This is a genomic window from Pseudomonas sp. FFPRI_1 (assembly GCF_055384485.1).
In genome coordinates, this window is record NZ_AP029168.1 from 2,999,057 (window position 1) to 3,055,051 (window position 55,995).

Annotated in this window: 48 protein-coding genes and 1 pseudogene (2 of these 49 only partly in view); 24 read left to right on the top strand and 25 right to left on the bottom strand. The window is 66.3% G+C overall.

All coding sequences use genetic code 11. From position 1 onward, the window contains the following. From ACZ5BO_RS13360 to ACZ5BO_RS13390, 7 genes are all read right to left on the bottom strand, one after another. Window positions 1-442 carry the 5' portion of a MurR/RpiR family transcriptional regulator gene (locus ACZ5BO_RS13360; RefSeq protein WP_025130653.1) on the bottom strand. 413 nt of this gene lie to the left of the window's left edge, so only the first 442 of its 855 coding nucleotides appear in the window; the start codon lies at window positions 440-442; the stop codon falls past the left edge of the window. Between the two features lie 423 nt (window positions 443-865). Further along, complete coding sequence (locus tag ACZ5BO_RS13365) at window positions 866-1,693, bottom strand: ABC transporter substrate-binding protein (RefSeq protein WP_464700318.1); 828 nt, start codon at window positions 1,691-1,693, stop codon at window positions 866-868. Window positions 1,694-1,743: 50 nt separating this feature from the next. Further along, window positions 1,744-2,406: an amino acid ABC transporter permease gene (locus ACZ5BO_RS13370; protein ID WP_025130655.1), complete on the bottom strand. Its 663-nt coding sequence runs from the start codon at window positions 2,404-2,406 to the stop codon at window positions 1,744-1,746. Then, window positions 2,403-3,044 carry an amino acid ABC transporter permease gene (locus tag ACZ5BO_RS13375; RefSeq protein ID WP_025130656.1) on the bottom strand — a complete coding sequence of 214 codons (642 nt, stop codon included), beginning with the start codon at window positions 3,042-3,044 and terminating at the stop codon, window positions 2,403-2,405. The genes ACZ5BO_RS13370 and ACZ5BO_RS13375 overlap by 4 nt, the downstream gene beginning before the upstream one ends. After that, on the bottom strand, window positions 3,044-3,844 hold the full coding sequence (locus ACZ5BO_RS13380; RefSeq protein WP_025130657.1) for an amino acid ABC transporter ATP-binding protein: 801 nt from the start codon (window positions 3,842-3,844) through the stop codon (window positions 3,044-3,046). The genes ACZ5BO_RS13375 and ACZ5BO_RS13380 overlap by 1 nt, the downstream gene beginning before the upstream one ends. A 64-nt stretch (window positions 3,845-3,908) precedes the next feature. After that, entirely contained in the window at window positions 3,909-5,204 is a 1,296-nt protein-coding gene (locus ACZ5BO_RS13385; protein WP_025130658.1) for a M24 family metallopeptidase, read from the bottom strand. Between the two features lie 109 nt (window positions 5,205-5,313). Next, window positions 5,314-7,350 carry an oxidoreductase gene (locus ACZ5BO_RS13390; protein ID WP_464700322.1) on the bottom strand — a complete coding sequence of 679 codons (2,037 nt, stop codon included), beginning with the start codon at window positions 7,348-7,350 and terminating at the stop codon, window positions 5,314-5,316. Window positions 7,351-7,477: 127 nt separating this feature from the next. Between ACZ5BO_RS13390 and ACZ5BO_RS13395 the strand changes: the two genes are divergently transcribed. Beyond that, entirely contained in the window at window positions 7,478-8,140 is a 663-nt protein-coding gene (locus ACZ5BO_RS13395) for a TetR/AcrR family transcriptional regulator (protein ID WP_025130660.1), read from the top strand. Between the two features lie 3 nt (window positions 8,141-8,143). Here the strand turns inward: ACZ5BO_RS13395 and ACZ5BO_RS13400 are convergent, their stop codons facing one another. Next, entirely contained in the window at window positions 8,144-9,010 is an 867-nt protein-coding gene (locus ACZ5BO_RS13400; protein ID WP_464700324.1) for a LysR family transcriptional regulator, read from the bottom strand. A 95-nt stretch (window positions 9,011-9,105) separates the two neighbouring features. Between ACZ5BO_RS13400 and ACZ5BO_RS13405 the strand changes: the two genes are divergently transcribed. Together ACZ5BO_RS13405 and ACZ5BO_RS13410 are read left to right on the top strand one after the other, a co-directional pair. After that, a complete protein-coding gene (locus ACZ5BO_RS13405; protein ID WP_464700326.1) occupies window positions 9,106-9,672 on the top strand; it encodes a DUF4865 family protein in 567 nt (188 codons plus the stop codon). Window positions 9,673-10,093: 421 nt separating this feature from the next. Then, complete coding sequence (locus tag ACZ5BO_RS13410) at window positions 10,094-10,657, top strand: histidine phosphatase family protein (RefSeq protein ID WP_464700328.1); 564 nt, start codon at window positions 10,094-10,096, stop codon at window positions 10,655-10,657. 76 nt (window positions 10,658-10,733) lie between these two features. On the opposite strand, the gene ACZ5BO_RS13415 is transcribed toward ACZ5BO_RS13410, so the two are convergent. Beyond that, entirely contained in the window at window positions 10,734-12,710 is a 1,977-nt protein-coding gene (locus ACZ5BO_RS13415) for an EAL domain-containing protein (RefSeq protein WP_464700330.1), read from the bottom strand. A 367-nt stretch (window positions 12,711-13,077) separates the two neighbouring features. Here ACZ5BO_RS13415 and cobF point away from each other — a divergent pair, with 367 nt between their 5' ends. Continuing rightward, on the top strand, window positions 13,078-13,839 hold the full coding sequence (gene cobF / locus ACZ5BO_RS13420; RefSeq protein WP_464700332.1) for a precorrin-6A synthase (deacetylating): 762 nt from the start codon (window positions 13,078-13,080) through the stop codon (window positions 13,837-13,839). Window positions 13,840-13,878: 39 nt separating this feature from the next. Here cobF and ftrA read toward each other — a convergent pair whose 3' ends face one another. Beyond that, complete coding sequence (gene ftrA, locus ACZ5BO_RS13425) at window positions 13,879-14,862, bottom strand: transcriptional regulator FtrA (protein WP_464700334.1); 984 nt, start codon at window positions 14,860-14,862, stop codon at window positions 13,879-13,881. 102 nt (window positions 14,863-14,964) lie between these two features. On the opposite strand from ftrA, the gene ACZ5BO_RS13430 reads away from it, so the two are divergent. The 4 genes from ACZ5BO_RS13430 to ACZ5BO_RS13445 all read left to right on the top strand — a co-directional run bounded on the left by ACZ5BO_RS13430 (window position 14,965) and on the right by ACZ5BO_RS13445 (window position 18,123). Beyond that, window positions 14,965-15,399, top strand: coding sequence for a rhodanese-like domain-containing protein (locus ACZ5BO_RS13430; RefSeq protein ID WP_025130667.1), 435 nt, complete (start codon window positions 14,965-14,967; stop codon window positions 15,397-15,399). A gap of 274 nt (window positions 15,400-15,673) precedes the next feature. After that, window positions 15,674-16,453: an ABC transporter substrate-binding protein gene (locus ACZ5BO_RS13435; RefSeq protein WP_025130668.1), complete on the top strand. Its 780-nt coding sequence runs from the start codon at window positions 15,674-15,676 to the stop codon at window positions 16,451-16,453. Window positions 16,454-16,555: 102 nt separating this feature from the next. Next, window positions 16,556-17,668 (top strand): M14 family metallopeptidase, encoded by a 1,113-nt coding sequence (locus ACZ5BO_RS13440; RefSeq protein ID WP_025130669.1) that lies wholly within the window; start codon window positions 16,556-16,558, stop codon window positions 17,666-17,668. 74 nt (window positions 17,669-17,742) lie between these two features. Then, entirely contained in the window at window positions 17,743-18,123 is a 381-nt protein-coding gene (locus ACZ5BO_RS13445) for a hypothetical protein (RefSeq protein WP_025130670.1), read from the top strand. A gap of 10 nt (window positions 18,124-18,133) precedes the next feature. On the opposite strand, the gene ACZ5BO_RS13450 is transcribed toward ACZ5BO_RS13445, so the two are convergent. Beyond that, window positions 18,134-18,928, bottom strand: coding sequence for a hypothetical protein (locus ACZ5BO_RS13450; RefSeq protein WP_464700337.1), 795 nt, complete (start codon window positions 18,926-18,928; stop codon window positions 18,134-18,136). 132 nt (window positions 18,929-19,060) lie between these two features. Here ACZ5BO_RS13450 and ACZ5BO_RS13455 point away from each other — a divergent pair, with 132 nt between their 5' ends. Further along, a complete protein-coding gene (locus tag ACZ5BO_RS13455) occupies window positions 19,061-19,777 on the top strand; it encodes an alpha/beta hydrolase (RefSeq protein ID WP_464700339.1) in 717 nt (238 codons plus the stop codon). A 13-nt stretch (window positions 19,778-19,790) separates the two neighbouring features. Here ACZ5BO_RS13455 and ACZ5BO_RS13460 read toward each other — a convergent pair whose 3' ends face one another. Then, on the bottom strand, window positions 19,791-20,369 hold the full coding sequence (locus ACZ5BO_RS13460) for a DcrB/PsbP domain-containing protein (RefSeq protein WP_464700341.1): 579 nt from the start codon (window positions 20,367-20,369) through the stop codon (window positions 19,791-19,793). A gap of 259 nt (window positions 20,370-20,628) precedes the next feature. Beyond that, window positions 20,629-21,402 carry a hypothetical protein gene (locus ACZ5BO_RS13465; protein WP_464700343.1) on the bottom strand — a complete coding sequence of 258 codons (774 nt, stop codon included), beginning with the start codon at window positions 21,400-21,402 and terminating at the stop codon, window positions 20,629-20,631. A 307-nt stretch (window positions 21,403-21,709) separates the two neighbouring features. On the opposite strand from ACZ5BO_RS13465, the gene ACZ5BO_RS13470 reads away from it, so the two are divergent. Beyond that, window positions 21,710-22,237: a chalcone isomerase family protein gene (locus tag ACZ5BO_RS13470; protein WP_464700345.1), complete on the top strand. Its 528-nt coding sequence runs from the start codon at window positions 21,710-21,712 to the stop codon at window positions 22,235-22,237. Window positions 22,238-22,247: 10 nt separating this feature from the next. On the opposite strand, the gene ACZ5BO_RS13475 is transcribed toward ACZ5BO_RS13470, so the two are convergent. Continuing rightward, complete coding sequence (locus ACZ5BO_RS13475; protein WP_464700347.1) at window positions 22,248-22,781, bottom strand: thiol-disulfide oxidoreductase DCC family protein; 534 nt, start codon at window positions 22,779-22,781, stop codon at window positions 22,248-22,250. Window positions 22,782-22,870: 89 nt separating this feature from the next. On the opposite strand from ACZ5BO_RS13475, the gene ACZ5BO_RS13480 reads away from it, so the two are divergent. Continuing rightward, window positions 22,871-24,190, top strand: coding sequence for an Nramp family divalent metal transporter (locus tag ACZ5BO_RS13480; protein ID WP_464700349.1), 1,320 nt, complete (start codon window positions 22,871-22,873; stop codon window positions 24,188-24,190). Between the two features lie 389 nt (window positions 24,191-24,579). Here ACZ5BO_RS13480 and ACZ5BO_RS13485 read toward each other — a convergent pair whose 3' ends face one another. Then, window positions 24,580-25,524 (bottom strand): LysR family transcriptional regulator, encoded by a 945-nt coding sequence (locus tag ACZ5BO_RS13485; RefSeq protein ID WP_464700351.1) that lies wholly within the window; start codon window positions 25,522-25,524, stop codon window positions 24,580-24,582. A 113-nt stretch (window positions 25,525-25,637) separates the two neighbouring features. Between ACZ5BO_RS13485 and ACZ5BO_RS13490 the strand changes: the two genes are divergently transcribed. Continuing rightward, the gene (locus ACZ5BO_RS13490) at window positions 25,638-26,141 is read left to right on the top strand and encodes a DMT family transporter (protein WP_025130683.1); all 504 of its coding nucleotides are present in this window, start codon (window positions 25,638-25,640) and stop codon (window positions 26,139-26,141) included. A gap of 2 nt (window positions 26,142-26,143) precedes the next feature. Next, window positions 26,144-26,596 (top strand): DMT family transporter, encoded by a 453-nt coding sequence (locus ACZ5BO_RS13495; RefSeq protein ID WP_011060563.1) that lies wholly within the window; start codon window positions 26,144-26,146, stop codon window positions 26,594-26,596. 6 nt (window positions 26,597-26,602) lie between these two features. Here the strand turns inward: ACZ5BO_RS13495 and ACZ5BO_RS13500 are convergent, their stop codons facing one another. The 4 genes from ACZ5BO_RS13500 to glcD are packed head-to-tail and all read right to left on the bottom strand — an operon-like array spanning window position 26,603 to window position 30,818. Continuing rightward, complete coding sequence (locus ACZ5BO_RS13500; protein ID WP_232642582.1) at window positions 26,603-27,010, bottom strand: heme-binding protein; 408 nt, start codon at window positions 27,008-27,010, stop codon at window positions 26,603-26,605. A 23-nt stretch (window positions 27,011-27,033) separates the two neighbouring features. Next, window positions 27,034-28,251, bottom strand: coding sequence for a glycolate oxidase subunit GlcF (glcF, locus tag ACZ5BO_RS13505; protein WP_464700354.1), 1,218 nt, complete (start codon window positions 28,249-28,251; stop codon window positions 27,034-27,036). A gap of 3 nt (window positions 28,252-28,254) precedes the next feature. Then, window positions 28,255-29,319: a glycolate oxidase subunit GlcE gene (gene glcE, locus ACZ5BO_RS13510; RefSeq protein ID WP_464700356.1), complete on the bottom strand. Its 1,065-nt coding sequence runs from the start codon at window positions 29,317-29,319 to the stop codon at window positions 28,255-28,257. Next, the gene (glcD, locus tag ACZ5BO_RS13515) at window positions 29,319-30,818 is read right to left on the bottom strand and encodes a glycolate oxidase subunit GlcD (protein WP_464700358.1); all 1,500 of its coding nucleotides are present in this window, start codon (window positions 30,816-30,818) and stop codon (window positions 29,319-29,321) included. Before glcD ends, glcE begins: the two co-directional genes overlap by 1 nt. A 232-nt stretch (window positions 30,819-31,050) precedes the next feature. On the opposite strand from glcD, the gene glcC reads away from it, so the two are divergent. Both glcC and ACZ5BO_RS13525 read left to right on the top strand, forming a co-directional pair. Further along, window positions 31,051-31,818, top strand: coding sequence for a transcriptional regulator GlcC (gene glcC / locus ACZ5BO_RS13520; RefSeq protein ID WP_025130688.1), 768 nt, complete (start codon window positions 31,051-31,053; stop codon window positions 31,816-31,818). Window positions 31,819-31,972: 154 nt separating this feature from the next. Continuing rightward, on the top strand, window positions 31,973-32,143 hold the full coding sequence (locus ACZ5BO_RS13525; RefSeq protein ID WP_025130689.1) for a metallothionein: 171 nt from the start codon (window positions 31,973-31,975) through the stop codon (window positions 32,141-32,143). Between the two features lie 40 nt (window positions 32,144-32,183). Here ACZ5BO_RS13525 and ACZ5BO_RS13530 read toward each other — a convergent pair whose 3' ends face one another. Beyond that, window positions 32,184-32,411 carry a DUF6555 family protein gene (locus ACZ5BO_RS13530; RefSeq protein WP_025130690.1) on the bottom strand — a complete coding sequence of 76 codons (228 nt, stop codon included), beginning with the start codon at window positions 32,409-32,411 and terminating at the stop codon, window positions 32,184-32,186. 232 nt (window positions 32,412-32,643) lie between these two features. On the opposite strand from ACZ5BO_RS13530, the gene ACZ5BO_RS13535 reads away from it, so the two are divergent. The 3 genes from ACZ5BO_RS13535 (at window position 32,644) to ACZ5BO_RS13545 (ending at window position 34,853) form a co-directional block, all read left to right on the top strand. Next, a complete protein-coding gene (locus ACZ5BO_RS13535; RefSeq protein ID WP_464700361.1) occupies window positions 32,644-33,423 on the top strand; it encodes an AraC family transcriptional regulator in 780 nt (259 codons plus the stop codon). Between the two features lie 270 nt (window positions 33,424-33,693). Next, entirely contained in the window at window positions 33,694-33,867 is a 174-nt protein-coding gene (locus ACZ5BO_RS13540; RefSeq protein WP_081818704.1) for a DUF1427 family protein, read from the top strand. Between the two features lie 29 nt (window positions 33,868-33,896). After that, window positions 33,897-34,853, top strand: coding sequence for a quinone oxidoreductase family protein (locus ACZ5BO_RS13545; RefSeq protein ID WP_025130692.1), 957 nt, complete (start codon window positions 33,897-33,899; stop codon window positions 34,851-34,853). A gap of 480 nt (window positions 34,854-35,333) precedes the next feature. Here ACZ5BO_RS13545 and ACZ5BO_RS13550 read toward each other — a convergent pair. Together ACZ5BO_RS13550 and ACZ5BO_RS13555 are read right to left on the bottom strand one after the other, a co-directional pair. Beyond that, a pseudogene (locus tag ACZ5BO_RS13550) lies at window positions 35,334-36,340 on the bottom strand (purine-nucleoside phosphorylase). 110 nt (window positions 36,341-36,450) lie between these two features. After that, window positions 36,451-37,407 (bottom strand): nucleoside-specific channel-forming protein Tsx, encoded by a 957-nt coding sequence (locus tag ACZ5BO_RS13555; RefSeq protein ID WP_464700364.1) that lies wholly within the window; start codon window positions 37,405-37,407, stop codon window positions 36,451-36,453. 582 nt (window positions 37,408-37,989) lie between these two features. On the opposite strand from ACZ5BO_RS13555, the gene ACZ5BO_RS13560 reads away from it, so the two are divergent. Beyond that, window positions 37,990-48,468 carry an autotransporter-associated beta strand repeat-containing protein gene (locus tag ACZ5BO_RS13560; protein ID WP_464701256.1) on the top strand — a complete coding sequence of 3,493 codons (10,479 nt, stop codon included), beginning with the start codon at window positions 37,990-37,992 and terminating at the stop codon, window positions 48,466-48,468. Between the two features lie 216 nt (window positions 48,469-48,684). Here ACZ5BO_RS13560 and ACZ5BO_RS13565 read toward each other — a convergent pair whose 3' ends face one another. Continuing rightward, complete coding sequence (locus tag ACZ5BO_RS13565) at window positions 48,685-49,092, bottom strand: hypothetical protein (protein WP_025130696.1); 408 nt, start codon at window positions 49,090-49,092, stop codon at window positions 48,685-48,687. Window positions 49,093-49,638: 546 nt separating this feature from the next. Here ACZ5BO_RS13565 and ACZ5BO_RS13570 point away from each other — a divergent pair. The 3 genes from ACZ5BO_RS13570 to mnmH are packed head-to-tail and all read left to right on the top strand — an operon-like array spanning window position 49,639 to window position 52,176. Continuing rightward, complete coding sequence (locus tag ACZ5BO_RS13570; RefSeq protein ID WP_464700367.1) at window positions 49,639-50,004, top strand: nuclear transport factor 2 family protein; 366 nt, start codon at window positions 49,639-49,641, stop codon at window positions 50,002-50,004. Between the two features lie 43 nt (window positions 50,005-50,047). Beyond that, on the top strand, window positions 50,048-51,082 hold the full coding sequence (selD, locus tag ACZ5BO_RS13575; RefSeq protein WP_025130698.1) for a selenide, water dikinase SelD: 1,035 nt from the start codon (window positions 50,048-50,050) through the stop codon (window positions 51,080-51,082). Next, on the top strand, window positions 51,082-52,176 hold the full coding sequence (mnmH, locus tag ACZ5BO_RS13580; protein ID WP_025130699.1) for a tRNA 2-selenouridine(34) synthase MnmH: 1,095 nt from the start codon (window positions 51,082-51,084) through the stop codon (window positions 52,174-52,176). The genes selD and mnmH overlap by 1 nt, the downstream gene beginning before the upstream one ends. 517 nt (window positions 52,177-52,693) lie before the next feature. On the opposite strand, the gene ACZ5BO_RS13585 is transcribed toward mnmH, so the two are convergent. Both ACZ5BO_RS13585 and ACZ5BO_RS13590 read right to left on the bottom strand, forming a co-directional pair. Continuing rightward, window positions 52,694-53,749: a permease gene (locus ACZ5BO_RS13585; RefSeq protein ID WP_025130700.1), complete on the bottom strand. Its 1,056-nt coding sequence runs from the start codon at window positions 53,747-53,749 to the stop codon at window positions 52,694-52,696. A 114-nt stretch (window positions 53,750-53,863) separates the two neighbouring features. Further along, window positions 53,864-54,640 carry an IclR family transcriptional regulator gene (locus ACZ5BO_RS13590; RefSeq protein ID WP_464700370.1) on the bottom strand — a complete coding sequence of 259 codons (777 nt, stop codon included), beginning with the start codon at window positions 54,638-54,640 and terminating at the stop codon, window positions 53,864-53,866. A 171-nt stretch (window positions 54,641-54,811) separates the two neighbouring features. On the opposite strand from ACZ5BO_RS13590, the gene ACZ5BO_RS13595 reads away from it, so the two are divergent. Continuing rightward, window positions 54,812-55,582 (top strand): ABC transporter substrate-binding protein, encoded by a 771-nt coding sequence (locus ACZ5BO_RS13595; RefSeq protein ID WP_464700372.1) that lies wholly within the window; start codon window positions 54,812-54,814, stop codon window positions 55,580-55,582. A gap of 90 nt (window positions 55,583-55,672) precedes the next feature. After that, window positions 55,673-55,995, top strand: the 5' portion of a protein-coding gene (locus ACZ5BO_RS13600; protein WP_464700374.1) for an amino acid ABC transporter permease. It continues 334 nt past the right edge of the window; the window shows 323 of its 657 coding nt (coding positions 1-323); its start codon is at window positions 55,673-55,675; its stop codon lies off the right edge, out of view.

Sequence of the window (55,995 nt, forward strand, 5' to 3'; positions counted from 1 at the left end):
GGGCGAGGAAGCTGCTGAAACGTCCGCCGAAGCAGTAGAGCTGATGGCGGCTGTCGAGCAGCCAGTCCATGAGCACGCGGATGTCTTCGGGCTGGGTCAGGGCCTGGGTGTCTTGCAGTGCGCGCTGGCTGTCGGCCAGGTAGCGGCCCCAGGTGTCGCCCTGGGCCACTTGGGCGCGGGGGTGCAACAGGGTGCTGGGGGACCGCAGGCGGTCGTCCATGTCACTGAGCAGGGCTTCCTGGAATTCGCCGTAGCCGCTGAACCCGAGCTTTTTCACCAGGCGGACGATGGTCGGGTCGCTGACCCCGGCGTGTTCTGCCAGGCGTGACATCGGGCCCAGGCCATTGCGTGGGTAATGGTCGAGCAGGGCGCGCACCACCTTGCGCTCGGAGGGCGTGAGCTCGAGGGCGGGGTCGGTGATCAGGTCTCGTAGAGAGGGCATCGGGGCGCCTTGGACACGGGATGTCGTTTTTATTTCATAAAATGTCTAAATGATATTTATGTAATGGATGCTACATGTCTAGTGAATTTTGCATTAGTGGCGAAATGCCTTGAGGTGGGGGCGTTTTTTGGCGGGAAAGGGGGGGGGTAGAAGGTGTAGCGCGGGACTTGTGTTGGCTTGGCCTGCGTTCGGCCTCCTGCCGGGGCAAAGCGTTTTGCCTCGTTTGCGCTGTTCAACAGTAAGCCGCTGTAACAGCGCACCCCAAGTAGCCCTGACCGCAGCACCGGCCAAACCCCAGCCACCAGCCGCGAGATTCAGGTTCTAGCCACCGGTGCCTCGGCCAACCGAGCGGCAGGCAGCAATTTCCCGTGCCCGACCAGCAGGCGCCCGCGCCCCCAGAGCGCCGCCATTTGCCCCCTTGGCTCAAGGCACCAGGCGTGCCTCTCCCACCTGCGCTGCCTCGGCACTCAAGCCGAACTGCTGCAGAATCCGCGCAATGTCCCCCGATGCATGCAGGGCTTGGATATTGGCGCTCAAGGCCTCTCCCAGGGCGCTGTTGCGCTGGCTGTAGGGAAACGCCACCTGCCCCGGTTGCAAGGTCGCCTGGACCCGCGCATCGGCCTCGGCAACTTTCACCACCTGCCCGGGATAGGCACCCTTGCCCTGGGAGGCCATCGCCACGGCGTAGCTGTCGACCGCCGCTTCGAGGCGCCCAGCCATCAGGTCCTGGGCCATGGCCACCGGGTTCGGGTAGAGCACCAACTGGCTGCCCAGGAGTTTCTGCAGGTCGGCCTGCCACAGGTAGCCCTGCACCGTGCCAACACGCTTGCCCTCCAGTTGCGCCGGGGTGCTCAGGCCCTGGGCCGAGATGATGCCCATCATGTCCAGGTACAGCGGCGCCGACAGCCCCAGCACCTTGTTGCGCGCTGCGGTGCGGTACCAGTCGCCGATGGCCACGTCGGCCCGCCGGGCGATCACCGACTGGATCACCGCCGCCGGGTCCACCACCGTGGCCTTGATCTGCAGGCATTCGCGGGCGGCAATCAGCTTGATGATCTCGCCATCGACCCCGCTGAGCTGGTTGTCAGGCCCGGGGATGGAGTAGGGCGGGAACACCCAGGCGGCCACGCTGAGCACGCCGGGGGTCAGGGTCTCGAAGCGGTGGGCGGGTTCGCAGGTGGCCGCTGAGGCGCCGTTGCCGATGAGCAGCAGGACGCAGAGTGCCAAGAACTGTTTGAGCGTGCGGGTCATGGTTTCACCTTGCCTGTCGTGGGTGGGAAAGTGCACGGCCAAAGGCCGCATCAGTGCTGCTGGTGGCGCACCAGCCGGCGCTCCAGGGCCGCCACCAGCAAGGTGGCGGGGGCGCAGACGGCGGCGTACATCAGCCCGGCCAGGGACAGCACCGGCATGTATTCGAAGGTCGTCGACCCTATGGACGAGGCCCGGCTCACCAGCTCCGGCAGGGCGATGGTGAAACACAGGGAGGTGGCCTGGAACATCATGATCGAGAAGCCCAGCAACGACGGCAGGGCGACTTTCAGGGCCTGGGGCAGGATCACGAAACGCAGGCTGTCCAAGGGCGTCAGGCCCATGACCCCGGCGGCTTCCAGTTGCCCCCGGGGCACCGCCTGCAGGCCGGCGCGGATGATCTCGCTGGTGTAGGCGCCGGTGCACCAGGCCAGGGCCAGCACCGCCGCCCAGTAGGAGCTGAGGGTCATTCCGGCCGAGGGCAGGCCGAAGTAGAAGAACTGCAAGAGGATCAGCGCCGGCGCCCCGCGGCCGATCTCCACCACCAGCAGCGCCGGGTAGCGCAGCAGCCGCGAGCGGCTCGAGACGCCGAGGGCCAGCACCAGGCCCAGGGCAATCCCCAGGCTCAGGCACAGGGCGGTGATCTGCAGTGACAGGACAAACCCCGGCCACAGTTCCGGCAGCCATTGCCGCCACATCTCCAGCACGGGATTCATGTCGCGCTCCGTTGCCGCAGGCGGCTATCCAGCCAGCGCGAGAACAGCGCCACCGGCAGGCTCAGGACCAGGTACACCAGGGCCGCAGTGGCGTACACCGCCAGCCCCGAGAAGCTTTTCTGGGACAGTGCGTAGGCCTGGAAGCTGACCTCGGCCACTCCCAGGGTCGAGGCCACGGCGGAGTCCTTGAGCAGGCCGATGGCGTAGGTGGCGGCGCTGGGAAGCGCCACTTTCACCAGTTGCGGCAGGATCACGTCGAAAAAGCGCTGGCGGCGGCTCAGGTTGAGCACCGTGGCCGCTTCGAACTGGCCGCGGGGGATCGCCAGCAGGGCGCCGCGATAGACCTCCGACATCTGCGCCGCGGTGATCAGCCCGAGGCCGAGCACTGCGGCGGCAAAGGGCGAGATCGGCAGCAGTTCGCTGCCCAGGCCGAAGAAGATGAAGAACAGCCAGACAATCGGCGGGATCGAACGCAGGGTGAGGATGATCAGCGCTGCGCACAGACTCACCAGCGGCAGGCGCGAAAGGCGCAGGGCGCACAGGGCGAACCCGAGGATCAGGCCCATGGCGAAGGCCGCGCCGGTCAGCGCCAGGGTCCAGGGCACGCCGCGCAGCATCAGCGACAGGTCGGTGAGCATCAGCGATTCCTCACGGCCTGGAGGAACTTCACCACCCGTTCGTTCTGCGGGTGGCGCATCACCGTCTGGCTGGCGCCCTGTTCGATGATCCGCCCCTCGGCCATTACCAGCACCCGGTCGGACACGGTTTCGGCGAAGTGCATCTCATGGGTCACGACAATCATCGACATACCGTCGCGGGCCAGTTCCTTCATCACCGCCAGCACCTCCAGGCCCAGTTCCGGGTCGAGGGCCGAGGTCGGTTCATCGAACAGCATCAGTTGCGGTTCCAGGGCCAGTGCCCGGGCAATGGCGATGCGCTGTTGCTGGCCACCGGAACAGCGCGCCGGGTAGTGGCCGGCCTTGTCCGCCAGGCCGACTCGCTCCAGCAGTTGCATGGACACCCGATCGGCTTCGGCGGGGCTGCGGCCCAGGGTGCGGACCTGCGCCAGGCTGACGTTACGCAGCACTGTCAGGTGCGGAAACAGATTGAACGACTGGAACACCATGCCGATCCGCCGCCGCAGTTGCACCAGCTCGGCGTGCTTGGGCGGGCGCTGGGCGTCGATCTGCAGGCCGGCCATGCTGATCCGCCCGCTGCTGGGCGGCTCCAGCTGGTTGATGCAGCGCAGCAGGGTGCTCTTGCCCGAGCCGCTGGGGCCGATAATGGCCAGCACCTGGCCTTGTTCCATCTCGAAGCTGACCTCGTGCAGGACCTGGTAGGGGCCGAAGTGCTTGCCGATGGCGTGCAGTTGCAGGAAGGGCGGCGCAGTCGCGGCGGCCACGGAAACAGCGGCGTGGGTCTGCAGGTTCAGGTTCATGGTGTTCTCCCATTTGGACCGGCCGGAACAAGGTCGACGACCGGGAACGGCGGGTGCGCCAGTGCTAGAGATCCAGCAGCGGCGTGCGGGAAAGGATCTCGGGCCCGCGGGCGGTGATCAGCACCTGTTCTTCCAGCTTGACCCCCTGGGCAGCGCCTTGCTCGCCGATGAAACTCTCCACCGAGACCACCATGTTTTCCTCGAAGTGGCCGTCGTAGCCCCACTCGGCGAAGTCCACGGCGTAGGCCACGCTGGGGTATTCGTCGACCAGGCCGACACCGTGCAGCATCATCATGTAGCGGTTGTGGCGGTAGCGTTCCGGCACTGCCCAGCAGTGCTCGGCGAATTCGCGGAACGAGCAGCCGGGGCGTAGCAGTTCGAGGTTGCGGCCGATCTGCTCGGCGGCGGTTTCCAGCAGCCGGCGCTGCTCGGCCGCCACCGCTTTGCCGGGGCAGACGAAGCTGCGGGAGATGTCCGAGAGGTAGCCGCCAGGGCCCACCATGTCGGTGTCGAAGCAGACCATCTCGCCGGCGTCGATGGGCTTGTCCGAGGCGTCCTGGAACCAGGGGTTGGTGCGCTGGCCGGAGTTCAGCAGGCGGCTCTCGGCCCACTCGCCGCCATGGGCCACGTTGGTGCCGTGGAGGATGCTCCACAGCTGGTTCTCAGTGACCCCCGGCACCAGGCTGTGGCGCATGCGCGCGATGGCCAGGTCGCAGACCGCCATGGATACCCGGTGGCTGGCCACTTCCTCGCGGCACTTGAGCCGTCGTGCCTGTTCCATCAGGGGCTGGGCGTCGAACAGCTGCAAGCCGTGACCGATCAGCTTGGCACTGCCCAGGGGGTCGCAGCGGTCCACCGCCAGGCGGCGGTTGTGGCCAGCGTGTTGCTGCATCAGGGCGGCGATTTCGCCGGCCCACTGGCTGGCCTTTTCCTCGACCCTTGGGCCGGCGAGAAAGTACAGCCAGGGAATCGCCGGGCGGATCTGGTCGATGGTCTCCACGGCCTCGCTGTTGTGCCGGCTGCTGCTGAACTCGAACAGCACCAGCGGGCCCTCGGTGGCGATGAACACATAGCGGCTGGGGGAGTGCATGACCCACAGGCCGAGGTTGTTGGTGTCGGTGGCGTAGCGGATGTTGATCGGGTCGGCCAGCAGCACCCCGGCGTAGTCGTGCTCGCGCAGTTGCTGGCGAATGCGCTCCAGGCGGTAGCGACGCAGGGCCACCCGGTCGATGGCGGCGTGGGCCTGGAGCAGGTCCGGGTCCACCGGGGCCAGGCGGTGGTCGGTGACGGCGCGGTCCTGGCGAAAGGCCGGCTGCGGGCGTGGGGGCACAGGCTGATGCAACGGTTGACGACTGTTCATGGCGCAACTCCGCAGGGGCCCGCAGCACCGGAATCCAGAGGTGCGGGTCGACAGTGAGGCAGTGAATCAGGTCATGGCCCGGCGCTCTGGTGGCGCCTGGGCCCCGGGTTCAGAGATCCTTGAGCAGCCGCAGGGCGTCGTAGATCGCTGCGTGGGTATTGCGCGACGACACCGCGTCGCCGATTCGGAACAGCTGGAATTCCCCCTCGGGGTTGTCCGCCACGCTCTGTGGCTGGCCGGCAATCAGTTGCCCGTAGTCCACCGCGCCCTGGTTGCGCGAGCGCGGCAGGAGCTGGAAATACAGCTCGTCCAGGGGCCGGGTGCCGTGGTTGACCACGATCTGGTCGAACTCCCGGTGTTTTTCCAGGGGCCCGTAGTCGCTGCCCAGGTGGGCGATCAGCGTTGTGCCGTGACGCTCCACGCGCTTGAGCCGGTAGGTCACGGTGAAGGTGGTGTCCAGGGTCTGCAGCGAGCGCATGAAGGGCACCAGGTTCATGCCCATCACCTCCGGCGCGAAGGCGCGGTCGGGGGTCATGATCTCGGTGCGGGCACCGCTCAGGGCAATGACTTCCGCAGCCTGCAGGCCGGCGGCGTCGCCGGCGTCGTCATACACCAGCACATTGCGCCCGGGCTTGATGTCGCCGGAAAGAATGTCCCAGCTCGATACCAGCCACTGGTTGCCCGATTCCAGTACTTCGGTGTGGGGCAGGCCGCCGGTGGCGATGATCACCAGGTCGGGGCGGTGGGCCAGCACAGTTTCCGGCTCGGCCCAGGTGTTGAAGTGGAACTGCACGCCCAGGCGTGCGCACTGGGCCATGCGCCAGTCGATGATGCTGAGCATTTCCTTGCGCCGCGGCGAGCGGGCGGTGAGGCGGATCTGCCCGCCGGGCTGGTCGGCGGCTTCCAGCACCGTCACCTGGTGCCCGCGTTCGCCGGCCACCCGCGCCGCTTCCAGGCCTGCCGGGCCGCTGCCGACAATCAGCACCTGGCGCTTGCGGGCGGCCTTGGGAATCTCGTGGGGCATGGTGGTTTCACGGCCGGTGGCGGCGTTGTGGATGCAGTAGGCGGCGCCACCGTGGTAGATGCGGTCCAGGCAATAGTTGGCGCCGACGCAGGGGCGGATGTCGGCCTCGCGGCCCTCGATGATCTTGCGCACCAGGTGCGGGTCGGTCATGTGCGCCCGGGTCATGCCTACCAGATCCACCAGCCCGCTGGCGATGGCATGGCGCGCGGTGGCCACGTCGGGAATCTTTGCCGCGTGCAGGGTCGGCATGCCGGTGTGGGCGCGCACTTCGCCGGCGAAATCCAGGTGCGGGGCGTTGCGCATGCCCTGGATCGGAATCACGTCGGTGAGCCCGGCATCGGTTTCGATGTGGCCGCGGATCACGTTGAGAAAATCCACCATGCCGCACTCGCTGAGCAGCTGCGAGATGCGCAGGCCGTCGGCCTTGTCCAGGCCGCCGCTGATCACCTCGTCGGCGGTGTAGCGCAGGCCGACGATGAAGCGGTTGCCAACCCGCTGGCGGATCGCCTTGAGCACGTCGAAGGTAAAGCGCAGGCGATTGTCCAGGGAGCCGCCGTAGGGGCCGTCGAGGTCGTTGGTCAGGGGCGACCAGAACTGGTCCATCAAGTGGCCGTAGGCTTGCAGTTCGATGCCGTCCAGGCCGGCCGCCTGCATGTGTTCGGCGGCGCTGGCGTAGTCGCTGATGATGCGTTCGATGTCCCAGTGTTCCAGGCGCTTGGGAAAGGCCCGGTGGGCCGGTTCGCGCTGGTGCGAGGGCGACACCACCGGCAGCCAGTCGCCCTTGTCCCAGCGGGTGCGGCGGCCCAGGTGGGTGAGCTGGATCATCACTGCGGCGCCGTGCTCGTGGCACTCGTCGGCCAGGGCCTTCATCCAGGGCACCACTTCTTCCTTGTAGGCCAGGATGTTGTTGAACACCGGCGGGCTGTCCCGGGAAATCGCCGCAGAACCTGCGGTCATGGTCATGGCCACGCCGGCCTTGGCCCGCTCCACGTGATAGGCCCGATACAACGCCTTGGGCATGCCGTCCTCGGGGTAGGCCGGCTCGTGGGAGGTGGTGATGATGCGGTTGCGCAGGGTCAGGTGCTTGAGCTGGAACGGTTGCAGAAGCGGGTCGTGGTTCATCTTCGTCCCTCAGCAGGTGTATCAGGCGAAATCAACATAGAACCCAATGTACACCTGTGTCAATTAAATCGACATGAGTGAACATGGCGCCTTGCGAGGGCCTGGGGGAGGGGCTAGGATGCCCTTCATGAAAAATACGACCTCCAGTTCCAAAAACGACAAAGGCTCGCTGCAGGCCTGGCTCGACGCCGCTTATGAAAGCCTCAAGGAGTCCGGGGTAGACGCGGTGCGGGTGATGCCCCTGGCGAAGAAACTCAACCTTTCGCGCACCAGCTTCTACTGGTATTTCGAGGACCGCGAAGCCTTGCTCGAAGCCCTGATCGGGCTGTGGAAGAGCAAGAACACCGACACCTTGCTGGCCCACTCCGAGGCCTATGCCGAGTCGATCACCGAGGCCATCCTGAATGTCTTCGACTGCTGGCTGAACCCCGCGCTGTTCGACTCGCAGTTCGAGTTCGCCATGCGCAGCTGGGCCCTGCAGTCGGCAGACGTGGCCCTGGAGCTGGAGAAGGCCGACGAGCAGCGGGTGCAGGCCTTCAAGCGCATGTTCCAGCGCTTCGGCATGGGCGAGGATGCGGCCTTTACCCGGGCCCGCTGCATCTACCTGACGCAGATCGGCTACATCAGCCTCAAGACCCAGGAAACCACCCTGCAGCGCATGCGCTACATCCCGGAGTACCTGCGCATCTTCACCGGCGAGGAACCCCAGCAGCGCGAGCTGGAACGGTTTTACCGGCGCAACGGCCTGTGCCTGGAGACCCTGCTGGAGCAGGCCCCGGCGCCGGTTTGAGGTTCAGCGCAGCAGGGCGCCGCGAAAGGCCGCGCTGAGGGCGCGCAAGGTGTCCGCGGAGCGTTCGTCGGTGGCGCGGGCGTGCAGCACCACCTCGCTCACCGGCAGCCGTGGCAGGCCCAGGCGTTCAGTCACGTCCTGGGCGCCTGCCGGGGCCACGCGCGAAGCCAGGGCGGCGACCCCGAGCCCGGCGCTCACCGCGGCCCCCACGGCCATCACCCCGCCACCGATGAACACCTCGACCCAGGGCCAGCCGGCCGCGTCCAGGGCCTGCACCGCCAGTTGGCGCACGCCGCAGGGCGCGGCCAGGGTCGCCAGGCGCAGGGGGCTGCCGTGGGTGTGCTGCCAGGTGGCGGCGGCGAACCAGGCAAAACTTTCCACCACCAGCACTTCGCCATCGTTGCGGGCGCCTTCGTTGCGCACGATCACCGCGTCCAGCTCAGCGCGATCGAAGCGCGCGGTCAGCTCCCGGGAGGAATCGATGTGCACTTCCAGCAGCAGCAGCGGGTCGTAGCTGGCAATGTGTTGGAGTAACTGCGGCAGGTCGGGGCCGGCCACATGGTCGCTGATGCCTACCTGCAAGCGCCGGGGGGCGCTGTTGTGCAATTCCCCCAGGGCCCGCTCGTGAGCCCGCAGCAGTTCCCGCGCGGCCTGGCTGAAACGCGCACCCGCCGGGGTCAGCCGCACATGGCGCGGGGTGCGTTCCAGCAGGCGCTGGCCGAGGCGCTCTTCAAGGCGCTTGAGCTTGAGGCTGATGGCCGCCTGGGAGGTGTTCAGGGCCTGGGCCGCCCGGGTGAAACTGGCGAAATCGGCGATCAGCACAAAGGCCTGCACGGTATCGATGTCCAGTGGCTTGCCCGGCTCTGACATATTCAATCCTTATCACAGATATATTCGACGATATCTTGTTGTAATCATTGGGCCTGCGCAAGCTGGCCACTCCTTAGCCCCCACGGAGTGTCGCCATGTTTGCCAAACAGTATTCCCATCGCTTGCCGGCCGATTACCCGATGCAGCTGATTCGCCAGCGTGCCGCCGAACGCGGGCCGCTGTGGGATCGGGTCGAGGGCCTGGTGTTCAAGGTGTTTGCCGGGCGCGAACGGGGTGTCCACGGGGCCACCGAAAACCTCTATGCCTCGATCTACCTGTGGCAGGACGCGGCCGGCGCCGGGAAGATGCTGATGGGCCCCGGTTTTCAAGGGGTGATCGACTCCTTTGGCCGCCCGCACATCGAATCCTGGCTGCCCCTGGATTGGCGTCGGGGCCCGGCCGGGCAAGCCCGGGCCCTGTACCGCGAGGTCCAGGCCATCGAGCCAGGGGCGCAGCGCGAGCAGTTGCTGGCCAGCGAGGTGCTGGGCAATCAACGACGGGCCCAGGAGCCAGACACCTTCGCCGTGGTCCTGGCCCTGGACCTGCAGGCTTGGCAACTGGTGCGCTTCACGCTTTCGGCGCAGCCACCTCGGCCACGCCCGGGAAGCGAGTGCTATGAGGTGCTGTACCTGGCGAGGCCCGGGGTGCGCGCAGAACACTGAGCTGCGGGGGAGCAAGCCCGCTGAGGCGGGCTTGTCCGTATCAGCCCTTGCAGCGGGCGTCGTGGCTGCTGCGCGGTTGCAGCCGTTTGCTGCGTGGCGAGCCAGGCGAAACCCAGGCCCAGGCTGTAGCTGAACACCAGGGCCAAGAGCCCGCCCAAGGCAGTGCTGGGCAGGGAAAAATCGGCCTGCGTGGTAGCGCTATCAGTGATTGAAACCTCCAGGGCTGACGCGCCGCGGTGCGGGTGACGAGCAGAGAAACGGGGCCTGGCGTACGGCGACAAGGCCGAATACAGTGGCGCGACCACGCCGGGCTGACAGCGGCTTGCCGTTTCGAAATGTCTGCCTGGTACATCTGCAATAAAATGCCATATCCGCCCCGGCAGGCTACGCCTCCCTGCCGATAACGCCAGAGTGATGCACTGTGCAGGCCACCCGTCTGACCCTGATCTGCCACGCCCGTACCGCCGCCCAGAAGCAGGCGTGCTTTCCCTTGGACGAACCCCTGGTGCTGGACTGGCAGGCCCAGGCCCTGAGCCGCACCGCCGAGCTCAGGCGTTCGACGCGGGTGCTCTGCGGCCCGGAACTGCGCAGCCGGCAGACGGCCGGCCTGTTCAGCGCCGAAGCCGAGGTACAGGAGGCCTTGCGCGATTGCGCCTTCGGCACTTGGCAGGGCCTGTCCATCAGTGCGCTGCAACAACAGCAGCCCGAGGCTCTGCAGGCCTGGCTGGAGGACCCGCATCAGGCTCCGCCGGGCGGCGAGTCGGTGGCCGCTCTGTGCCAGCGGGTGGCCCAGTGGCTGGAGCAGATGGCCGAGCGCCCGGGGCACTGGCTGGCGGTGACCCATCCCTTTGTCATCCGCGCGGTGATGCTCCAGGCGCTGCAAGCGCCCTTGGCCAGCTTCAACCTGATCGACATCGAGCCGTTGTCCAGGCTTGACCTGAGTCACGCCGGCCGCTGGCGCCTGCGCCTGCAGGGCCGTGATTGAAACCCGCCACGCCTGGCCCCGGGCCGCGGCTGCTACTTGCCGGGCCTGCCGGCTTCGCGGCAGCAGGCCGCCGGTTTCAGCCTGAACGATCACGGCCGCACTGCTCGGCGGCGAGCCCCAGTTCGATCAGCTCGGCCAGGGGCACCGCCGGGGAGAAGAAGTAGCCCTGGGCGTAGCCGATGCCGATGGATGTGAGGATATCGATCTGTTCCTGGGTCTCGACCCCTTCGGCGGTCAGCGTCGCCTGGTACAGGCGCGCGCTTTCCTGGGCAATGGAGACCGCGGTGCGCATCCGTTCGTAATGCAGCAAGGAAATCATCGAGTGGTCGATCTTCACTTCGCCGAACGGGTACTTGGCCAGGATGCTCAGGGCCGAGTAGCCGGTGCCGAAGTCGTCCAGGGCCAGGGCGACCTTGTGCTCCTTGAGCAAAAGCATGTTGCGCGCCACTTGCCGGGTGTCCAGCAGCAAGGTGTTCTCGGTCAGTTCCAGGGCCAGGCGCTGGCCGGGCAGGCCGGCGCTGGCCAGGCGCTGGATCAGCCGCGTGGCGAAGTTCACGTCGCTCAGGGTGGTGGCCGAGACGTTCACCGCCAGGGGCCCCGGCAGGCCGGCCGCGCTGTAGAGGTGGGCATCGCGGATCACCGCTTCGATGGTTGCCCATTCAAAGGCCTGCAGCAGGTCCTGGTGACGCACCACATCGAGGACCAACAGTGGCGAGATCGCCTGGCCCTGGCTATCCCGGGCTCGCAGCAGGGCCTCGGCACCGACCACGGTGCGCCGCTCCAGGCAGAACTTGGGCTGGTAGTGCAAGGGCGGGTTATCGAGGCGCAGCCACTCCAGCAGTTGCAGGCGGATCTGCTCCTTGCTCTGGGCCCGTTCGATCAGCGACTGGCGCAGGTAGCGCACCGGCTGCCGGGAGTCCTGCAGGGCCAGGCTGATATTGCGCAGGGTGATGTTGGCGCTGGCACCGGCGCAGGCGTCGACCACGCAGAACTGCAGCTTCGGCGACAGGCCGCTGCCGTCCGTGAGAGGGTCCAGCAGGGCCGCCTGCAGGGTGGCGATCAACCGGGATTCCTCAATGAAGTGGATCGAACGGTTGGGCAGGGCCACTACCAGGCTCAGGTCGGAGAACATGAACCGCCTGGGCACCGAGCAGGCGTGCAACACCTGGCCGGCGGCGCCAGTGTCGAGTGCCTCGGCCAGGCTGACCAGCAACTGGTCGGTCCAGTCGTGGCTGTGGATGGCCACCAGGTCCTTGAGATTGATGATCTTGATCACGATCAGGCTGTGGATGCCGGGACGCTGGCCGGTGCGCACCAGCAACTGGTCCAGGTAGCTGCCCAGGGCCCGGCGATTGGGCAGGCGGGTGATCGGGTCGGTCACCGCCAGTTGCAGCAGGCGGCGCTGGGCCTGTTGATAGCGCGCCTCGCGACGCAGCATGGCGAAGATCAGGATGAGCATCGGCAGCGACAGCAGGGTCGTGGCCAGGCGCAGGGACAGCAGTTGCGCGGTGATCACCGAGCTGACGCTGCCCATCCAGTCGATTACCTGCATGGGCGCGATCGCGGCGCCCAGGCGTACCAGTAGCACCAGGGCCATGTCCTTGAAGGTCAGGTCGCCCAGGCGGCGTGATTCGAACCAGCGATGCAGCAGCACGCCTCCCAGGGTCATCAGGCTGAAACTGAACAGTGCCTCTTCGAACTGGCCGACGCCGCCAATGCAGAAACGTGCCAGTGCCACCAGTACCAGGCAGCTGATTCCGCCCCACCAGCCCCCGAGCAAACCGGCGAGAAACAGCATGTCGCTGCTCAGGAAGACCTTCACCGGCGTCTGCATGAACTGTGAGGCCAGGGCGATCAAGGCGGCGTTGCTGACGCCGAGGATCAAGCCCAGGAGTATCTTTTTCGACTGGATCAGGCGCTGGGCATCCTGGCGCAGCATCAGCAGGGTACTGAAGATTCCTACCAGGGCCACGTACTGCAGCAGGACGATGGGCAGGAGGGAGGCATTGATCGCAAGATCGAGAGACAGGAGCTCCCACATTTCGCTGTGCATGATTTGGGCGTCACCTGATTGAGTCGCTGCGTGAGAATGCTGCAGAGAATAAGGATGAGAATTTTTCCGGCCTATAAGGAGATTCTTGTTTTAAGGTCCTTTCGGGCATCCCGGCGGACTCACGCCGCGCTAGCGTCCTTGAGCGCTTCCCCTCGAGGCGGCCAGGAAAACGCCCCGGGGAGGGCCATGGCTGATCGGCATCGCCGCTGACGGGGCGCCGCCCAGCGCTTCGTCAGTAGCGGCGGCCAGGAGCGTTCTCGCCCGGCCAATCGCGAGGGGCTAGAACCCACCGCGGCCACTGCGGCTTTTCTCACCCCGCCAAGGCGGCCCATACTTGTCCGCTGAAACAGCAGCGAGAGCATGGCCCATGAAAAACCTCCTGGTGATCGGCATCGGCGCCGGCAACCCCGACTACATCACGATGCAGGCTGTCAAGGCGTTGAACCGCTGCGATGTGGTGTTCCTCATGGACAAGGGGCCGAGCAAGGACTCGCTGATCGACCTGCGCCGCGAGTTGTGCGAACGCTACATCACCGAGCGTCCCTATCGGTTCGTCGAGGCACAGACCCCGGAACGCCAGCGGGGCGAGGTGGACTACCGGAACAGCGTGCAGGCCCTCAACCAGGACAAGCAGCAGATCTTCGAGCGCCTGATCAACGAGGAGTTGGCCGAGGGCGAAACCGGGGCCTTCCTGGCCTGGGGCGACCCGGCCCTGTACGACAGCACCCTGCGCATCCTGCAGGCGATCCTGGCCAGCGGCGCGGCGCAGTTCGACTATCAGGTGATCCCCGGCATCACCAGCGTCCAGGCCCTGGCGGCGCAGCACAAGGTGCCGTTGAACCGCATCGGTCGTTCCGTGGAAATCACCACCGGGCGGCGCCTGGCGGCAGGCCAGGCGAGTGACGCCGACAGCCTGGTGGTGATGCTCGATGCCGAGGATTCCTACCGCCAGTTGCGTGATCAGGACCTGGAGATCTACTGGGGGGCCTACCTGGGCACCGCGGATGAAATCCTCATCAGTGGCCGCCTCGACGAGGTCGCCGACGAGATCCGCCGCGTGCGCCTGCAAGCGCGCCAGAGCCATGGCTGGATCATGGACACCTACCTGCTGCGCAAGCCTGGGGACTGAGCCGCCCCGCGACAGCCGGCCGGGGTGGTGTGGCCGGTTTCAGCCTGCCGGCCCCTGCAAGGGCGCCCCCCGGCCGAAGCGCTCACGGTACACCGAGGGCGCCAGGCCCACCCGACTGCGAAAGGCCACGCGGAAACTCTCCACCGAGTGATAGCCGCAGCGCAGGGCGATGGTCTCCGTGGTTTCGCTGCCGTTTTCCAGCAACTCCCGGGCCCGGGCCAGGCGCTCATGTTGCAGCCAGGCCTTGGGCGCCGCACCGGTGGCCTCGCTGAAGCGCCGCAGGAAGGTGCGTTCGCTCATCAGCGCCTGGGCTGCCAGTTCGCTGACCGTCAGTGGCTGGTGCAGGCGTTCCCGGGCCCATTGCATGACCCGTGACAGGTCGCTGCGCGGCGTGCGGCTGACCGGGGCCGGAATGAACTGCGCCTGGCCACCGGTGCGCTGCGGCGACATCACCAGGCGCCGGGCCACGCTGTTGGCCACCTGGGTGCCGAAGTCCCGGGCCACCAGGTGCAGGCAGGCGTCGATACCGGCGGCGCTGCCGGCGGAGGTGATCAGTTGCCCGGCGTCGACGTAGAGCACGTCCGGGTCCACCTGGATGTTCGGGAAGCGCTGCGCCAGCTCCGCGGCGTAGCGCCAGTGGGTGGTGGCGCCCAAACCGTCCAGCAGGCCGCTGGCCGCCAGGGCGAACACGCCAGAGCAGATCGACAGCAACCGTGCGCCACGCTCATGGGCCCGGCGCAGGGCTTCCAGCAGCTCCTGCGGTGGCGCTTCGTCGCGGCTGCGCCAGCCGGGCACGATGATGGTTCGTGCCTGGTCCAGCAGCTCCAGGCCGCCGTCGGCCAGGACCTGGATACCGCCCATGGCACGCATCGGCCCCGGGTCCACGGCAACGATGCACTGGGTGTACCAGGGGAAGTCGAACTCCGGCCGGGCCAGGCCGAAGATCTCCACGGCGATGCCGAACTCGAAGGTGCAGAGGCCATCGTAGGCCAGGATGGCCACCAGGCCGGGCTGATTGTTCATTTGGCGGAAAATTACCAGTCGCTGTCCGAGGCGCCACTGTAGCGCCCGGGGCCGGGTGGATACAGTGTTTCCCACCCCACCGTGACTTTTTGGAGCGTCCTCATGACCAGCCTGGTACGCAATACCGCCGCTGCCCCTTCGGCCATCGCCCTGATGCACTTTGCCAATCGCCTGAGCTTTGAAACCGATTGTTCCGACGTCTACGCCAGCCAGCAGGCCGGGGAGGTGGATTTTGTCCTGGTGGATGTGCGCAGCCCCGAGGCCTATGCCCGGGGGCATGTGCCGGGGGCGATCAATCTCCCGGGAAACCGCCTCGATGGGCAAACCCTGGCGGCCTATCCCCGGGACAGCCTGTTCGTGGTGTATTGCGCCGGGCCCCACTGCAACGGCGCGAACAAGGCGGCGCTGAAACTGGCGGCCCTGGAATACCCGGTCAAGGAGATGATCGGAGGCGTCACCGGCTGGCTGGACGAAGGCTTCCAGCTCAGTACCCAGGCGCCGCGGGCCGAGGGCCAGCCAATCGCCTGCGCCTGTTGACCGTGCCTGCCGCCGGCATGCAGTGAGGCGGCTTTAGCAAGGACCGGGAGGACCGGGCGGCGGCACCATTGCAGGGCGTTGCCCGGGGTTTTTCGCGGAGCAGTGCACCACGCCCGAGCGGGGCTGAAAGGCCCCGCCCAGCGCTGTGTTTTTTCTATAAGTATTTGTCGCATAAAAACAATTTGCTTCCCGGACGCCGCTCTAGACTGCTGGCCACTTCGATGTCACACAATCGAATTCTGCCAATAAAAGTCTCCGGCTCTTGGAGTTATAAATGAACAAGTTTGTGCTGTTCGGTGCCCTGGCACTGTCGCTGTTTTCCCTGACTGCTTCGGCCGACGAGGCCAAGCCGATCCGCATCGGTATCGAAGCCGGCTACCCGCCGTTCTCGATGAAGACCCCCGATGGCAAGCTCACCGGTTTCGACGTCGACCTGGGCGATGCCCTGTGCGAGCAGATGAAAGTCAAGTGCACCTGGGTCGAGCAAGAATTCGACGGCCTGATCCCGGCGCTGAAGGTGAAGAAGATCGACGCCATCCTGTCGTCCATGACCATCACCGACGACCGCAAGAAGAACGTCGATTTCACCATCAAGTACTACCACACCCCGGCGCGCTTCGTGATGAAGGCCGGGACCAGCATCAAGGACCCGCTGACCGAGCTCAAGGGCAAGAAGGTCGGTGTGCTGCGCGCCAGTACCCACGACCGCTTCGCCACTGAAGTGCTGGTGCCGGCGGGCATCGACCTGGTGCGCTACGGCTCCCAGCAAGAAGCCAACCTGGACATGGTTTCCGGCCGCGTCGACGCGCTGCTGGCGGACTCGGTCAACCTCAACGATGGCTTCCTCAAGACCGATGCCGGCAAGGGCTTTGCCTTCGTAGGCCCCGAGTACAACGATCCGAAGTACTTCGGCGGCGGTGCCGGCATTGCCGTGCGCAAGGGCGACAAGGCGCTGGCGGAGCAATTCAACACCGCCATCAGCGAGATCCGCGCCAATGGCAAGTACAAGCAGGTGCAGGACAAGTACTTCGACTTCGACGTCTACGGCGAGTAAGCCGCGGCACTGAAAAAAGGTGGCGGGCGTAATGCGCTCGCCACCTTTTTTGTGCGCGGCTGTTTTATCCTGCGCCACGCCTTTTCTGATCCCGGAGCCACCATGCAACGCATCGACCATTCCTTGCCCTGGGGCCACCTGGGCACTTCGCGCCAGCTCAGCGTGTTCCGCTTCGGCAATGGGCCGCGCAAGGTATACATCCAGGCCAGCCTGCACGCCGATGAACTGCCGGGCATGCGCACCGCCTGGGAATTGAAGCAGCGCCTGGCCGAACTGGAGGCCCGGGGCCAGTTGCAGGCTGTGATCGAGCTGGTGCCGGTGGCCAATCCCATCGGCCTGGACCAGCAGGTGCAGGGCAGCCACCTGGGGCGTTTCGAGCTGGGCAGCGGCAAGAACTTCAACCGCGCCTTCGTTGAACTCAGCGTTCCGGTGGGGAACCTGATCGGCGCGCAACTGGGGGAGGATGCCGCGGCCAACATCGCCCTGATCCGCCGCACCATGGTCCAGGTGCTGGAACAGCTGCCGGCGCCAGCCTCCCAGCTGGAAGCCCTGCATCGGCTGTTGCTGCGCCACGCCTGCGATGCCGATGTCACTCTCGATTTGCACTGCGACTTCGAGGCGGCGATCCATCTCTATGCCTTGCCCCAGCACTGGCCCCGCTGGCAATCCCTGGCGGCGCGCCTGAAGGCCGGGGTGGCGCTGCTGTGCGAAGACTCCGGCGGCAGTTCCTTCGACGAGTCCTGCTCGTCGCCCTGGCTGCGCCTGGCCCGGGATTTTCCTCGGGCGGCGATTCCTCCGGCCAACCTGGCCACCACCCTGGAGCTGGGCAGCATGGGCGATACCCGGGTGGAACAGGCCCGGGCCAACTGTGAAGCGATCCTCGGTTTTCTGGCCGAGCAGGGCTTTATCAGCGGCGACTGGCCGGCGGCGCCCGCCGCCTGTTGCGAAGGCATGCCCTTCGAGGGCACCGAATACCTGTTCGCCCCGCACCACGGGGTGGTCAGTTTTCTGCGTGAAGCCGGGGAGTGGGTGGAGCAGGGCGATGCCCTGTTCGAAGTGGTCGATCCCTTGAACGATCGGCTCAGCACCGTGCGGGCCGGCACCTCTGGCGTGCTCTTCGCCCTCGACCGCGGGCGCTACACCCAGCCGGGGATCTGGCTGGCCAAGGTGGCCGGGCGCGCGGCGATACGCGCGGGCAAGCTGATCAACGATTGAAAGCGCACGCCGGCGACCGGGTCTGGCGCGCAGCGCCGGCCTGTGACGAAAGCCCCTGCAATGAATGGACATCCATGGCCCGACCGTCCCTGTGCATCCGCCTGCTGTTCGCCCTGTGCCTGCTGGCGGCCAGCTTCAACCACCTGCACGCGGCCTTCGAGCACGGCCTGCTCTGGGACTATGGCTACGGCGACGATACGCCCCTGGCCAGCCGGGCTTTCTGGGGGGCGCTGACCCTGTTCGACCCCTTGGCCGTGCTGCTGTTGTGGCGGCGCCCGCGTTGGGGCCTGGGGCTGACCCTGGGGATCATCCTGGTGGATGTGCTGCACAACAGTTTCTATGTGGCCGCCCACCGCCAGTGGCTGGAAACCTTCTACCTGTCCCAGGTGGGGTTCCTGCTTGTGGTGCTCTTGCTGCTGCCCCTGGCCTGGCGCGGGCTGCCAGCCAGGGGGTGAGGCAGCGGGTTCAGGGGGCTTTTTTTGCCATGGCCTCGAACATGTTCCCCAGGCTGATGGGGTCGAGGCAGTCTGGAGCCAGGGCCCGGACTTTTTGGAAATAGCCTCGGGTCGCGGGTTTCTCGATATCGTCCTTGAGTGCCAGCAGGTAGTAACCGTCGGCGCGGAACTGCTCCAGGCTCAACTGCACCGGGGTGTAGAGATTTTGCAGCGTGGCCAGCGGCCGCTCCGGCTCGATCTCGGGCATCTTGCTTGGCTTGAAACAGAAGGAGTTGAGGGCCGGCAACGGGTAGTGCTCCCCATAGGGATCGGGTTGTTCCAGGGCCTTGAGCAGCTGTGCCCGCAGGCGCAGCAGTTCGGGGTCATCGAACTTGACGCGCTGGAACGCCGTGTCACAGTCACGCAACAGCAGCACTGCGGCCGCCAGCAGCCCTTGGTCCGCAGCGTTTTGGTACAGCCCGCAGGCCTTGGCGTGTTGCGCGCTGTAGTCCTTGCTGGCGAGGGTCTTGCGGCGTTCTTCGAGGTTCGCCAGCAGGTAGCTGGCGACCCCGTGCCCGCCATCGCTGGCCTGGCGCAACTGGCGCTCGTAGAGCTCAACGTTGTGCGTCACCTGCTGCATGACCTGGACCATTGCCTGGGTGTCCAACTGCTGTTCCTGCTCGATCATCCGCTCCAGCCGTTGCTGGTTGTCCTCGGCTATCTGCATGGCGTTCTGCAAGGCGCGCTCGGCCTCGGCACTGGGCGCAGCCTGCAGGGAAGTGCTCAGGCCAAGGCTGAACAGCAAGGGTAAAAGATGCCGCTTCAATGACGTTTCCTCCTTGAATGGCCGCGCAGGATACGGGGTGCAAAGGCAGGCGGCCAGTACCGCGCTGATGATCCTTCGGGCCGGGCAATGCTAGGCTTTGGCGATTCGGTTTTTCTCTTCAAGGAGCAGTACATGATCCGCTACCTGGCGTTGTTGGCGCTGTTGGCCGCACCTTGGGTCGAGGCCGGCAGCGCGCTGCACGACGACCTGCCCCTGAGCTACATGGAGCAGGCGCCTGCCGAGACCCGCAACCAGCCGCTGGTGATCTTCCTCCACGGCTACGGCAGCAACGAGGCCGATCTGTTCGGCCTGCGCGAGGGGTTGCCGGCGGGCTACACCTACCTCTCGGCCCGGGCGCCGCAGACCCTGGAAGAGGGCAGCTACCAATGGTTCCACCGCAAGGGCCAGGGCGCCTATGACGGGGTGACCGAGGAACTGGCCGACAGTGCCAGCCTGATCGGCCAGTTTGTCCGGGCGGCGGTCGCCAAGTACCACACCCAGCCGGATAAAGTGGTGCTGGTGGGTTTCAGCCAGGGCGCGGTGATGGCCTATGAAGTGGGCCTGCGGTATCCGCAGTCGGTGCGCGGGATTGCCGCCCTGAGCGGGAAGATCCTGCCGGTGCTGGCCGCGCAGGTGAAAAACAACCCGGCCCTGCAGCGCCTGGGGATCTTTATCGGCCACGGCACCGCCGACCAGCGTTTGCCCTACAGCGATGGGATCGAGGCCAATCACCTGCTCCAGGGCCTGTCGCTGAAGCCGCAATTCCATGCCTACCCGGGCATGGGCCACAGCATCAGCGAGGCCGAGATCAACGACCTCAGCCGCTGGTTGCAGGGGCTCTATCCCTGAACCGGCCGGGGCCTCACTGACCGAGGATCTGCTTCATCAAGGCGGCGTGGCCGGCCGGATCGGCGGCCCGGGAAATCACCTGGATCACCGCCATGCGGGTGCCGGACCCGGCGATCAGCGTCGAGTTCAGGGTCTGCCCGCCGCCCTGGGTGGCGGTGCTGTCGATCTGCCGTACACCCAGGCCCTTGAGGGTCATGCTCTTCTCGCTCTGCTTGCTGAAGTCCGGCAGCGCGGCGGCCTGTTGCGAAAGAAAGCCGCTCACCGCCTCATCGAGAAAGGCCGCGTCGTTGTCCTTGACCTGGGCGCCATTGGGAATGGTGTTCTGCGCGGCGATCACCACGCTGCGGGTGGTCGCGTTGGCGTACAGGGTGCCACTGGCGCCCTCGGTGCCATTGGTTTCGCTGCCTTGCGCCAGGGGAGAGGCGCTGAAGCCCTTGGGCAGGGTGAAGGCGAGCTTGCCGCCGAGCAGCGAGATCTTCTCCCCTGAGCCCTGCTTGGTCGTGGGTTGGCTCGCGGCAACGGCGTTCAGCGCCCCCAGGCTTGCCAGGGTGGCGAACACCAGGACCAGGGCTTTTGTTGCGAAGGATGACATGCACAATCTCCGGGCAGAGGATCAAAGGCGCGCATCATCCCACGGCCGTCACAGCCTGCTCCAGAGGGATTTCTTACGCCGGACCAATGGCCCAGGTCCTTACCGGCAAGGGCGGCATGGAGCTGTTCGCCCGGGCTGGCTCCCAGGGCCAACCCCATGGACGCGCGGCGGCTGCTCAGCGGCGCCGGAGCCTATGGCCAGGGAAGGGCTCATCCCCTCAATCGCCGGTGGTCCCGGTCACTTTTCAGGGGCTCCTCGGTCAGCGCCGCTCATCCCCAGCAGCGCTCGGTTGCAAGAGGTGCTTGCTCAAGGCCAGTACCAGCATCGACACCGCCACCCCCAGTACGAACGCTGCCAGTCCCAGCGCGGGCAAGGCCAGGGCCAATACCAGGCAGAAGGCGGCGAAGGAATACAGGCCCGTGCTCAGGGCGCGCAGCAGTAGCGTGGTAAAGGCTGCACCCTGGCTCTGATGGGAGAATACCGCCAGTACACTGCCCAGGACCGGGAACACCGCGAGCATGCCGCTCCAGCGCTCGCCGACGTGGTTGGCCAGCAGGGTCACGGCCAGGGTCAGCAGGGCGCCAGCGAGCATGCGGTAAGCCAGCCGGTCGGAGGTTGCCGCGGGCAGGGCAGGCCCCGAGCTGACCTTGGGGAAGGCGCGGGGCGCCAGCAGCAGGGCGCTGGCGGCGCAGAAGATGGAGAACCCCAGGGAGGCCGGAACCTGGGCGATGGCCGTGGCCAGCAGTGCCCAGACCAGCGTGGCAATCGCCAGGGCACCGGGCCAGGCCAGGGTCTGCGCCGCATGGCTGTAGGCGACGCTGAAGGCAATCATGGCGAACACCGCCGACAGCGCGGCCACCGCGGCATGGGCGGCGAACGCCTGACCCTGCTCCAGGGCCAGGAACAGCAGGATCGGCCCCACCACCACCGGAAAACCGGCCAGCCAGCCGGCGACATTGGGCCCCCAGCGTTTTCCCGCCAGGGAGATCAGCAGCAGGAAGCCCGGAACCGTCAGCAGTTTCAACAGCAGCATGGGTGCACTCGGTGGATGAACGGTGCGACACGCTAGCATCCAAATGCGCCTTTGGCGCGTATCACTGGACAAGGGCGGCACAGGCCGGCCGGCGCAAGGGCCGGTCGGCAGGGTTCAATGGGGCGGCGCGGCACCGCACGCCCGGGGAGCGTCTCACGGGGCTGTGGCCGACCCCGCCGTTGCGGACCTGAGGTCAGGCCCTGATACAGGGCGTGCCAGCTGAGTGATCGGCGGCCTCGGGTCCTTTTCCGTTCTTCGGGCCAGCGCCTGCTGCCGGGCGCTGGCCTACTGCTGGAGGGCAGGGTGAATGAAAGACCGATTGCTGCACTGCATCCGTGGTGGCCTGTGGCTGTTGCTCCTGCTCGGCGCCACGGCCAATGCCGGTTGGCAGGAAGCCTTGCCCGATGCCCGCCTGGTGGGCAGCGGCGAGTTCAGCTGGTTCGGCTTCAAGGTCTACCGGGCGCGGCTCTGGAGCACGCTCACGCCCCTGGCCGCCGACCGCCCCTTTGCCCTGGAATTGACCTACCGGCGCAACCTCAGCCGCGACGACCTGGTGCAGGCCAGCCTCGATGAGATCAAGCGTCTGTCCGGGGCCAGCGTCAGCCCGGGGCAGCTCGAGGCGTGGCAGCGGCAGATGGAGCTGTCCTTTGTCGATGTCACGCCGGGCCGTACCCTCACCGGGGTGCGGCTGCCCGGTCGTGGGGTGCAGTTCTTCGTTGACCAGCGCCTGCAGCACGAGGTGGATGACGAGGCCTTTGCCCAGGCCTTCTTTGCGATCTGGCTCGATCCGCGCACGCGCAATCCGCACCTGCGTGAGCAACTCCTGGGGCCGTAGGCGCAAATGCTCAGGGGGAGGGGGCGTCGTCGAGAAACCGTCCCTGGTGGTCCGGGCTGGGCAACAGGCAGACATCGTAGCGGCCGAACCAGCGGTAGCGGTTGCGGGCAATCCGATCGTAGACCCAGTCCCGCAGTGGCCGGGGCACCCCGCGCAGCAGGCGCAGCCAGCGCCAGGGTGCGGGGAGCTGGGCCATCAGCCGGATAAAGGCCTCGGAGCGCTGGGACAGGCGCGAGCCTTCGATCAGCACCACGCTGTCGAAACACTCGGTGGGCAAGCCGAACCAGGCCAGCAGCGCCTGGCCCTGGGGCGATTGCACCGAGGCCAGCTTGATCCGCCGTTCAGCGTCATGGCCGATGACAAAACGCACCGAGGCATTGCACAGCTTGCACACGCCGTCGAACAGCAGCACCCGGTCGCCGGGTTGCAGAAAGGGCGGCAGGCGCTCGTCTGCTGAAGGTGTTTCGCAGCTGTTCACAGGGCACCCTGGAAATAAAGTCGATACCCGCAGCAGTTTTCTGCGGGGGTGGAAGCTGCGCAGCATACTCCCCTCAAGACAGAAAATTCAGGCTTGGGCGCGCTCGCGCAAACGTCTAAGCTGGGCCCCTGCGCCAATCTGCCGTGGAAGCGTCCGTGAAATTCAGCCTGCCGAAATTAGCCACTGCCCCCTTTTGCCCGCCGGAAGTGGCGGGTTCCGTGTCCGTCGACCCCAGCGCTTCGCTGTGGCGGCGCCTGCTGCGCTTCGCCGGCCCCGGCTTGCTGGTTTCCATCGGCTACATGGACCCCGGCAATTGGGCCACGGCCATCGAGGCCGGCTCGCGCTACGGCTACAGCCTGCTGTTTGTGGTACTGCTGGCGAGCCTGGCCGGGATGGCCGTGCAGTGCCTCTGCTCGCGCCTGGGGATTGCCACCGGCCGCGACCTGGCGCAGCTTTGCCGGGAGCGCTACAGCACCCGTTCGGCGCGCACCCAGTGGCTGCTGGCGGAGGTCTCGATCATCGCCACGGACCTCGCCGAAGTGCTGGGCTGCGCCCTGGCCTTCCACCTGTTGCTGGGGGTGTCCCTGAGCACCGGGATCGTCATTACCGCCTTCGATACCCTGCTGGTGCTGGCCTTGCAGAACCGCGGCTTTCGCCGGCTGGAGGCGATCATGCTGGCGCTGGTGGCGACCATCGGCGTGTGCTTCTTCATCGAGCTGCTGCTGATCAAACCCTACTGGCCGGAGGTGGCCCGGGGCTTCGTGCCGTCGTTGTCAGCCATCAGCGACGCCGCGCCGCTGTACCTGGCGATCGGCATCCTCGGCGCCACGGTGATGCCCCACAACCTCTACCTGCACACCTCCATCGTGCAGACCCGCCAGGTGGGCCAGGACCTGGCCAGCCGCCGGGAGGCGGTCAAGCTGGCGCGGATCGATACCATCGGTTCCCTGGCCCTGGCGCTGCTGGTCAACGCGGCGATCCTGATCCTTGCCGCTGCGGCCTTTCACAACACCGGCCACAGTGACGTGGTGGAGATCCAGGACGCCTACCACCTGCTCGACCCGCTGGTGGGCGGGGCCCTGGCCAGCGTGCTGTTCGGCGTGGCCCTGCTGGCTTCGGGGCAGAGCTCGACCTTCACCGGGACCATTGCCGGCCAGGTGATCATGGAGGGTTACCTCAATCTGCGGATTCCCTGCTGGCAGCGGCGCCTGATCACCCGTGGCCTGGCCCTGATCCCGGCGTTCATCGGCGTCTGGCTGCTGGGCGATGGCGCCGTGGGCCAGTTGCTGGTGCTGAGCCAGGTGGTGCTCAGCCTGCAACTGCCGTTTGCCCTGTACCCGCTGATCCGCATGACCAACGACCGGCGCCTGATGGGCGAGTTCGTCAACCGCTGGCCGACCAAGGCCCTGGCCTGGAGCCTGTTCGCCATCATCAGCGCGGCCAATGCCTGGCTGATCCTGCAAATGGCCCTGTAGGAGCCGGCTTGCCGGCGAAGGGGCCCTTGGATTTTGCACAAGCCTTGCCGACGCCTTCGCTGGCAAGCCAGCTCCTACGGCAGGGTGAATGGCGCGCTCTTGTAGGAGCCGGCTTGCCGGCGAAGGGGCCCTTGGACTCTGCACAAGCCTTGTCGCCGCCTTCGCTGGCAAGCCAGCTCCTACGGGTGGTTGGATGGCGCGCTCTTGTAGGAGCCGGCTTGCCGGCGAAGGGGCCCTTGGACTCTGTCCAAGCCTTGCCAACGCCTTCGTTGGCAAGCCAGCTCCTACGGCTGGGTGAATGGCGCGCTCTTGTAGGAGCCGGCTTGCCGGCGAAGGGGCCCTTGGATTCTGGCCAAGTCTTGCCGCCGCCTTCGCTGGCAAGCCAGCTTCTACGGGGCGGGGCGGCGATCCCAGTAAGGCTCGGGGCCGAATTTCTCGACGAAGAAGTCGATCACCGTGCGCACTTTCACTGACAGCCGTCGGCTGCCGGGCCAGAGGGCGGCGATCTGTTGCGGTTCGAGGCTGGTGGCCACGTCGAAGTCTTCGAACAACGCCACCAGCCGGCCCTGGTGCAGGGCTTCGCCAATCAGCCAGGAAGGGAACATCACCAGCCCCAGGCCCTGTTCGGCGGCCTGGGTCAGGGTGTCGGCGTGGTTGCCGGTCAGCGGGCCCTTGACGCTGTAGGGCGTCCAGTCTGCCCGGCCCTGGCGGAAGAGCCAGCGCTGCTGGCCGGTCTCGCCCTTGTAGGCCAGGCACTGGTGCTGGTGCAGTTGCTCCGGGTGCTGCGGGGTGCCGTGCCGGGCCAGGTAGGCCGGGCTGGCCGCTACCCGGTAGCGCTGCGGGGCCAGCAGGCGCGCCTGCATCGAGGAGTCTTCCAGGGTGCCGATGCGAAACAGCAGGTCAGTGCCGTCCTGCAAGGGGTCGATGTAGCTGTCGGTCTGCTGGATATCCAGTTGCAGCTTCGGGTAGCGCCGGTGCAGTTCACCGAGCCAGGGCGACAGGTGGCGCTGGCCAAAGACCACCGGGGCGTTGATCCGCACCAGCCCGGCCGGTTCGTCCTGCTGTTCCTGCAACGCCTGTTCGGCCTCTTCCCACTGCGCCAGCACTCGCCGCGCATGGTGCCCCAGCAGGCGCCCGGCCTCGGTGGGGCTGACGGCGCGGGTGTGGCGGTAGAGCAACTGCTGGCCCAGGGCCTGTTCCATCAGTTGGATCTGCCGTGAGATGGACGAGGGCGCCAGCCCCTCGCGGCGCGCCACGGCAGAAAAACTGCCCTGGTCGAGCACGGCGATAAACAGGCGCAAGGCCTTGAAACCGAGGTCGTTGAAGCCGTGCATAGGTCGATCCTGCTGTGCGTTTTGCGCAAAGGTGTTGTCGGCATGCTCCCATTTATCGCAAAGCATGCGCAATCGATAATGCCGGCCATTCCTTGATCACGAGCAGGTGTTGCATGTCCTCTGAAACCATAGAAGTACCGCTGCCCAACCCGGTGGCAAGCGCTCCACCCGCTGCCGGTTGGCAGCGCCTGATGCTGTTGCCGCTGGTGATCCTGGCGGGCATGGGCCTGTCGGTGGAGGCTGGCCTGCTGGGCCCGCTGGGGAGCCAGGTGGGCCATCTGTGGGCCACCCTGAGCATCTTCGGCGTGGGCACGGCGCTGCTGTTGCTGCTGCTGTTGTTCAGCGGCCCGCAGCCCGGCCCGGCCTTCAGCCAGTTGCCGCGCTGGCAGTTGCTGGGCGGAGTGCTGGGGCCGATCTACGTGGTGGTGCTGACGTTGGCCACGCCCCATATCGGCATTGCCATGACCATGATCGCGATCCTTTCCGGGCAGGTGGGCAAAAGCGTGCTGATCGACCATTTCGGCTGGTTCGGCAGTGCCCGCAAGCCGGTCAATGCCGAACGCTGGCTGGCCCTGGCGCTGATTGTGCTGGCCCTGATCCTGATTGCCCGAGGTTGAAGATGAATCTGTTTCTATTGCTGGTTGTGGTGGTGGCCGCCGGTGCGGTGCTGAGTGTGCAGGCGGCGATCAATGGCCGCCTGGGGGAAAGCGTCGGTGTGTTGCGCAGCAGCTTGCTGACCTTTGCCGTAGGTGCCCTGATCACCGGGCTGCTGATCGTGTTTTTCCAGCCGCCCCAGGCCATGAGCCTGCTGCAGGCGCCGAAATGGCAACTGACCGGCGCGCTGTTCGGCGTGGTCTACATGCTGGTGATGGTGGGGGCCGTGCCCCGGGTCGGCACCGCGGTGGCCACGGTGGCGGTGATTCTCGGGCAGTTGGGCATGGGCATGCTGATCGACAACTTCGGCTGGTTCGGCAACCCGGCCATCGAACTGTCGCCCAGCCGCCTGCTGGCGATGCTGTGCCTGGCCCTGGCGCTGCTGTTCATGTACCGCAGCAGCGTACGCCGCGCCTGAACCTGTTCAGTCGCCCTCCAGGCAGGCGGCGCCAGCCAGTGCCACCTGGGCGTCTTCACCGGACTTGACCCCGGAAACCCCCACCGCGCCGACCACCTGGCCGCCGACGCGGATCGGCACGCCGCCTTCCAGGGAGGTGAGCAGCGGCGCCGAGAGAAAGGCGCTGCGCCCGCCATTGACCATGTCCTCGTAGGCCTTGGATTCGCGCCGGCCGAGGGCCGCGGTGCGGGCCTTTTCGGTGGCGATGTAGGCACTGATCGGCGCGCAGCCGTCGAGGCGCTCCAGGGCCAGGGGATGGCCGCCGTCGTCGACCACGGCGATGCTCACCGCCCACCGGTGGCGCTGGGCCTCGGTGCGGGCGGCGGCGAGGATGCGGCGGGCTTCGTCTTGACCCAGTACGGCTTTGTGCTGCATGGCGATCTCCAGGGGCGTGAGGTTCAGGGCAGGGCAGCTTCCAGCACTTCGATCCAGTGCCGCACCGGGGTCCGGCCGGCGCCGTCGAGGTGGCTCTGGCAGCCGATATTGGCAGTGGCGATAAGGTCCGGGCGGCCGCTTTCCAGGGCACAGAGTTTGTCGTCGCGCAGTTGCCGGGCCAGGGCCGGCTGGGTCAGTGAGTAGGTGCCTGCCGAACCGCAGCACAGGTGGCTGTCAGGCACCGCGGTGAGGTGGAAGCCCAGGCGTTGCAGCAGGCTTTCCACGGCACCGCCGAGTTGTTGCGCGTGCTGCAGGGTGCAGGGGCAGTGGAAGGCCAGGCGCTGGTCGCTGTGGGCGCCGAGCTGTTCCAGGGGTTCATCCCGCAGCACTTCCACCAGGTCCCGGGCCAGGGCACTGACCCGCTGGGCCTTGCTGCGGTAGGCCGGGTCATGGGCCAGCAGGTGCTGGTAATCCTTGATGAAAGCGCCGCAGCCGCTGGCGGTCTGGACGATGGCTTCGGCCCCCAGTTGCAGGTGCGGCCACCAGGCGTCGATATTGCGTCGGGCGCGCTGCAGGCCGGCTTGCTGGGCATCCAGGTGATAGTCCACCGCGCCGCAGCAGCCGGCCTCGCTGACCGGTTGTACGCTGATGCCCAGGCGATCCAGGACCCGCGCTGCCGCGGCGTTGGTATTGGGTGACAGCCCCGGCTGCACACAACCTTCGAGCAGCAGCACGCGCCGCCCATGGCGCATTCCAGGGCGCGGCTTGGCTGTTGGTACCCGGCGCGGCAGCTTGTCCTGCAAGGCCTGGGGCAATAGCGGGCGCAGGCGGCTGCCGCCCTGGATCAGGGCCTTGAACAATTGCGGGTTGGCGCTCAGCGCCCGCAGGCCGCGGCGCAACCATTGCTGGCCGGCGGGCCGAGGCAGGGCCGCATCCACCGCGGCACGGCCGATGTCCAGCAGGTTGTGGTAGTCGACCCCGGACGGGCAGGTGGTCTCGCAATTGCGGCACGACAGGCAGCGGTCCAGGTGCTGCTGGGTCTCGACCGTTGCCGGTGCGCCTTCGAGCACCTGCTTGATCTGGTAGATGCGTCCGCGCGGGCCGTCCAGCTCATCACCGAGCAGTTGGTAGGTGGGGCAGGTGGCGTTGCAGAAACCGCAATGCACGCAACTGCGCAGGATGCGTTCGGCTTCCTCGGCGCGGGGCAGTTGCCGGGCGCTGGGGCTGAGGGTGGTCTGCATGGTCTAGAGCTCCGCGTAGAGTCGGCCGGGGTTGAAGATCCCTTGCGGGTCCAGTTGCGCCTTGAGGCGCTGGTGGTAGTGCAGCAAGGTCGGCGCCAGGGGCTGGAACGGGCTGTCTTGCAGGCCGTGGCTGTAGCAGCTGGCATGGCCGCCAACGGCGCTGACAACGGTGCGGATCTCGGCCGCGCTGGCGTCGGTCTTCAGCCAGCGCTGGGCGCCACCCCAGTCCAGCAGCTGTTGGCCGGGCAGGGCCAATAGGGGCGTGTTGTGCGGCACCGACAGGCGCCACAGCGGCAGGCCGGGGTTGAAGAAGTCCAGTTGCTGCTCGTTGAGCTGGTTCCAGTAGCCCGGGTCCAGGGGCTCGCCGCCGAGCCGGTCATGGGCCGCCGCCACCGAGCCTTCACCGCCCTCCAGGCGCAGGTGCAGGCGTTCGCCGTCATGGCAGGCGGCGCTGATGGGCAAGGGCTGCTGGCCCCATTCGGCAAGCTGGGCGAGGGCCCGCTGGCGGTCCATTTCCAGGCTCAGGCTCAGGCATTGACGGGGCTTGGGCAGGACCTTCAGCGAGACTTCGGTGATCACGCCCAGGCAGCCGTAGCTGCCGGCCATCAGCCGCGACAGGTCATAGCCGGCGACGTTCTTCATCACCTCGCCGCCAAAGCGCAGGTGCTGGCCGCTGCCGCTGATGATCCGGGTGCCGAGGACGAAATCGCGCACCGCCCCGGCCCAGGGCCGGCGCGGCCCGGACAGGCCGCTGGCAAGCATGCCGCCCAGGGTCGCGCCCGCGCCGAAGGCCGGTGGTTCGCAGGGCAGCATCTGCCCTGCGGCGTCCAGTGTGGCGTGCAGCTCGGCGAGCGGCGTGCCGGCCCGGGCGCTGATCACCAGCTCCGTGGGGTCGTAGCCGACGATGCCGCGGTGGCTGCGGGTATCGAGGATTTCCCCGGCACTCTCGCGGCCAAGAAAGGCCTTGCTGTTGGAACCCTGGATGCGCAGCGGGGTGTTGCTCGCCAAGGCATCGCGCACCTGTTCCAGCAAGGCCTCGGCGGCGTCGAAATCGCTGGCTACGTTCATCAGAATCGCTCCAGTTCGGGGAAGGGCAGTTGCCCGTGGTGGATGTGCATGGCGCCGAACTCGGCGCAGCGGTGCAGGGTCGGGATGTTCTTCCCCGGGTTGAGCAGGCCGCTGGGGTCGAAGGCCGCCTTGACCGCGTGGAACAGGGTCAGTTCGTGGCGGTTGAACTGGGCGCACATCTGGTTGATTTTCTCCCGGCCCACCCCGTGCTCGCCGGTGATGCTGCCGCCCACCGCCACGCACAGTTCGAGGATCTTGCCCCCCAGGGCCTCGGCTCGCTCAAGCTCGCCGGGCTGGTTGGCGTCGAACAGGATCAGCGGGTGCATGTTGCCGTCGCCGGCATGGAACACGTTGGCCACCCGCAACTGGTACTCGGCGGCCAGCCGGGCGATGCCCTGCAGTACGCCTGGCAGCTGGCGGCGGGGGATGGTGCCGTCCATGCAGTAGTAGTCCGGCGACAAGCGCCCCACCGCCGGGAAGGCGTTCTTGCGCCCGGCCCAGAAGCGCACGCGCTCGGCCTCGTCCCGGGCCAGGCGCACCTCGCTGGCGCCGGCCCGTTCCAGCACCTGGCGCACCCGCTCGCAATCGTCATGCACATCGGCTTCCACGCCGTCCAGCTCGCACAGCAGGATGGCCTCGGCGTCCACCGGGTAACCGGCGTGGATAAAGTCCTCGGCGGCGCGGATCGCCAGGTTGTCCATCATCTCCAGGCCGCCGGGGATGATGCCCGCGGCGATGATGTCGGCCACGGCACGGCCGGCGGCGTCCACCGAATCGAAGGCTGCCAGCAGCACCTTGGCCACCTGGGGCTTGGGCAGCAGCTTGACCGTGACCTCGGTGATCACCCCCAGCAGGCCTTCGGAGCCGGTGAACAGCGCCAGCAAGTCGAACCCCGGCGTGTCCAGGGCATCGCTGCCCAGGGTCAGGGCCTCGCCCTGCACGGTGAAGGTCTCGACCTTGAGCAGGTTGTGCACGGTCAGGCCGTACTTCAGGCAATGCACGCCGCCGGCGTTTTCCGCGACATTGCCGCCGATGGAGCAGGCGATCTGCGACGAAGGATCGGGGGCGTAGTACAGGCCCAGAGGCGCTGCGGCCTGGGAAATCGCTAGGTTGCGCACCCCCGGCTGGACCCGGGCGCAGCGCGCGGCGGGGTCGATGTGGAGGATGTCCTTGAAACGCGCCATCACCAGCAGCAGGCCCTTTTCCAGGGGCAGGGCCCCCCCGGACAGGCCCGTGCCGGCGCCCCGGGCCACCACGGGCACCCGCTGTGCGTGGCAGATCTGCAACAGCCGCTGCACCTCGTGCAGATGACGGGGCAGGGCCACCAGCATCGGCGTGGTGCGGTAGGCGCTGAGGCCGTCGCATTCATAGGGCTTGAGTTGTTGCGGCTGGTCCAGCAGCTCCAGCTCCGGCAACTGTTGGCGCAGGGTGCGGATCAGGTGCTCGCGGTCGACGTCGGGCAGGGCGCCATCGACTGTTTCGTCGTAGAGAATCGTCATGGGCGGCTAAGGACCTTGTGTGGTTTTTATCAGGTCGCGACGGCAGAACGGTTGCCTTGCATGATTGGCCTGCCGGGCCTTAGTGTCCATGTGTGCCGGCGGTGGTCGAACCACTTTGTTTTTTATCGACTGCCCAGGCTTTCCGAAAATCAGCTATTTATCAGTGCGTTGCATAGCCTGTTGAATGCCCTGGATTGCAGCAAGATAACTGGTCATACCAGTGGGAGGGATCATGCAGGACCAGCCAGCGCCCCGCCGGCCCCAGGTGGCAGACGTGGTCTGCGCCAGGATCGAGCGGCTGATCGTCGACGGGGTGTTCAAGACCGGTCAGTTGCTGCCCTCGGAGCGGCGCCTGACCGTAAAGCTCGGGGTGTCGCGCACTGCCCTGCGCGAGGGCCTGAAGCTGTTGCGCGCCCGGGGCATCATCGACACCGTGCAGGGCCGCGGGTCCCAGGTGGCGCAACTGACGGCGCCGGCTGCGGGCTCGCCGCTGATGCACCTGTTCCGCTCCCAGCCGCGCACCCTCTACGACCTGCTGGAGGTGCGCAGCCTGCTGGAGGGCGAGTCGGCACGGCTGGCGGCGCTGCGGGGCACCGAGGCGGATTTCGTGCTGATCGGCCGCAGCTACCAGGCGCTGCTCGATGCCCAGGCCCAGGCCCTGGAACCGGCCGCCCTGGCGCGCCTGGACCATGCCTTCCACCTGGCCATCTGCGAGGCCTCGCACAACCCGGTGCTGGTGCAGACCCTGGGCTCGCTGACCGACCTGCTGCTCAATTCGGTGTTGGCCTCGGTCAACAATCTCTACCACCGCCCGGCGCCCAAGCGCCAGATCGACCGCCAGCATGCGCGGCTGTACAACGCGGTCACCGGGCGCCTGCCGGAGCAGGCGCGCAAGGCCGCGGTGGCGCATATCCAGGGCATTGCACAGAACCTCAAGGACATCGAGGACGAGGAGCAGAGGCTGGTCCGGGCGACCTTGCGCCTGCAAGGCTGGGACTGAGAGGGCGCAGCTGCCCGTAGGGCGTTTGCGACCATCAGTCGCCTGCGCCGGGGCTGGAGGAGGGGCTGGCCTAACCTGTGAAGACTCGGGGCGCGTCGTGGTGGGGTCGCTGCCAGGCGCCGACCCTCGAGCCCCCTGGAAAAGGAGCCATGCCATGTCCAATGAAACCTGCGCCTGTCCGGCTTGTACCTGCAAGCTGGGTGCCCATTCCATCGTCCGCCACGGCAAGCACTACTGCTGCCAGGCGTGCGCCGACCATCACGCCCATGGCGAACCTTGCGCCTCCACCGAGGGCTGCAAATGCGCCAAGGGCGCCCACGGCTGAACGGCGAGGGCGGGCGGCTCCGTCCGCCCGCCCGCCTCGGCTAGACCGAAGGCCGCCAGGTGACGTTTTCGATGCCGAATTTCTCCGCCATGGGTTTGCTGGTCTTCTTCACCTGTTCCCGGCCAAAGCGCCCGATGCGCCCGACCCCCGCGTCGCAACTGGCCCAGTGCCAGGCCTCGGCATTGTCCATCTTCTCCTGACGGATGATGAAAGACTTGGGGGCGCCGTGAAGGGTGTATTCGATGACGAAAAGTTTTGCGTTGTTCATAGAACCGTTATTCCTCCCTGTGATCTTTCAATGATTCCCCCGGCGCGGAAAAATTCATTCAAATTGCCGGGCCGTGGCACCGACGGTCATGACGCTGTGAGGGCCCGGGCCGAAGCGCTGCTTCTATTGATGGCCGCCCTGGGCTCGGGTGCTACGCCGCGCCGGGCAGAGGCTGGCGACGGCTGCCGGGCCTGGTTACCATGGGCGCCCGCCGACCCGCCGCGACCTTGCCATGGCCCTAGCCGCACCCCCCGACCTGAGCGACACCGCGATCCCCGTGCAGCCTTTGGCCCGCACCTACCCGCGAGGCCTGTTCATCGAACCCCACGAGCACGCCTGGGGCCAGTTGCTCTATGCCATGAGCGGAGTGATGTGGGTCGAGACGCCCCATGAGGCGCTGGTGGTGCCGCCGCAGCGGGCGGTGTGGCTGCCGCCGGGAGTGAGGCATGGAATTCGTGTGGTCAGCGACCTGCAGATGCGCAATATCTACCTGCGCCCCTCCCTGGCGGCGACCCTGGATTCCAGTGTCCAGGTGCTGCAGGTGGACAGCCTGCTGCGTGAGCTGATCCTGCGCCTGGTGGATGACCCCGAAGCCCGGCAGCCGGACTATTACGAAGCCCTGGTGGGCCTGGCCCTGCTGGAGTTGCGCCGGGCCCGGCGCACGCAGCTGAAGATCGCTTTGCCGGACACCTCCGACCGACGCCTGGTCAACCTGTGCCAGGCGGTGATGGCCGCGCCTTCGGTGGGCATCAGCTTCGAGCAGCATGCCGACGCGGCGGGGGCCAGCGTGCGCACCCTGGCGCGGCTGTTCAAGGAGCGACTGGGCCTGGGTTTCGCCGATTGGCGACGCCAGGTGCAGTTGGCCATGGCCGCGGCCGAGCTGATCCAGGGCGTGCCGGTGAGTCGCATCGCCCGTGAGCTGGGTTATTCCCCCAGCAGTTTCAGTGACATGTTCCGCCGCGAACTGGGGGTGGCACCCTCCCATTACGCCGCCGGCGAACCTCAGGCCTGAGCCTTCTGCGCTGCATTTGGCCGAAATCCCGAAGCACTTGGCCGATGCCGGCGACGCCTGTTGCCTAGACTTTGCTCCAGACACCACGCCACCTCGGGCCAGCTGTCGCCGTTGGCGCAGGCAGCCAGCGCCGCGAAGAGGTGCCCAGGGCCAACCCGGCGGATCACCCGGGCCCCGAATCGCTGGCCACTGTGTGGCTGGGTTCGGCAAGGGCCGGGCCCCGAGGTCGGCGCCCTGGTCGGCATGCCCCCAACGTTTCCGGAGTGCAACATGAACTACCTGATTTCCCTGGCGGTCGGCCTGCTGGTCGGGCTGCTCTACGGCGCCTTGCAGGTGCGCTCGCCGGCGCCACCGGCGATTGCCCTGGTGGGACTTCTGGGCATGCTCGGCGGTGAACAACTGTGGCCCCTGGGGCGGCACCTGCTGGCCCAGTGGTGGTCTTGAACCCTCACTTCTATCCGATGGAACCGATCATGCAAGCACTGCAATTTTCCACCACTGGCGACCTCGCTTCCCTGCAATGGGTGGAGGTGCCGACCCCGGTGCCGGGGGCCGATCAGGTCCTGGTACGGATCAAGGCCGCCGGCCTCAACCCCAGTGATGTGAAGAACGTTCTCGGGCGTTTTCCCTACACCACCGTGCCACGGATTCCCGGACGGGATTTCGCCGGGGTGGTGGAGCAGGGGCCAGCCGAACTGCTGGGCCAGGCAGTCTGGGGCACCGGCAAGGAGCTGGGCTTTTTCGCCGATGGCAGCCACGCCCAGTACGTGGTCCTGGCGGCCAAGGGCGTGGCCCGCAAACCCACGCACCTGAGCTTTGCCCAGGCCGCCAGCCTCGGCGTGCCCTACACCACCGCCTGGGATGCCCTGGAGCGCAGCGGCGTAGCCAGTGGCACCCGCCTGATGGTGATCGGTGGCGGCGCAGTAGCCACGGCGGCCCTGGCCCTGGCCAAGGTGCGTGGGGCCCAGGTACTGGCGGCAGCACGGCGCCCGGAACAAGTGCGGGACCTGCAGTCCCAGGGGTATCACGCACTGTTGCTGGAGCAGCCGGAAACCTTGGCCGAACAGGTCAACCAGGTGTATGCCGGCGGTGCCGAGGTGATCTTCGACACCACCGGGTTCTGGCTGCCCGCCGCGGTGCCGGCCCTGGCCACCTTTGGCCGCATCGCGATCATCGCCGCCCCCCTGGACGGCCATGTGCAACTGCCGGCCCTGGCCCTGTATCGCAAGGGCGGCTCGGTGGTGGGGATCAACTCGCTGCTGTATGGCGTCGAGGCCTGCGCGGCGATGCTGGAGCAGTTCGGCCGCTATTTCGATGAAGGCCTGCTGCCGCTGCCGGAAGGCCTGGTCGAGTCGCCGCTGGAGCGGGGGCTGGAGCGTTATGCCGAAGTGAACCAGGGGCGCGGCGAAAAAATCATCCTCATCCCCTGAACGTAGCGGCCATCCCTGCGCAGGCGCCAGCTTGCCGGCGAAGGAGGCCTTGAGATCGCCTTCGCCGGCAAGCCGGCTCCTACGGGGGAGGCGTGCGCTGTGTGCTTTGTGTAGGAGCCAGCTTGCTGGCGAAGGAGGCCTTGAGATCGTCTTCGCCGGCAAGCCGGCTCCTACGGGGGGAGGCGTGCGCTGTGTGCTTTGTGTAGGAGCCAGCTTGCTGGCGAAGGAGGCCTTGAGATCGCCTTCGCCGGCAAGCCGGCTCCTACGGGGGAGGCGTGTGCTGTGTGCTTTGTGTAGGAGCCAGCTTGCTGGCGAAGGAGGCCTTGAGATCGCTTTCGCCGGCAAGCCGGCTCCTACGGGGGAGGCGTGCGCTGTGTGCTTTGTGTAGGAGCCAGCTTGCTGGCGAAGAGGCCCCTGGGACCTCCATCACCGGCAAGCGGAACGCCGCCCGGCCGCACCTGGCCGCTCCCGGGAGAGCAATCAGCTCTCGGGCACACCTTTTTCCCAGGTCGACCAGTGCTTGAGGATGTCCTGGACCAGCGGATTGCCGGCCCGGTACAGGTTCTCCAGGGCCGGGGCGAAGCCGCCCTGGTCGGCGTATTTCAGCAGGTTGTCGACTTCACTGGCGCCCGGTGCCGGGCGATCGAAGTCCGAGCCGGCGCGCACCACCGCCAGGCGCTGGATATCCACCAGGCCTTCGCGGCTGGCCCGCAGTAGCGCTTCGTAGGTGGAGTTGTCTTCCTGCTGGGTGGTGCAGTACAGGCCCTTGCCATCGGTCAGCAGCCGGGTCCAGACCTCGGCCCGTTCACTCAGGCGGGTGCCGGAGAACCAGGTGTTGCCCGCCAGGGTGTCGCAGCGGGTCACCACCGGTGGCTGGTTGGCCGGCGCATAGGGGTATTTCAAGCGCCAGGCAGCTGACTCCTTGCTCTCGCTCAAGGCCACCTTGTGGCTCAGGGCAAAGGCCTTGGCCTGGAGCTTCGGATTGAGCTCGAAGACCTCGGTCTTGTAGTCCAGGGGCGGTTTCTGGTTCGGCCCCTGGGTGTTGATCCCCAGGTAGCCGGTCGGCCAGTCCTTGGGCGCGTCCCGTGAATCCAGCTCCCACTGAGTGCCGAACTCCACCAGGTAATGGGCCCAGGCGGCGGTGCCGATGGTGCCCTGGTGCGGGCTGATGCCGGCGATCCCGGCGATCAGGAAATAGCTCTGGCGCAAATCGAACTTGGGCGACAGGGCCAGGGCCAGAGTCGACGCCGCGGCATTGGTCTGGCCCATGCCCGTGGTCAACAGGCACACATCCTGGTCATTGCAACGAATGTTCGGGTACTGCGCCGCCAGCCCCGGCACCCTGATCTCGCGCTTCAACTCCAGCCGCTCGATCCAGTGCTGCGCCTCCGGCGCAAACATGCTGATCAGTACCACCTTGGGCTTGATCGGCGCCTCGGCGGCCCCCCCCCGCTGGCCAGCACCCCGCCGAGCCCGAGCCCCACCATCCACGAAATTCCCCGCATAACACCTCCATGACTGCCGTTGTTTGGCGTTTATCCTGCCAGACCCAGATTGCAACTCATCACCGCTTGCCACTTGCAGCTTGCCGCTGCTGTTAAAACTGATACCCAACCCCGGCGTAATAGCCCCAGCCATTGGAGCGTGCGCGGAATTCGCCGTCGCCGAAGTTCAGCACACTGCCGTCCTCCCAATTGCCGCCGTTGTGAAAGTAGCGGCCTACCAGGGTGAAACGCAGGTGGGTGAAGGAATACAGCAGCACGTTGGTGGCCACCGTGGCATTGGCGGTGCGTGCCGGGTTGTCCTTGTGCAGGTCGGAACCGAAATCGAAGTTGGTGAAGCCGATGTAGGTCAGCGACGCGCCGTTGCTGAAACGGTCGATGGGCACGATGTACTTCAGCTGGGCGCGGTAGCCATCCCAGGAATACTCGTTGCTGGCGCCGTAGTTTTCCCACTGGTAGCGGCCGTAGAAGTTGGCCGACAGGTTGACCCGCGAATGGGTGTCGATGTCGGTGCCCAGACCGCTGTACAGGGTATTAGCGCGGTTGGCGGTGCGGCTGCCGTGGTCGTAGATCCAGTCGAAGGCCAGGTACCACTCCTTGATCGGGCCGACGGCCAGGCTGCGGCCGGCCAGGTAGTCGATGGAGATCCGTGGTTCGTGCTCCATGAACAGCGGCGAGCCATGGTCCCAGATGCCCTTGTCGTGGCTGTTGCCGATGTCGAGGATCTTCGGCAGGTCGATGTAGCCGTACAGCTCGAACGGCCCCTTGCGCCCGAAGTATTCGTACTCCAGGTAGATATCGTCGGCCGGGCGTGGACCGAAGCTGATGTCCTTGCTGCCGATCAGCATCAGGTCCTGGTTGTACCAGTCGGAGAGGTAGGCGCCGGGCTTGGCCGACTTCACATCGGCGCTGAGGCTTTCGCCCTGGGCTGACTCATCGGCGTTGGGGGGCTGGGCCAGGGTGGTGCAACTGAGTAGTCCTGTAACGCCGGCCAGGAGCAGGGAAACAAGTGACGGCGAGGGGGCCGCCAGGTGTCGGGTGTTGCTGGGCATGGAAAGTCCTTGTTCGTGCGAGATGAAGTCCCTGTCATGGGTACGCCAGAGAAAAGTGGCGAACACAGGTGAACAGGCTGCACGCAAACGTTTGCATATGCCATACCAACTTCAACGCAAGGTTGAGTGACAGCGCCACGGCGGCGGTTCTGGCGGCCGGCAGAAGTGCTGGCGAAAAGGGCAGGGGAAAGGTTGATGAAACGGTCAGGATTTACCCGTCCAGAACGCCGCAGAAGGAGGTTTTGAATCTTGTGGATACAATCGTATTTGAGATAAGCGGTTTTTCTAACTAATTGAAAAATAACCAATATTTATCTTGGTTAAACGTTTAATCCGACATTTTCAACCAAAGTATTAATGCTATTTGACGGCGCCGAAAACCAGGCGAGGTTGCGCGCTTCGTCTAGGTTTCGTCCTCAGGAGATTTCACTACTGTCAGGTTTTTACGTCCCTGCGCCCTTGAAACGGATGACACCTTCAGCTCGCGCAGCGGTTCACGGATGAGAAGCCTGACCGATCAAGGAGTTGAGCGTGGAAAAAGGTCAGTTCAAGGATGATGTTGCCCCTCTTTCTCCCCTCTCCATGGCGATTCGCCTGGGCCTTGCCGGGCTGGTGTGGGGGCTGCTCAGCCCGACAGCCATGGCAGCCTGCACACCGGCCACGCCGACCACGGGGGACCTGGTCACCTGCAGTGGCAACGCCACGTCGCTGTTGACCAATGCGTTTTCCAGTACTGCCGATAACCTCACGGTCACCGTCAGCAACGGTGCGACCTTCAACTCGTTGCTCGGTGGTACGGCGATCAACCTCACTGGCAACAACATTACCTTGAACAACTCCGGCACCATCGACCCTTCGCTGCTGGGGGTGGTGACGCTGTTGAGCAACGGCGCGGTGATCGGCAATGGTGCGGCGGGCAATGTGAACATCAACAACACCGCCACCGGAACCATGAACGGCACCGCGGGAATTCTCGGCCTGGACCTGGCCACCCTCAACGGCATGGCGCTCAACGTCAACAACGCTGCGGGGGGCGTCACCACCATTGTCAACAACGGCTCCATCGGTTCATCGTCCCTGCTGGGGCTGACCCTGCTGGGTGCCGACGCCCCGGTGGTGGCGGTGCATGGCGGGTCCCAGGTCAACATGACCAACAACGGCTCCCTGGTGGGCCGGGTGGCTTTCCAATCTGCCACCGGTGGCAACCGTTTCACCAACACCGGCTCGATCACCGGTGGTGTCTCCATGGGGGCCGCGAGCACCAACACCTTCACCGCCGTCACCGGTTCCTCGGTGCTGAGTGGCGGTGGGGTGGGCATCAGCCTGGGCGGCCTGCTGGGCATCGACCTGACCTTTGCCCCCACTGGGCAGATCGACGGTGGCGCCGCCGGCTCCAATACCCTGGTGCTGCAGAACAACCTCGGGGTTGGGGGCGGTACTTCCGGCGCGGGCAGTGCCTCCAGCGCCAACTACATCAACTTCAACAACCTGACTCTCAACAGCGGCACCTGGACCCTGCAGGGGCCGCTGGTCAGCGGCAGTACCACCCTCAACGGCGGCGTGGCGCAGTACAACAACAGCGCTGCGTTCGGCAGCGGGGTGCTGACCTCCAACGGCGGGATACTCCAGGCCAGCATCGCCGGCCTGACCCTCAGCAATCTGGTCAGCCTGGGCAATGGCGGCTTGACGTTGCAAGGCAGCAACAGCACCACCCTGGGCGGCGTGATCTCCGGCACGGGTGGTCTGACCAAAGCCGGCAGCGGACAACTGACCCTCAACGGCGCCAACACCTACAGTGGCACTACCCAGCTCAATGCCGGCTCGCTGCAGGTGGGCAACAACCTGGCCCTGGGGACTGGCAACGTGATCGTCGGCGGCGCGGGCACAATTTCGACCCCGGGCACGGTCAACCTGGCCAACAACTTCACGCTCAACAACAGCCTGAGCACGACGGGCACCGGTGCGCTGACGCTGTCGGGCACGGTCGGCGGCGCCGGCGCAATCACCAAGGCAGGCACCGGCAGCCTGACCCTCAATGGCATCAACAGCGCTTACACCGGCGCCACCACCCTGGCTGCCGGGAGCCTGGTGCTCGGCAACGGTTTGGCGCTGGGCACCGGCAACCTGACGGTCACTGGCAGCTCCAGCCTGGACACCAGTGCCGCGGTGAACCTGAGCAACAATCTGACGCTGAACGCCAACCTGAACCTGCTCGGTAGCAACGCGCTGAGCCTGGGTGGAGTCCTGTCGGGGACGGGAGGGTTGAACAAGAGTGGTGCTGGCAGCTTGACCCTCAGCGGCAACAACACCTACCAGGGCGCCACCTCGCTCAATGGCGGCTCCCTGCTGCTGGGCAGCAACACCGCGCTGGGCACCGGAAGCCTGGACACTGCGGCCGGCGTTACCCTGGACAGCACCACGGCGGTGACCCTGGCCAATGCCGTGAACATGGCGGCCAACCTGACCCTGGGTGGCAGTCAGGCGCTGACCCTGGCCGGGGCCCTCAACGGTGCCGGCGGGCTGGTGAAGAACGGCGCTGCCAGCCTGACCCTGTCCGGTAACAACGGTTACCTGGGCAACACCGCGCTCAACAGCGGTTCACTGGTGGTGGGCAGCAATTCGGCCCTGGGCCTGGGGAGCCTGAATGCGGCTGCCAACACCAGCCTCGACGCCAGCTCTGCAGTGACCCTGGGCAACAGCCTGAACCTGGCCGGCAACCTGAACATCGGCGGCAGTGCCAACCTGACCCTGGCCGGGGTCGTCGGGGGCAATGGCGGCCTGACCAAGAACGGTGCGGCCAACCTGGTCCTCAACGGGGCCAATACCTTCCAGGCCGGGACCACCCTGAACGGCGGCACCCTGACCCTGGGCAACAATGCCGCCCTGGGCTCTGGTGCGTTGACCGTGGCCGGCGCCGGACACCTGGCGTCAAGCGCCAGCCTGGACCTGCTCAACGACATCGTGCTCAACGCCGACCTGACCCTGGACGGCCTCAACCCCTTGACCCTGGACGGCGTCATCAGTGGCCCCAACGGCCTGATCAAGAATGGCGCGGCCGGCCTCACCCTCAATGGCAGCAACACCTACCAGGGGGGCACCCTGCTCAATGCCGGCAGCCTGACCCTGGGCAACGGCTCGGCCCTGGGCACCGGCGCGCTGACCGTGGCCGGCACCGCCGTGTTGAACAACAGCAGCGCCCTGGCCCTGAACAACGCCGTCAACCTCAACGCCAACCTGACGGTGGGAGGCAGCAACGCCTTGACCCTGGGCGGGGTGATCGGGGGCACCGCAGGCTTGATCAAGACGGGAACCTCGAGCCTGACCCTCAACGGCAACAACAGCTATCAGGGCACCACCTCATTGACCGGCGGTTCGCTGATTGTCGGCTCCAACACAGCACTGGGCACCGGCGTCCTGAACGCCTCCGCCGGCACCACACTGGATGCCAGCACCACGGCCAGCCTGGGCAACAACGTCAACCTGCTGGGCAACCTGACCCTTGGCGGCAGCAATGCCCTGACCCTGGGTGGATTGATCAATGGCGCCGGAGGCCTGATCAAGAACGGCAACGCCGACCTGGTGCTCAATGGCGCCAACGGCTACCTGGGCAATACCGCGCTCAATGCCGGCAAGCTGGTGCTGGGCAATGCCAGCGCTCTGGGCAACGGCATCCTCAATGCGGCAGCCGGCACCGCGCTGGACGCCAACACTGCGCTGACCCTGACCAACCAGGTGACCCTGGCGGGCGGGGTGACGGTCGGCGGTACTTCCGACCTGGGGCTTGGCGGCCTGGTCAGTGGCGCGGGCAGCCTGATCAAGAATGGCGCAGCCAATCTGACCCTCAACGGTCTCAACACCTACCAGGGCGGCACCACCCTGAATGCCGGGACCCTGACCCTGGGCAATGGCTCGGCCCTGGGCAGTGGTGCCCTGACGGTGGGCGGCGCCGCGAACCTGGACAGCAGTGCCAGCATCGGCCTGAACAACAGCCTGATACTCAATGGTGCCTTGAGCGTGGCCGGCAGCAATGACCTGACCCTCAATGGCGGCATCAGCGGCAGCGCGGCCTTGATCAAGAATGGCGGGGCGAACCTAGCCCTCAACGGCAACAACAGCTACCAGGGCGGCACCACCCTGAATGCCGGCAGCCTGACCCTGGGCAGCAGCGGTGCCCTGGGCTCCGGCATCCTGACGGTGGGCGGCGCGGCAACCCTGGACAACAGCATGCCCTTGAGTCTGGCCAACAACCTGGTGCTCAACGCGAACCTGAGCCTGGCCGGCAACAACGACCTGGTGCTTGCCGGGGGCATCAGTGGCAGCGGTGGCCTGGTCAAGAACGGCTTGAGCAACCTGGCCCTGTTGGGCAACAACAGTTTCAGCGGCACCTTGAATATCCTTGCCGGCAGTGTCAGCACCCTGGCCAGTGGCGCCTTGGGCAACAGCTCGGGGGCCAACATCGGTAGCGGTGCGAGCCTCAACCTGGGGGCCAGTGACAGCCTGGCGGGACTGTCCGGCACCGGCTCGCTGCAACTCAGCCCCGGTGCGACCCTGAGTGTCGGCGGCAGCAATACCAGCAGCACTTTTGGCGGCAATATCAATGGCAGTGGCCAATTGACCAAGCAGGGCAGCGGCATCCTGAGCCTGAGCGGAATCAACGATCTGACCGGCGACACCCTGGTCAGCGGAGGCACCTTGAATGTCGGCGGCTCCCTGGGCAGCGCCAACGTCACCGTCAACAGCGGCGCCACCCTGACCGGCAGCGGCTCGCTGCTGGGGGCGGTGAACATCGCCAGCGGCGGCCACCTGGCCCTGAACTCCGGCAGCACCCTGTCCATGGATGCCCTGGCGCTGGCCAGCGGTGCCAACCTGGATGCCAACCTGGGAGCGCCTTCCACCACTTCGCTGTTGAACGTGGGCGGCAACCTGACCCTCAACGGCCAGCTCAATGTCACCGATGCCGGCGGTTTCGGCGTCGGTGTGTATCGCCTGATCAACTACACCGGCAGCCTTTCCGGTCCGGGCCTGAATATCGCCAGCGTGCCGGTGGGCTACAACCTCGGTGATCTGGTGGTGCAGGCCGGTGTCGCCAATCAGGTCAACATTCTGGTCTCGGCGCCCAATGCCAACATCCGTTTCTGGGACGGCAGCCAGACCGTGGCCAACGGCGTGGTGGACGGTGGTAGCGGCACCTGGAACGCAGGGGGCAGCAACTGGACTTCGGTCAACGGCACCCTGAACCAGGCCTGGGCCAATGACTTTGCGGTGTTCCAGGGGACTGCGGGCACCGTGACCGTGGCGGGCGACCAAAGCTTCACCGGCATGCAGTTCCTCACGGACGGCTACAACCTGGTGGCCGGCGCCGCCGGTGCGCTGAACGCCGTCAATGGCACGGGCGGCAACACGGCGATCCGGGTCGACCCGAACGTCACCGCCACCCTGGGAGTCGGCATCCACGGCAGCGGCACCCTGGCCAAGCTCGACACCGGCACCCTGGTGCTCAACGGTGCCAATACCTACAGCGGCGGCACCCTGCTCAATGGCGGCACCCTGGTGGTCGGCAACAACAGCGCCCTGGGCACGGGGGCCTTGACCGCCGCCGCCGGCACCACCCTGGACAGCAACAGCGCGGTCAATCTCGGCAATGCCCTGAACCTGGGCGGCAACCTGACGATCGGCGGCTCCCAGGCCTTGACCCTGAGCGGTGTGCTCAGCGGTGCTGGCGGCCTGCTCAAGAACGGCGCGGCGAGCCTGACCCTGGGCGGCAACAACAGCTACCTGGGACCGACTGCGCTGAATGCCGGTGGGCTGATCCTGGCCAGCAACACGGCCTTGGGCGGCGGTGCGCTCAACGCTGCAGGCGGCACCCAGCTGGATGCCAGCAGCGCCGTCAGCCTGGGCAACACGCTGAACCTGGCCGGCAGCCTGGCAGTGGGCGGCAGCGCCGACCTGACCTTGAATGGCGCGGTCAATGGCGCCGGTAGCCTGGTGAAGAACGGCGCGGCCAACCTGACCCTCAACGGTGGCAATGGCTACAGCGGCGGCACCGTGCTGAATGCCGGAACCCTGACCCTGGGCAACGCCACGGCCCTGGGCAGCGGCGCCCTGGCTGTGGGCGGCGCCTCGAACCTGGACAGCAACACCGCGCTCACCCTGAGCAACGCGCTGCTGCTCAACGCCAGCCTGACCCTACCTGGCAGTAACGACCTGAGCCTGGGGGGCGTGGTCAGTGGTGCCGGTGCTCTGGTCAAGAACGGTGCTGCCAACCTGAGTCTCAATGGCGTCAACAGCTACCAGGGCGGCACCACCCTGAATGCCGGCACCCTGACCCTGGGCAACGGCGCGGCCCTGGGCACTGGCGCGTTGACCGTGGCCGGTGCCGCAACGCTGGACAACAGCAGCGCCCTGGCCCTGAACAACAACCTGAACCTCAACGCCGGCTTGACCCTGGCCGGGAACAACGACCTGACCCTGGGCGGGGTGCTGGCCGGCAGCGGCACCCTGAACAAGCACGGCAACAGTGCGCTGACCCTGACCGGCAACAACAGCTTCAATGGCCTGTTCAACCTGGTGGGCGGCAGCCTCAACACGCTGGGGACGGGCGCCCTGGGCAATAACACGACGGTCAATCTGGGGGCCGGCACCAGTCTCAACCTGGGTGGCTCCAGCAGCCTGGGTGGCCTCAGTGGCAGCGGCACGGTGCAAGTGCTCGCCGGCAATACCCTGACTCTGGGCGGCAACAATCTCGACAGCAGCTTCGCCGGCAGCCTCAATGGCAGCGGCCAGTTGAGCAAGGCCGGCAGCGGCAGCCTCAACCTCAGCGGCAGCAATGGCCTGAGCGGTGCCACCAGCGTCAACGGCGGGACCCTCAACGTCTCCGGAACCCTGGCCAGCACCTCGGTCGCGGTCAACAGCGGCGCCACCCTGACCGGCACCGGTAGCCTCACCGGTGCGGTGACCGTGGCCGACGGCGGCCACCTGGCCCTGAGTTCCGGCAACACCTTGTCGGTGGGCTCGCTGGTGCTCGGCGCCAACTCGAACCTGGATGCCGGCCTCGGCACGCCGGTGACGGGCGGCGGCAATGCCCTGGTGAATGTCGGCGGCAACCTGACCCTCGATGGCACCCTGAATGTCAGCGACATCGGTGGCTTCGGCAGTGGCGTCTATCGGCTGATCAACTACACCGGTGCCCTGACCGACCATGGCCTGGTGATCGGCAGCGTGCCCGGCAGCGTGGTGCCGGGGAACCTGCAGGTGCAGACCGCAGTGGGCAGCCAGGTCAACCTGCTGGTGACCGCACCCAACACCACGGTGCAGTTCTGGGATGGGGCGCAAACCGTGGCCAACGGGGCGATCGATGGCGGCGCGGGCACCTGGAACAGCGCCGGCAGCAACTGGACATCCGCCAACGGCACCACCAATCAGTCCTGGAGCAGCAGTTTTGCAGTGTTCCAGGGGACAGCCGGGACCGTTACCGTGGATGGCACCCAGAACCTGACGGGCATGCAGTTCGTCAGCGATGGCTATTCCCTGGTCGGCGGCAGTGCCGGGCAGTTGAACCTGGTCAATGGCGGCACCGGCAATACCGCCGTGCGAGTCGACCCGAACGTCACCGCCAGCCTGGGCGTGGCACTCAATGGCAGCGGCACCCTGGCCAAGCTCGATAGCGGCACCCTGGTGCTCAACGGCGTCAATGGCTACAGCGGCGGCACCGCGCTCAATGGCGGCACCCTGGTGGTGGGCAATAACAGCGCCCTGGGCAGCGGTGTGCTGACCGCCGCCCAGGGCACCACCCTGGACAGCAACAGCGCTGTGACCCTGGGCAACGCCAGCGTGCTCAACGGCGTATTGACCGTTGCCGGCTCCAATGCCCTGACCCTGGGCGGCGTGGTCAGCGGCAGCGGTAGCCTGATCAAGCATGGCGCCGCCAGCCTGACCCTCAATGGCGTCAATAGCTACCAAGGCGGGACCCAGCTCAACGCCGGGCAATTGATCCTGGGCAACAACGCGGCCCTGGGCAGCGGGGCCCTGGCGGTGACCGGCAATGCCCAGCTGGACAGCCCTGTGGCCTTGCAATTGGCCAATGCCATCAACCTGGGGGCCCAACTGACCCTGGCCGGCACTCAGAACCTGAGCCTGGGAGGCGTCATCAGCGGCAACGGCAGCCTGGTGAAAAATGGCACGGGCGACCTGTTGCTCAGTGGCGCCAACAGCTACAGCGGCGGCACCACCCTGAACGGCGGCACCACCCTGGGCGACAGCAGCAGCCTGCAAGGCTCGATCCTCAACAACGCCTCGCTGACCTTCCAGCAAGCCAGCGATGGCACCTACGCCGGCAGCCTCAGCGGCAATGGTGCGCTGATCAAGAGCGGCAACGGCAGCCTGCTGCTCACGGGCAACAATGGTTTTGTCGGCAATACCCAGGTCCAGGCCGGTTCGTTGCTGGTCAATGGGTCCCTGGCCAGCGCCAGCGTGCAGGTGGCCAGTGGTGCCAGCGTTGGCGGCAGCGGCCAGATCGGCGGTGCCCTGAGCCTGGCCAATGGCGCCACTCTCAAGGCCGGCGGCGGTGCCACGCCGTTGTCGCTGGGCTCCCTGGCGCTGTCCTCCGGCAGCCTCCTGGACTTCACCCTGGGCCAGCCCTCCGGCTCCACCACCGTGGTCAATGTCGCCGGCGACCTGACCCTGGACGGCAGCCTGAACATCACCGACGCCGGTGGCTTTGGCGTTGGTGTCTACCAGCTGTTCCGCTATGGCGGCCATCTCACCGATAACGGCTTGAGCTACGGCACGCTGCCCGGCGGTGTGCTGCCGGCCTCCCTCAGCCTGCAGACGGCGCTGGCCAACCAGGTCAACCTGCTGGTGCAGGGGGCGGCGGGGCAGGTGCAATTCTGGAACGGCGGCAAGACAACTGCCGATGGCAGCATCACCGGCGGCAGCGGGACCTGGGGGCCGGGCACCAACTGGACCGACCCCACCGGCACCCAGAGCCAGGGCGCGGGCAATCAGTTCGCAATCTTTGGCGGGCAGGGTGGCACGGTCACGGTGGCTGGCAACCAGAACTTTACCGGCCTGCAGGTACTGGACAGCGGCTACAGCTTTGTCGCCGGCAGCAATGGCAGCCTGACCCCGACCAATGCACCTGATGGCAGCCTGGCCAAGGTGCGGATCAATGCCGGGGTCAGCACTCAGATCGATGCACCGCTGGTGGGCAGCGGCGGCATCGAGAAAACCGATGCTGGCCTCTTGCTGCTGACCGGCGCCAATACCTACAGCGGCGGTACCACCGTCAGTGGCGGCACCCTGGCGGGCAACACCACCAGCCTGCAAGGACGGATGCTGGTCAATGCCCGGATGCTGTTCCTGCAAAACACCAACGGCGTGCTGAACGGGGTGCTCAGCGGCACCGGCACCGTGATCAAGCAAGGCGCCGGCCTGCTGCTGATCAATGGCAGCCAGCCTTTCAGTGGCACGCTGGCGGTGGAGCAGGGCACCTTGCAACTCGGCGATGCCCCGGCCTCCCTGGCCGGGCAAGTCACGGTCAGCAACGGCGCCACGCTGCAGGGTAACGGCAGTGTCGGTTCCTTGAGCAACAGCGGCCTGGTGGTGTCCGGTGGTCCGACCGGCAAGCTGAGCGTCGCCGGCAACTTCAGCAACGCCAGCAACGGCACCCTGCAACTGACACCGACCTCGGCCAGCGGCCCGGTGCTGCAAGTGGGCGGCACCGCCAGCCTGGGGGGCAACCTGCAGATCAATGGCCTGACGCCGTCCAGCGGCACCACCAGCTATTCGCTGATCAACGCCGCGGGCGGTATCACCGGCACCTTCGCCGGCAGCAACCTGCCGCAACTGGTGTTCCTCAATACCTCGCTGGTGTATGGCGCCAATCAGGTGGACCTGAATGTCAGCCGCAACCAGACCGGCTTCACCGACGTTGCCCAGACCGGCAACCAGCGTGCGGTGGCGGCTGCCCTGGCGGCCTATTCCGGTGACGACGACGATCCGGCAGACCAGCTCAACAACCAGATCCTGGGGCTCGACCGCGCTGGAGCGCAAAGTGCCTTCGACAGCCTGTCGGGTGAAATCCACGCCAGTACCGTCAGCGCCTTGCTGGAAGACTCACGCTATGTGCGCGATGCCCTCAATGACCGCATGCGGCAACCGGCCTGCGCTGCCCAGGACGATCCACGGCAGGCCCTGGCCGGCAGTGAAAACCGCCTGAGCAGTGGCGGTTGCCAGGGCGAGATGGTCGGCTGGATGCGGGTGCTCGGCACCTGGGGCGAAATGGACGGCAACAGCAACACCGCCAAGCTCGATCGCAACCTCTCCGGGTTCATCCTGGGCAGTGATCGTCAGCTCGATGAAACCTGGCGTGCCGGTGCAGCGGTCGGCTACACCCGCAGCGACCTGAGCGCCAGCCAGCGCCAGTCCGATGCCACGGTCAACACCACGCACCTGGCGGCCTATGTCAATTCCCAGTACGACGCCCTGGCGGTGCGTCTGGGGGCGGCCTACAGCTGGCACAAGATCGAGACCAAGCGCAACGTCAGTGTCGGCAGCTACAACGACCGCCTGAAAGCCGACTATAACGCCCGCAGTGCCCAGGTCTTCGGTGAAGTGGGTTATGCCCTGGACGCCGGCGGCATTGCCCTGGAACCGTTCGTGGGCCTGGCCTATGTCAACTACGACAGCGACACCGGCAAGGAGAAGGGCAGGGCTGCGGCGCTGGAGGCCAAGTCCAGCCAGGACGTGACCTTCTCCACGGTCGGCTTGCGTGCCGGCAAGCGCATCACCCTGGGTAACGGCCAGCAGCTGACCCCGCGGCTGGCGGTGGGTTGGCGCCATGCCTACGGTGATACCAAGCCCGATGCCGACCTGAGCTTCATCGATGGCGGCACGGCGTTCACCACCCAGGGCGTGCCGATCGCCAAGGACAGCGCCTTGCTGGAGGCCGGTGTGGATTACCAGATCAGCCCGGCCGGCAAATTGGGCATCGGCTACTCGGGGCAACTGTCGAAGGAAACCAAGGACCATGCCATGACCTTGAGCCTTACCCTGGGCTTTTGAAGCGAGACAGGTTGATAGCCGCCCGCAAGGGCGGCTTTTTTTTGCCTGGTGCTTGGCGCTGCTCGGTGGTGGTCACGGGCGCTGCAGTGCAGCGGCGCACCTCCAGGCCCATGCATCCTGCGGGTCGGTTGGCGCGGCTGTACAACGGCTTCGCGGATGCCTGGGCATGGGGGGCATTTTGTCGGGCGTCTGCTTGCTGTACCGCGCAGCACCGGGTTAAAGGATGGCCGCGGCTTTTTTCTCGACGAGCGCCGCACCCATTACCAGCATTTCGGGCAAGCCCCGGCGTTGCTCTGGCGATGCCGTGCCAAGATGCTGATCACCTTGCCAGAGCTCGCCAGCCACAACTCTCAGGTCGAGTCCGGTTTGCGATTCTCGCAGTGCCTCATGGCCGACCCAGTGCCAGCGCTGCCTTTGCACCGGCGCCTTCGAGGTGTAGAGCCGCAGTGCAAAACTGTCTGCAAGCTCGTTGGGCAACTGCTGGATGGTGACGCGGGTGGCGTACAGGCCCAGCAGGATCGTGTCCTTGTAGCGTTGTGAAACGTACAGCACCTTCGCCGGCCTGAAGCCCTCGCTGATAGGGATCAGCAGGATGTCGCCGGCGGTGGTTTGTCGAGTGCTCATGGCCCAGGCCTGTTTAGTGGTTGAGTGAACGGCGGGTCGCTGCCCGGCCCCTCATGCTGCAGCGCAGTATCGCTGGTTCTGCGCTGAGCACCAGTCCTGAATTGCCCTATCACGGAGCGGCCGGGCCAAAGACACCGGGAGAGTTGACTACGCCTGAGGGCCGTGTTGGCCATGGCCTGCCCCCAGGGGTGCAACGGGTTCTGGTACGTGTCGGGATCTTTGGCCGCGTGGGTTGTGCCCCCCAGGCAAAGAGAGGCAGGCATAGCGCTTCAAGCGCCTGGACGTTGCCGCCAAGAACCCGCAATTTGCCGACCTTGGCCAGAGCTGGGAGCCGCGGGGCCATCAGCCTCAGCCGCAGCGCCCCGGCCGGCACCTTGAACGGCACGCGGCGGGGCGTTCTTGTGGGGGGCATCGGTCCTGGCGGGGCTGTGCAAGCCTAACCAGAGCCCGGGGCTGTTGCTTGGTGCAAGCCGCCCGCCGTGGTCCGGCCTGAGGGGCACGGATGCTAGAGTGCGCCAGTGATCTGCCGCCACCTCAGGAGTGAACATGGCATTGTCCGAACACCTTTTGTTGCTCGAGCGCCAACTGCAACAGGCCGAAGTGCGGGCCGACCGCCAGGCGCTGGAGGCCTTGCTGGCCGATGAATTCCTTGAGTTCGGCGCCAGCGGTGGGCGCTGGGACAAGGCCCAGGTGCTGGCCGACCTGCCGCAGCAGGCCTTCATCGAACGGCACATCAGCGCGTTCGCCGTGCAGTGCCTGGGCCCCGATCTGGCCCAGGCCACCTATCTGTGCCATAACGCCGCAGCCGGCGAGCGCCCGGCCTCGAGTGCCTGGCGCAGCTCGCTGTGGCGCCACCGCGAGGGGCGCTGGCAGATGCTGTTCCATCAGGCAACGCCCCGGCCAAATTCCTGACCCCTCTGCTAGAATCCCGATCCCAGACTTGACGAGGTGCCCCATGAGCGAGCCGATCCGCCTGACCCAGTACAGCCACGGCGCGGGCTGTGGCTGCAAGATTTCACCCCAGGTACTGGAGGTGATCCTGGCCGGCAGTGGGGCACAGAACCTCGACCCCAAGCTCTGGGTCGGCAACGCTTCGCGCGATGACGCGGCGGTCTATGCCATCGACGAAGAACGCGGCGTGGTCTCCACCACCGACTTCTTCATGCCCATCGTCGACGACCCGTTCGACTTCGGCCGCATCGCCGCCACCAACGCCATCAGTGACATCTACGCCATGGGCGGCGACCCGCTGATGGCCATCGCCATTCTCGGCTGGCCGGTGAACGTGCTGGCCCCGGAGGTTGCCCGGGAAGTGATCCGCGGCGGTCGTGCCGTGTGCGACGCGGCGGGCATTCCCCTGGCGGGTGGCCACTCCATCGACGCGCCGGAGCCGATCTTCGGCCTGGCGGTGACCGGGCTGGTGGAAAAACGCTTCATGAAGCGCAACGACACCGCGACCGCCGGCTGCCTGCTGTACCTGACCAAGCCCCTGGGGATTGGCGTGCTCACCACTGCCGAGAAAAAGGGCAAGCTGCGCAGCGCCGACATCGGCCTGGCCCGTGACTGGATGTGCACCCTGAACAAGCCCGGCAGCCGTTTCGGCAAGCTCGAAGGGGTGACCGCGATGACCGACGTCACCGGTTTCGGCCTGCTCGGGCACCTGGTGGAAATGGCCGATGGCAGCGGCCTCACCGCGCAGATTCACTACGACCGCGTGCCGCGCCTGCCGGGAGTCGAGTACTACCTGGACCAGGGCTGCGTGCCTGGCGGCACGTTGCGCAACTACAGCAGCTACGCGGACAAGATCGGCCGCCTGCAGGAACTGCACAAGCGCGTGCTCTGCGACCCGCAAACCAGCGGTGGCCTGCTGGTGGCGGTGACCCCGCAAGGCAATGCCGAGTTCCTCGCCCTGGCGGCGGAGCTGGGCCTGGAACTGGCGCCGATCGGCGAACTGGTGGAGCGACAGAGTCACGCGGTCGAGGTGTTCTGATGCCTTTGGACTGCACCGACTACCGCGCTATTTTCCTCAACGACCGGCCGATGATGGACACCCGGGCGCCGATCGAATTCACCAAGGGCGCCTTTCCCGGGGTGCTCAACCTGCCGCTGATGACCGACCAGGAACGCCAGCGGGTCGGCACCTGCTACAAGCAGCAGGGCCAGCAGGCGGCCATTGTGCTTGGCCACCAACTGGTGTCCGGGGCGATCAAGGCCCAACGGGTGCAAGCCTGGGCGGACTTTGCCAAGGCCCATCCCGATGGCCTGCTGTACTGCTTTCGCGGCGGCCTGCGCTCGCAGATCGTCCAGCAGTGGCTCAAGGAGGCGGGCATCGACTACCCGCGGGTCGGCGGTGGCTACAAGGCCATGCGTACCTTCCTCCTGGAGACCACCGAGCAGGCCTTGCAACAGTGCGATTTGGTGCTGCTGGGGGGCATGACCGGCACCGGCAAGACCGAGGTGCTGGGGCAACTGGACAACGCCCTGGACCTGGAAGGCCACGCCAACCATCGCGGCTCCAGTTTTGGCCGCCGCGCCACCGGGCAGCCGAGCAACATCGACTTCGAAAACCGCCTGGCAGTGGACCTGCTGAAAAAACGTGATCGCGGCGTGCAGAGTTTCGTCCTCGAAGACGAGAACCGCATGATCGGCAGCTGCGCCTTGCCGCTGCCGCTGTACCAGAGCATGCAGGGCTTGCCCATGGTCTGGCTGGAAGACCGCCTCGACAGCCGGGTGCAGCGCATCCTCGACGACTACGTGGTGAACCTCAGCGCCGAGTTTGTCGCGCTGCATGGCGAGTCGGGTTTCGCCCTGTTTGCCGAACGCCTGCTGGAGAGCTTGAACAAGATCCACAAGCGCCTCGGTGGCGAGCGTCACCAGCGGCTGTTCCTGCTGATGGAAGCGGCGCTGGCGGAACAGGCCCGCAGCGGCGACGTGGAACGGCACCGGGCCTGGATCGAAGGCTTGCTGGGCGAATACTACGACCCGATGTACGCCTTCCAGCGCGAGAGCAAGGGCGCGCGGATCGAGTTCAGCGGCGACCATGCTGCAGTGCTCGATTACCTGCGTCAGCGTTCACCGCGCTGACCCGTTCGCTGGTAAACCGGCTCCTGCGTGGGCAGCTCCCCACCGACCGCAGGAGCTGGCTTGCCCGCTAGATCGCCTTCGCCGGCAAGCCGGCTCCTACAGAGCAGCTCCCTACAGACCGTAGGAGCTGGCTTGTCCGCTAGATCGCCTTCGCCGGCAAGCCGGCTCCTACAGGGCAGCTCCCTACCGACCGCAGGAACTGGCTTGCCCGCTAGATTGCCTTCGCCGGCAAGCCGGCTCCTACAGGGCAGCTCTCCACCGACCGCAGGAGCTGGCTTGCCCGCGAGATCGCCTTCGCCGGCAAGCCGGCTCCTACAGGGCAGCTCCCCACCGACCGCGGGAACTGGCTTGCTCGCGAGATTGCCTTCGCCGGCAAGCCGGCTCCTACAGAGCCGCTCTCCACCAACCGCGGGAACTGGCTTGCTCGCGAGATTGCCTTCGCCGGCAAGCCGGCTCCTACAGGGCAGCTCCCTACCGACCGTAGGAGCTGGCTTGCCAGCGAAAGGGCCTTCCAGCCCTACAACAACGCCGCGCCGATCAAGCCGCAGACAATCCCCACCAGCATGGTCAGCACGGCCACGGTCACCAGCACTCGGGCATCGAAATCCTTACGCAGCATCAGCAGCGACGGCAGGCTGACGCTCGGCAGAGTCATCAGCAGCGCCACCGCCGGACCGGTGCCCAGGCCGAGGGTCATCATGGTCTGGACGATGGGGATTTCCGCTGCCGTGGGGATCACGAACAGGGTCCCGGCAATTGCCAGCGGCACCAGCCACAGCAGGCTGTTGCCCATGGCGCCGTCGATGTGCGGGAACAGCCAGACCCGGGCCGCGCCCAACAGCAGCACGGCGAGGATGTAGATCGGGATGGTGCTCCAGAACAGTTGCCACAGGGTCTTGCCCCAGCGGGTGAGGAATGGCTGCTGGTCGACGCTGCTGGCTTCGACCACGGCGTCCACCGCGGCTTCCGGGAGTGTTTCCGGGCCGGCGATGCGCTGCGCGATCAGCGACACGCCGAGCACCAGGACAATGCCCGCCACCAGGCGCAGGGCGGAAAAGCCCCAGCCGAGGACAAAGCCCATGAACACCAGGGTCGCCGGGTTGAGCACCGGGTTGGCGATCCAGAAGGCCAGGGCCGCGCCCACCGAGACATTCTGCCGGCGCATGCCGGCGGCCACCGGCGCGGCGCAGCAGGAGCACATCATGCCCGGCAGGGCGAACAGCCCGCCGCGCAGGGTCGAGCCAAAGCCGGCACGGCCGAACAGCCGCAGCAGCCAGTCCCGGGGGATCAGCACCTGCAGCAGGGAGCCGAGGATCACCGCCAGCACCGCGGCTTTCCAGATCGCCAGGAAATACACCTGGGAATAGGCCAGGGCCGCGCTCCAGGGCGAGCTTTGCTGATCGTTGAGGATCGACGCGCCGATGCTGTGGCTGTCGGCGGCGGCAAAGGCCTTGAAGTAGTAGGGCGACCACTTCACGTAGTACAGACCGATGGCGGCGATCAGCAGGAACAGCAAGGGTTTCCACCAGAGCGCCCAGCCTTGGGCCGGGCGGGTGGGGGTGAGGTTGGACATGAAGGGAATTCCACACAAAGACAATAAGCGCGAATTGTAGCCGCTGGCGCCTCCCTAAGCTGCAAGTCTCAAGCCTCACCGCATGCTTGCCGCTTGCCGCTTGCCGCTTAAAGCTTAGAGCGTGCGTATCGAGGTGCGGATGGCTCGGGCGCATTCGATCACCGAGGGCGCGAGCTTGCGTTCGGCTTCTTCCAGGGTCCAGCGGCTGCTGGGCACCACCACGTGCACCGCGGCCACCGGCAGGCCCTTGCCGTCGAGGATCGGCGCGGCTATCGCCATGTCGCCCAGGAACAGTTCTTCCGGGTTCAGGGCATATCCGCGGCGTTGGGTGGCGTCGATCTCGCGCAGGATCTCGTCCAGGTCGGTGCGGGTGTGCCGGGTGTGGGCCTTGCGGTCGCTGGCTTGAAGAATCTGCAGGGCCTCGGCGGCGGGCAGGGCGCTGAGGTAGGCGCGCCCGGAACCGGTGCAGTACATGGGAATGCGACTGCCGATGGGCATGTGGATGGGAATGAACTTGGGCGCCACGAAGCGCGCCACATAGACCATGTCCAGGCCATCAGGCTCGGTGAGGTTGGTGGTTTCTCCGGTGACCTGGGCCAGTTCGGCAAGGAACGGGTTGGCCACATCCACCAAGGTGTCGGCGGCCAGGTAGTTGTAGCCGATCTCCATCACCCGCGGGGTCAGTTGGAAGCGCTTGGTCTGCGGGTGCTTACGCACGTAGCCCAGCTGTTCCAGGGTATGGATCATGCGCTGCGCCGAGCTTTTGTTGATGTCGGCGGCGGCGGCGATTTCCGCCAGGTTCATGGTCCGTTGCGCGGCGTTGAAGGCCCGCAGCACCGCCAGGCCCTTCTCCAGTGACTGGTTGAAAAGGGAGTTGTTGTTATCGCTCATGACCAGTCCTTTCAGGCTATTTTGTGTTTTGAATATCGATATTCGATATTTATAAATCTCTTTACGATTTTTGTAAATTGTTTATAGTCGGGCTTATGCCTCCTGCCTTCCACACCAGAGGCTATCCATCACGGACTTCAAACAATAAAACCGTCCAATGGGAGATTCGCCATGCATACCCGCACTCGCGTCCTTGCACCCGCTGTATTTGCCCTCTGTTGCGCCCTTGGCCTGGGCCATTCGGTTTCGGCCCGGGCCGAGCCGCAGTACAAGGTCGGGGCCACCGCCACCGGCATTCCGTTCACCTTTCTTGACGTCAAGAGCCAGAGCATCGAAGGCATGATGATCGATGCCGCCCGGGCCGTGGGCAAGGCCGGCGGTTTCGGCGTGGAGATCCAGCAGACCACCTTTGCTGCTCTGATTCCGTCGCTGACCTCGAACAAGATCGACATCATTTCCGCCGCCATGCTGCGCACCCCGGTGCGTGAGAAGGTGGTGCAGTACTCCGACCCGGTGTTCAGCTACGGCGAGGGGCTGATCGTCAAGGCCGACGACGCCACTGACTACAAGAACATGCAGGACCTGGCCGGGCAAACTGTCGGCGCCCAGGTGGGCACGGTGTTCATCGACGAATTGAACAAGCGCGGGATCTTCAAGGAAGTGCGTGGCTACGACTCGATTCCCGACCTGATGCGCGACTTGGCCCTGGGGCGGATCAAGGCCGGTTTCGCCGACCGCCCGATCCTCGCCTATCAACTGGCCCAGGGCACTCAGAACAAGGTGCGCCTGGTCAAGGGCTACCAGCCGGTGGTCATGGGCGACGTCTGCCTGATCGTGCGCAAGGGCGATGCCCAGACCCTCGCCGAGGTCAATCGCGGGATCGCCGCGATCAAGGCCGACGGCACCCTGCAACGCATTGTCAAGCACTGGAAGCTCGACTGATCCGGCCCTTGGGCCTGCATCAACGTTGCGCAGTGGTCCGGCCGTGCGGCCGGGCCTGTTCTGTCCATTCCTGATTCCACGGGTCTTCCTATGTTTCTCCAGAACGCTCTGGACTTCCTGCCCATTCTATTGAAAGGGGCGGTGGTCACCCTGCAGGTCACGGTAGGGTCCTTCGTGCTCAGTTCGCTGATCGGCCTGCTGTTCGCCTTGATGATGGTCTCCAAGGTACGGACGATCTCCCTGTTCGCCATTGGCGTGGTCAACGTCATTCGCGGACTGCCGATCATCGTCCAGCTGTTCTACATCTACTTCGTGCTGCCGGATTTCGGCATCCAGCTGTCGGCCATGCAGGCCGGGGTGATCGGCCTTGGCATCGCCTACTCGGCGTACCAGGCGGAAAACTTCCGTGCCGG

Bases quoted from the DNA above. Each gene is read 5' to 3' on its own strand.
- glcC (WP_025130688.1), top strand. From the start codon at position 31,051: ATGCAGGACCAGCCAGCGCCCCGCCGGCCCCAGGTGGCAGACGTGGTC.
- ACZ5BO_RS13560 (WP_464701256.1), top strand. From the start codon at position 37,990: ATGGCGATTCGCCTGGGCCTTGCCGGGCTGGTGTGGGGGCTGCTCAGC.
- ACZ5BO_RS13465 (WP_464700343.1), bottom strand. From the start codon at position 21,402: ATGCTGCTGTTGAAACTGCTGACGGTTCCGGGCTTCCTGCTGCTGATC.
- ACZ5BO_RS13475 (WP_464700347.1), bottom strand. From the start codon at position 22,781: ATGCTGCGCAGCTTCCACCCCCGCAGAAAACTGCTGCGGGTATCGACT.
- ACZ5BO_RS13535 (WP_464700361.1), top strand. From the start codon at position 32,644: ATGGCCCTAGCCGCACCCCCCGACCTGAGCGACACCGCGATCCCCGTG.
- ACZ5BO_RS13540 (WP_081818704.1), top strand. From the start codon at position 33,694: ATGAACTACCTGATTTCCCTGGCGGTCGGCCTGCTGGTCGGGCTGCTC.
- ACZ5BO_RS13530 (WP_025130690.1), bottom strand. From the start codon at position 32,411: ATGAACAACGCAAAACTTTTCGTCATCGAATACACCCTTCACGGCGCC.
- ftrA (WP_464700334.1), bottom strand. From the start codon at position 14,862: ATGAACAATCAGCCCGGCCTGGTGGCCATCCTGGCCTACGATGGCCTC.
- ACZ5BO_RS13430 (WP_025130667.1), top strand. From the start codon at position 14,965: ATGACCAGCCTGGTACGCAATACCGCCGCTGCCCCTTCGGCCATCGCC.
- ACZ5BO_RS13370 (WP_025130655.1), bottom strand. From the start codon at position 2,406: ATGAATCCCGTGCTGGAGATGTGGCGGCAATGGCTGCCGGAACTGTGG.
- ACZ5BO_RS13400 (WP_464700324.1), bottom strand. From the start codon at position 9,010: ATGTCAGAGCCGGGCAAGCCACTGGACATCGATACCGTGCAGGCCTTT.
- ACZ5BO_RS13365 (WP_464700318.1), bottom strand. From the start codon at position 1,693: ATGACCCGCACGCTCAAACAGTTCTTGGCACTCTGCGTCCTGCTGCTC.
- ACZ5BO_RS13565 (WP_025130696.1), bottom strand. From the start codon at position 49,092: ATGAGCACTCGACAAACCACCGCCGGCGACATCCTGCTGATCCCTATC.
- glcE (WP_464700356.1), bottom strand. From the start codon at position 29,319: ATGAACGTAGCCAGCGATTTCGACGCCGCCGAGGCCTTGCTGGAACAG.
- mnmH (WP_025130699.1), top strand. From the start codon at position 51,082: ATGCCTTTGGACTGCACCGACTACCGCGCTATTTTCCTCAACGACCGG.
- ACZ5BO_RS13470 (WP_464700345.1), top strand. From the start codon at position 21,710: ATGAAAGACCGATTGCTGCACTGCATCCGTGGTGGCCTGTGGCTGTTG.
- ACZ5BO_RS13435 (WP_025130668.1), top strand. From the start codon at position 15,674: ATGAACAAGTTTGTGCTGTTCGGTGCCCTGGCACTGTCGCTGTTTTCC.
- ACZ5BO_RS13455 (WP_464700339.1), top strand. From the start codon at position 19,061: ATGATCCGCTACCTGGCGTTGTTGGCGCTGTTGGCCGCACCTTGGGTC.
- ACZ5BO_RS13555 (WP_464700364.1), bottom strand. From the start codon at position 37,407: ATGCCCAGCAACACCCGACACCTGGCGGCCCCCTCGCCGTCACTTGTT.
- glcF (WP_464700354.1), bottom strand. From the start codon at position 28,251: ATGCAGACCACCCTCAGCCCCAGCGCCCGGCAACTGCCCCGCGCCGAG.
- ACZ5BO_RS13405 (WP_464700326.1), top strand. From the start codon at position 9,106: ATGTTTGCCAAACAGTATTCCCATCGCTTGCCGGCCGATTACCCGATG.
- ACZ5BO_RS13590 (WP_464700370.1), bottom strand. From the start codon at position 54,640: ATGAGCGATAACAACAACTCCCTTTTCAACCAGTCACTGGAGAAGGGC.
- ACZ5BO_RS13390 (WP_464700322.1), bottom strand. From the start codon at position 7,350: ATGAACCACGACCCGCTTCTGCAACCGTTCCAGCTCAAGCACCTGACC.
- ACZ5BO_RS13500 (WP_232642582.1), bottom strand. From the start codon at position 27,010: ATGCAGCACAAAGCCGTACTGGGTCAAGACGAAGCCCGCCGCATCCTC.
- ACZ5BO_RS13595 (WP_464700372.1), top strand. From the start codon at position 54,812: ATGCATACCCGCACTCGCGTCCTTGCACCCGCTGTATTTGCCCTCTGT.
- ACZ5BO_RS13545 (WP_025130692.1), top strand. From the start codon at position 33,897: ATGCAAGCACTGCAATTTTCCACCACTGGCGACCTCGCTTCCCTGCAA.
- ACZ5BO_RS13440 (WP_025130669.1), top strand. From the start codon at position 16,556: ATGCAACGCATCGACCATTCCTTGCCCTGGGGCCACCTGGGCACTTCG.
- ACZ5BO_RS13415 (WP_464700330.1), bottom strand. From the start codon at position 12,710: ATGCACAGCGAAATGTGGGAGCTCCTGTCTCTCGATCTTGCGATCAAT.
- ACZ5BO_RS13485 (WP_464700351.1), bottom strand. From the start codon at position 25,524: ATGCACGGCTTCAACGACCTCGGTTTCAAGGCCTTGCGCCTGTTTATC.
- glcD (WP_464700358.1), bottom strand. From the start codon at position 30,818: ATGACGATTCTCTACGACGAAACAGTCGATGGCGCCCTGCCCGACGTC.
- ACZ5BO_RS13445 (WP_025130670.1), top strand. From the start codon at position 17,743: ATGGCCCGACCGTCCCTGTGCATCCGCCTGCTGTTCGCCCTGTGCCTG.
- cobF (WP_464700332.1), top strand. From the start codon at position 13,078: ATGAAAAACCTCCTGGTGATCGGCATCGGCGCCGGCAACCCCGACTAC.
- ACZ5BO_RS13395 (WP_025130660.1), top strand. From the start codon at position 7,478: ATGAAAAATACGACCTCCAGTTCCAAAAACGACAAAGGCTCGCTGCAG.
- ACZ5BO_RS13495 (WP_011060563.1), top strand. From the start codon at position 26,144: ATGAATCTGTTTCTATTGCTGGTTGTGGTGGTGGCCGCCGGTGCGGTG.
- ACZ5BO_RS13380 (WP_025130657.1), bottom strand. From the start codon at position 3,844: ATGAACCTGAACCTGCAGACCCACGCCGCTGTTTCCGTGGCCGCCGCG.
- ACZ5BO_RS13570 (WP_464700367.1), top strand. From the start codon at position 49,639: ATGGCATTGTCCGAACACCTTTTGTTGCTCGAGCGCCAACTGCAACAG.
- ACZ5BO_RS13585 (WP_025130700.1), bottom strand. From the start codon at position 53,749: ATGTCCAACCTCACCCCCACCCGCCCGGCCCAAGGCTGGGCGCTCTGG.
- selD (WP_025130698.1), top strand. From the start codon at position 50,048: ATGAGCGAGCCGATCCGCCTGACCCAGTACAGCCACGGCGCGGGCTGT.
- ACZ5BO_RS13460 (WP_464700341.1), bottom strand. From the start codon at position 20,369: ATGTCATCCTTCGCAACAAAAGCCCTGGTCCTGGTGTTCGCCACCCTG.
- ACZ5BO_RS13525 (WP_025130689.1), top strand. From the start codon at position 31,973: ATGTCCAATGAAACCTGCGCCTGTCCGGCTTGTACCTGCAAGCTGGGT.
- ACZ5BO_RS13385 (WP_025130658.1), bottom strand. From the start codon at position 5,204: ATGAACAGTCGTCAACCGTTGCATCAGCCTGTGCCCCCACGCCCGCAG.
- ACZ5BO_RS13375 (WP_025130656.1), bottom strand. From the start codon at position 3,044: ATGCTCACCGACCTGTCGCTGATGCTGCGCGGCGTGCCCTGGACCCTG.
- ACZ5BO_RS13490 (WP_025130683.1), top strand. From the start codon at position 25,638: ATGTCCTCTGAAACCATAGAAGTACCGCTGCCCAACCCGGTGGCAAGC.